The 57671-nt window shown below is 30.1% G+C and carries 52 protein-coding genes, 2 tRNA genes, 2 rRNA genes and 19 pseudogenes (2 of these 75 only partly in view); 48 read left to right on the forward strand and 27 right to left on the reverse strand.

The window, feature by feature from the left end; genetic code table 11:
* From ACZ1HD_RS10925 to ligA, 6 genes and pseudogenes are all read right to left on the reverse strand, one after another.
* Nucleotides 1-643: ribosomal RNA gene (locus ACZ1HD_RS10925) — 23S ribosomal RNA — on the reverse strand; it reaches 2229 nt to the left of the window's first position.
* Nucleotides 644-807: 164 nt separating this feature from the next.
* A tRNA-Ala gene (locus ACZ1HD_RS10930) sits at nt 808-881 on the reverse strand.
* An 84-nt stretch (nt 882-965) separates the two neighbouring features.
* Nucleotides 966-1039, reverse strand: a tRNA-Ile gene (locus ACZ1HD_RS10935).
* A gap of 82 nt (nt 1040-1121) precedes the next feature.
* Nucleotides 1122-2639, reverse strand: a 16S ribosomal RNA gene (locus ACZ1HD_RS10940).
* The 16S and 23S rRNA genes sit together here with 2 tRNA genes alongside, the layout of an rRNA operon.
* A gap of 915 nt (nt 2640-3554) precedes the next feature.
* Nucleotides 3555-4067: a DUF4294 domain-containing protein gene (locus ACZ1HD_RS10945; RefSeq protein WP_472687438.1), complete on the reverse strand. Its 513-nt coding sequence runs from the start codon at nt 4065-4067 to the stop codon at nt 3555-3557.
* A gap of 271 nt (nt 4068-4338) precedes the next feature.
* Nucleotides 4339-6335, reverse strand: a pseudogene (gene ligA / locus ACZ1HD_RS10950) (NAD-dependent DNA ligase LigA).
* A 384-nt stretch (nt 6336-6719) separates the two neighbouring features.
* On the opposite strand from ligA, the gene ACZ1HD_RS10955 reads away from it, so the two are divergent.
* On the forward strand, nt 6720-6881 hold the full coding sequence (locus tag ACZ1HD_RS10955; protein WP_472687439.1) for a TusE/DsrC/DsvC family sulfur relay protein: 162 nt from the start codon (nt 6720-6722) through the stop codon (nt 6879-6881).
* 289 nt (nt 6882-7170) lie between these two features.
* Here the strand turns inward: ACZ1HD_RS10955 and ACZ1HD_RS10960 are convergent, their stop codons facing one another.
* Nucleotides 7171-8613: a glyceraldehyde-3-phosphate dehydrogenase gene (locus tag ACZ1HD_RS10960; protein ID WP_077809684.1), complete on the reverse strand. Its 1443-nt coding sequence runs from the start codon at nt 8611-8613 to the stop codon at nt 7171-7173.
* Nucleotides 8614-8748: 135 nt separating this feature from the next.
* A complete protein-coding gene (locus tag ACZ1HD_RS10965) occupies nt 8749-10137 on the reverse strand; it encodes a trypsin-like peptidase domain-containing protein (protein ID WP_472687440.1) in 1389 nt (462 codons plus the stop codon).
* Between the two features lie 139 nt (nt 10138-10276).
* Between ACZ1HD_RS10965 and dapF the strand changes: the two genes are divergently transcribed.
* The 7 genes and pseudogenes from dapF (at nt 10277) to ACZ1HD_RS11000 (ending at nt 14213) form a co-directional block, all read left to right on the forward strand.
* Nucleotides 10277-11047 (forward strand): diaminopimelate epimerase, encoded by a 771-nt coding sequence (gene dapF, locus ACZ1HD_RS10970; RefSeq protein ID WP_472687441.1) that lies wholly within the window; start codon nt 10277-10279, stop codon nt 11045-11047.
* Nucleotides 11047-11569, forward strand: a pseudogene (locus ACZ1HD_RS10975) (GNAT family N-acetyltransferase). The gene dapF and the pseudogene ACZ1HD_RS10975 overlap by 1 nt, the downstream one beginning before the upstream one ends.
* A 24-nt stretch (nt 11570-11593) precedes the next feature.
* Complete coding sequence (locus ACZ1HD_RS10980; RefSeq protein WP_472687442.1) at nt 11594-11836, forward strand: hypothetical protein; 243 nt, start codon at nt 11594-11596, stop codon at nt 11834-11836.
* Nucleotides 11833-12614 (forward strand): annotated as a pseudogene (gene mltG / locus ACZ1HD_RS10985) (endolytic transglycosylase MltG); the annotation flags it as partial. The gene ACZ1HD_RS10980 and the pseudogene mltG, both read left to right, overlap by 4 nt.
* Before the next feature lie 20 nt (nt 12615-12634).
* The gene (locus ACZ1HD_RS10990; RefSeq protein ID WP_472687443.1) at nt 12635-12958 is read left to right on the forward strand and encodes a hypothetical protein; all 324 of its coding nucleotides are present in this window, start codon (nt 12635-12637) and stop codon (nt 12956-12958) included.
* Nucleotides 12949-13536, forward strand: a complete 588-nt coding sequence (locus ACZ1HD_RS10995) for a DUF2279 domain-containing protein (RefSeq protein ID WP_472687444.1) — start codon at nt 12949-12951, stop codon at nt 13534-13536. Before ACZ1HD_RS10990 ends, ACZ1HD_RS10995 begins: the two co-directional genes overlap by 10 nt.
* Nucleotides 13537-13585: 49 nt before the next feature.
* Nucleotides 13586-14213, forward strand: a pseudogene (locus ACZ1HD_RS11000) (peptidoglycan-binding protein LysM).
* 6 nt (nt 14214-14219) lie between these two features.
* Here ACZ1HD_RS11000 and ACZ1HD_RS11005 read toward each other — a convergent pair.
* The 4 genes and pseudogenes from ACZ1HD_RS11005 to ACZ1HD_RS11020 all read right to left on the reverse strand — a co-directional run.
* Nucleotides 14220-14925, reverse strand: a pseudogene (locus ACZ1HD_RS11005) (SAM-dependent methyltransferase).
* Between the two features lie 41 nt (nt 14926-14966).
* Nucleotides 14967-15416: a low molecular weight protein-tyrosine-phosphatase gene (locus ACZ1HD_RS11010; RefSeq protein WP_472687445.1), complete on the reverse strand. Its 450-nt coding sequence runs from the start codon at nt 15414-15416 to the stop codon at nt 14967-14969.
* Nucleotides 15417-15443: 27 nt separating this feature from the next.
* Nucleotides 15444-16626: pseudogene (dnaA, locus tag ACZ1HD_RS11015) on the reverse strand (chromosomal replication initiator protein DnaA).
* Nucleotides 16627-16731: 105 nt separating this feature from the next.
* A pseudogene (locus tag ACZ1HD_RS11020) lies at nt 16732-16872 on the reverse strand (DnaA N-terminal domain-containing protein); the annotation flags it as partial.
* 172 nt (nt 16873-17044) lie between these two features.
* On the opposite strand from ACZ1HD_RS11020, the gene ACZ1HD_RS11025 reads away from it, so the two are divergent.
* Nucleotides 17045-17443 (forward strand): acyl-CoA thioesterase, encoded by a 399-nt coding sequence (locus tag ACZ1HD_RS11025; protein WP_472687446.1) that lies wholly within the window; start codon nt 17045-17047, stop codon nt 17441-17443.
* 3 nt (nt 17444-17446) lie between these two features.
* Here ACZ1HD_RS11025 and ACZ1HD_RS11030 read toward each other — a convergent pair whose 3' ends face one another.
* The 6 genes and pseudogenes from ACZ1HD_RS11030 to ACZ1HD_RS11055 all read right to left on the reverse strand — a co-directional run bounded on the left by ACZ1HD_RS11030 (nt 17447) and on the right by ACZ1HD_RS11055 (nt 21022).
* Complete coding sequence (locus ACZ1HD_RS11030) at nt 17447-18055, reverse strand: IMPACT family protein (RefSeq protein ID WP_472687447.1); 609 nt, start codon at nt 18053-18055, stop codon at nt 17447-17449.
* Entirely contained in the window at nt 18056-18916 is an 861-nt protein-coding gene (locus ACZ1HD_RS11035) for a GRP family sugar transporter (protein WP_472687448.1), read from the reverse strand.
* A gap of 1 nt (nt 18917) precedes the next feature.
* Complete coding sequence (locus ACZ1HD_RS11040; protein ID WP_472687449.1) at nt 18918-19055, reverse strand: hypothetical protein; 138 nt, start codon at nt 19053-19055, stop codon at nt 18918-18920.
* Between the two features lie 32 nt (nt 19056-19087).
* Nucleotides 19088-19525 carry an HAD family hydrolase gene (locus tag ACZ1HD_RS11045; protein WP_472687450.1) on the reverse strand — a complete coding sequence of 146 codons (438 nt, stop codon included), beginning with the start codon at nt 19523-19525 and terminating at the stop codon, nt 19088-19090.
* Nucleotides 19518-20555, reverse strand: a pseudogene (gene ribD, locus ACZ1HD_RS11050) (bifunctional diaminohydroxyphosphoribosylaminopyrimidine deaminase/5-amino-6-(5-phosphoribosylamino)uracil reductase RibD). The gene ACZ1HD_RS11045 and the pseudogene ribD overlap by 8 nt, the downstream one beginning before the upstream one ends.
* 35 nt (nt 20556-20590) lie before the next feature.
* The gene (locus tag ACZ1HD_RS11055) at nt 20591-21022 is read right to left on the reverse strand and encodes a hypothetical protein (RefSeq protein WP_472687451.1); all 432 of its coding nucleotides are present in this window, start codon (nt 21020-21022) and stop codon (nt 20591-20593) included.
* Between the two features lie 52 nt (nt 21023-21074).
* Between ACZ1HD_RS11055 and ACZ1HD_RS11060 the strand changes: the two genes are divergently transcribed.
* The 8 genes and pseudogenes from ACZ1HD_RS11060 (at nt 21075) to ACZ1HD_RS11095 (ending at nt 27822) form a co-directional block, all read left to right on the forward strand.
* Nucleotides 21075-21569 (forward strand): GNAT family N-acetyltransferase, encoded by a 495-nt coding sequence (locus ACZ1HD_RS11060; RefSeq protein ID WP_472687452.1) that lies wholly within the window; start codon nt 21075-21077, stop codon nt 21567-21569.
* A gap of 63 nt (nt 21570-21632) precedes the next feature.
* A complete protein-coding gene (locus tag ACZ1HD_RS11065; RefSeq protein WP_472689336.1) occupies nt 21633-21872 on the forward strand; it encodes a PLDc N-terminal domain-containing protein in 240 nt (79 codons plus the stop codon).
* Complete coding sequence (gene cls, locus ACZ1HD_RS11070; protein WP_472689337.1) at nt 21860-22996, forward strand: cardiolipin synthase; 1137 nt, start codon at nt 21860-21862, stop codon at nt 22994-22996. Before ACZ1HD_RS11065 ends, cls begins: the two co-directional genes overlap by 13 nt.
* A 7-nt stretch (nt 22997-23003) precedes the next feature.
* Nucleotides 23004-23865: pseudogene (prmC, locus tag ACZ1HD_RS11075) on the forward strand (peptide chain release factor N(5)-glutamine methyltransferase).
* Between the two features lie 91 nt (nt 23866-23956).
* Nucleotides 23957-25513 carry an NAD(P)/FAD-dependent oxidoreductase gene (locus ACZ1HD_RS11080; RefSeq protein ID WP_472687453.1) on the forward strand — a complete coding sequence of 519 codons (1557 nt, stop codon included), beginning with the start codon at nt 23957-23959 and terminating at the stop codon, nt 25511-25513.
* A gap of 59 nt (nt 25514-25572) precedes the next feature.
* Nucleotides 25573-26011: pseudogene (locus tag ACZ1HD_RS11085) on the forward strand (ATP-dependent zinc protease family protein).
* Nucleotides 26008-26883 carry a 30S ribosomal protein S6--L-glutamate ligase gene (rimK, locus tag ACZ1HD_RS11090; RefSeq protein WP_079736937.1) on the forward strand — a complete coding sequence of 292 codons (876 nt, stop codon included), beginning with the start codon at nt 26008-26010 and terminating at the stop codon, nt 26881-26883. Before ACZ1HD_RS11085 ends, rimK begins: the two are co-directional and overlap by 4 nt.
* Nucleotides 26873-27822, forward strand: a pseudogene (locus tag ACZ1HD_RS11095) (succinylglutamate desuccinylase/aspartoacylase family protein). Before rimK ends, ACZ1HD_RS11095 begins: the two are co-directional and overlap by 11 nt.
* A 43-nt stretch (nt 27823-27865) precedes the next feature.
* Here ACZ1HD_RS11095 and ACZ1HD_RS11100 read toward each other — a convergent pair.
* The 3 genes from ACZ1HD_RS11100 to ACZ1HD_RS11110 all read right to left on the reverse strand — a co-directional run bounded on the left by ACZ1HD_RS11100 (nt 27866) and on the right by ACZ1HD_RS11110 (nt 29895).
* Nucleotides 27866-28474, reverse strand: coding sequence for a thioredoxin family protein (locus ACZ1HD_RS11100; RefSeq protein ID WP_375241393.1), 609 nt, complete (start codon nt 28472-28474; stop codon nt 27866-27868).
* A 212-nt stretch (nt 28475-28686) separates the two neighbouring features.
* Nucleotides 28687-29004, reverse strand: coding sequence for a TlpA disulfide reductase family protein (locus ACZ1HD_RS11105; RefSeq protein ID WP_472687454.1), 318 nt, complete (start codon nt 29002-29004; stop codon nt 28687-28689).
* A 108-nt stretch (nt 29005-29112) separates the two neighbouring features.
* Nucleotides 29113-29895 carry a S1/P1 nuclease gene (locus tag ACZ1HD_RS11110; protein WP_472687455.1) on the reverse strand — a complete coding sequence of 261 codons (783 nt, stop codon included), beginning with the start codon at nt 29893-29895 and terminating at the stop codon, nt 29113-29115.
* A 121-nt stretch (nt 29896-30016) separates the two neighbouring features.
* Here ACZ1HD_RS11110 and ACZ1HD_RS11115 point away from each other — a divergent pair.
* The 11 genes and pseudogenes from ACZ1HD_RS11115 (at nt 30017) to ACZ1HD_RS11165 (ending at nt 39079) form a co-directional block, all read left to right on the forward strand.
* Nucleotides 30017-30875, forward strand: a pseudogene (locus tag ACZ1HD_RS11115) (SPFH domain-containing protein).
* A 3-nt stretch (nt 30876-30878) separates the two neighbouring features.
* Complete coding sequence (locus ACZ1HD_RS11120) at nt 30879-31031, forward strand: glycine zipper domain-containing protein (protein ID WP_472687456.1); 153 nt, start codon at nt 30879-30881, stop codon at nt 31029-31031.
* Nucleotides 31028-31186, forward strand: a complete 159-nt coding sequence (locus ACZ1HD_RS11125; protein WP_472687457.1) for a DUF4177 domain-containing protein — start codon at nt 31028-31030, stop codon at nt 31184-31186. The genes ACZ1HD_RS11120 and ACZ1HD_RS11125 overlap by 4 nt, the downstream gene beginning before the upstream one ends.
* Nucleotide 31187: 1 nt before the next feature.
* Nucleotides 31188-31595: a hypothetical protein gene (locus tag ACZ1HD_RS11130; protein WP_472687458.1), complete on the forward strand. Its 408-nt coding sequence runs from the start codon at nt 31188-31190 to the stop codon at nt 31593-31595.
* Between the two features lie 88 nt (nt 31596-31683).
* A complete protein-coding gene (locus ACZ1HD_RS11135; protein WP_472687459.1) occupies nt 31684-32607 on the forward strand; it encodes an alpha/beta hydrolase in 924 nt (307 codons plus the stop codon).
* A 1-nt stretch (nt 32608) separates the two neighbouring features.
* Nucleotides 32609-32773 carry a type II toxin-antitoxin system antitoxin gene (locus tag ACZ1HD_RS11140; RefSeq protein WP_077809713.1) on the forward strand — a complete coding sequence of 55 codons (165 nt, stop codon included), beginning with the start codon at nt 32609-32611 and terminating at the stop codon, nt 32771-32773.
* A gap of 117 nt (nt 32774-32890) precedes the next feature.
* A pseudogene (locus ACZ1HD_RS11145) lies at nt 32891-36053 on the forward strand (VPS10 domain-containing protein).
* A gap of 94 nt (nt 36054-36147) precedes the next feature.
* Nucleotides 36148-36642: pseudogene (locus ACZ1HD_RS11150) on the forward strand (DUF2490 domain-containing protein); the annotation flags it as partial.
* 96 nt (nt 36643-36738) lie between these two features.
* Nucleotides 36739-38040 (forward strand): annotated as a pseudogene (locus ACZ1HD_RS11155) (DUF819 family protein).
* Nucleotides 38041-38079: 39 nt separating this feature from the next.
* Nucleotides 38080-38778: a DUF4369 domain-containing protein gene (locus ACZ1HD_RS11160; RefSeq protein WP_077809717.1), complete on the forward strand. Its 699-nt coding sequence runs from the start codon at nt 38080-38082 to the stop codon at nt 38776-38778.
* Between the two features lie 145 nt (nt 38779-38923).
* Nucleotides 38924-39079, forward strand: a complete 156-nt coding sequence (locus tag ACZ1HD_RS11165) for a hypothetical protein (protein ID WP_472687460.1) — start codon at nt 38924-38926, stop codon at nt 39077-39079.
* Nucleotide 39080: 1 nt separating this feature from the next.
* On the opposite strand, the gene ACZ1HD_RS11170 is transcribed toward ACZ1HD_RS11165, so the two are convergent.
* On the reverse strand, nt 39081-39536 hold the full coding sequence (locus tag ACZ1HD_RS11170; RefSeq protein WP_472689338.1) for a DUF4442 domain-containing protein: 456 nt from the start codon (nt 39534-39536) through the stop codon (nt 39081-39083).
* Between the two features lie 150 nt (nt 39537-39686).
* Between ACZ1HD_RS11170 and ACZ1HD_RS11175 the strand changes: the two genes are divergently transcribed.
* The 7 genes from ACZ1HD_RS11175 to ACZ1HD_RS11205 all read left to right on the forward strand — a co-directional run bounded on the left by ACZ1HD_RS11175 (nt 39687) and on the right by ACZ1HD_RS11205 (nt 43284).
* Complete coding sequence (locus tag ACZ1HD_RS11175; RefSeq protein ID WP_077809718.1) at nt 39687-40118, forward strand: DUF4870 domain-containing protein; 432 nt, start codon at nt 39687-39689, stop codon at nt 40116-40118.
* A gap of 10 nt (nt 40119-40128) precedes the next feature.
* The gene (locus tag ACZ1HD_RS11180) at nt 40129-40473 is read left to right on the forward strand and encodes a PadR family transcriptional regulator (RefSeq protein WP_077809719.1); all 345 of its coding nucleotides are present in this window, start codon (nt 40129-40131) and stop codon (nt 40471-40473) included.
* Nucleotides 40466-40822, forward strand: coding sequence for a hypothetical protein (locus tag ACZ1HD_RS11185; RefSeq protein ID WP_472687461.1), 357 nt, complete (start codon nt 40466-40468; stop codon nt 40820-40822). Before ACZ1HD_RS11180 ends, ACZ1HD_RS11185 begins: the two co-directional genes overlap by 8 nt.
* Nucleotides 40823-40839: 17 nt before the next feature.
* Nucleotides 40840-41160, forward strand: a complete 321-nt coding sequence (locus ACZ1HD_RS11190) for a PspC domain-containing protein (RefSeq protein ID WP_472689339.1) — start codon at nt 40840-40842, stop codon at nt 41158-41160.
* Nucleotides 41161-41185: 25 nt separating this feature from the next.
* Nucleotides 41186-42154 carry a hypothetical protein gene (locus ACZ1HD_RS11195; protein WP_472689340.1) on the forward strand — a complete coding sequence of 323 codons (969 nt, stop codon included), beginning with the start codon at nt 41186-41188 and terminating at the stop codon, nt 42152-42154.
* 97 nt (nt 42155-42251) lie between these two features.
* Complete coding sequence (locus ACZ1HD_RS11200; protein WP_472687462.1) at nt 42252-42977, forward strand: head GIN domain-containing protein; 726 nt, start codon at nt 42252-42254, stop codon at nt 42975-42977.
* 70 nt (nt 42978-43047) lie between these two features.
* A complete protein-coding gene (locus ACZ1HD_RS11205) occupies nt 43048-43284 on the forward strand; it encodes a hypothetical protein (RefSeq protein WP_472687463.1) in 237 nt (78 codons plus the stop codon).
* 103 nt (nt 43285-43387) lie between these two features.
* Here ACZ1HD_RS11205 and ACZ1HD_RS11210 read toward each other — a convergent pair whose 3' ends face one another.
* Nucleotides 43388-43540: a hypothetical protein gene (locus ACZ1HD_RS11210; protein WP_472687464.1), complete on the reverse strand. Its 153-nt coding sequence runs from the start codon at nt 43538-43540 to the stop codon at nt 43388-43390.
* Between the two features lie 125 nt (nt 43541-43665).
* A complete protein-coding gene (locus tag ACZ1HD_RS11215; protein WP_472687465.1) occupies nt 43666-44580 on the reverse strand; it encodes a tetratricopeptide repeat protein in 915 nt (304 codons plus the stop codon).
* Between the two features lie 366 nt (nt 44581-44946).
* Between ACZ1HD_RS11215 and pyrR the strand changes: the two genes are divergently transcribed.
* The 5 genes and pseudogenes from pyrR to ACZ1HD_RS11240 all read left to right on the forward strand — a co-directional run bounded on the left by pyrR (nt 44947) and on the right by ACZ1HD_RS11240 (nt 48051).
* Complete coding sequence (gene pyrR / locus ACZ1HD_RS11220; protein ID WP_472687466.1) at nt 44947-45486, forward strand: bifunctional pyr operon transcriptional regulator/uracil phosphoribosyltransferase PyrR; 540 nt, start codon at nt 44947-44949, stop codon at nt 45484-45486.
* 59 nt (nt 45487-45545) lie between these two features.
* Nucleotides 45546-46475, forward strand: coding sequence for an aspartate carbamoyltransferase catalytic subunit (locus ACZ1HD_RS11225; protein ID WP_077809725.1), 930 nt, complete (start codon nt 45546-45548; stop codon nt 46473-46475).
* Nucleotide 46476: 1 nt separating this feature from the next.
* Nucleotides 46477-46809 carry a hypothetical protein gene (locus tag ACZ1HD_RS11230; RefSeq protein ID WP_472687467.1) on the forward strand — a complete coding sequence of 111 codons (333 nt, stop codon included), beginning with the start codon at nt 46477-46479 and terminating at the stop codon, nt 46807-46809.
* Between the two features lie 140 nt (nt 46810-46949).
* The gene (locus ACZ1HD_RS11235) at nt 46950-47138 is read left to right on the forward strand and encodes a T9SS type A sorting domain-containing protein (protein WP_472687468.1); all 189 of its coding nucleotides are present in this window, start codon (nt 46950-46952) and stop codon (nt 47136-47138) included.
* A pseudogene (locus ACZ1HD_RS11240) lies at nt 47135-48051 on the forward strand (ribonuclease Z). The gene ACZ1HD_RS11235 and the pseudogene ACZ1HD_RS11240 overlap by 4 nt, the downstream one beginning before the upstream one ends.
* Here the strand turns inward: ACZ1HD_RS11240 and ACZ1HD_RS11245 are convergent.
* The 3 genes and pseudogenes from ACZ1HD_RS11245 to ACZ1HD_RS11255 form a co-directional block, all read right to left on the reverse strand.
* The gene (locus ACZ1HD_RS11245) at nt 48052-48414 is read right to left on the reverse strand and encodes a CoA-binding protein (protein WP_472687469.1); all 363 of its coding nucleotides are present in this window, start codon (nt 48412-48414) and stop codon (nt 48052-48054) included.
* 359 nt (nt 48415-48773) lie between these two features.
* Entirely contained in the window at nt 48774-49586 is an 813-nt protein-coding gene (locus ACZ1HD_RS11250; RefSeq protein ID WP_375240933.1) for a GLPGLI family protein, read from the reverse strand.
* Between the two features lie 141 nt (nt 49587-49727).
* Nucleotides 49728-50736, reverse strand: a pseudogene (locus ACZ1HD_RS11255) (3-oxoacyl-ACP synthase III family protein).
* A gap of 196 nt (nt 50737-50932) precedes the next feature.
* Between ACZ1HD_RS11255 and htpG the strand changes: the two are divergent.
* From htpG to ACZ1HD_RS11295, 8 genes and pseudogenes are all read left to right on the forward strand, one after another.
* A pseudogene (gene htpG, locus ACZ1HD_RS11260) lies at nt 50933-52838 on the forward strand (molecular chaperone HtpG).
* A 198-nt stretch (nt 52839-53036) separates the two neighbouring features.
* On the forward strand, nt 53037-53675 hold the full coding sequence (locus tag ACZ1HD_RS11265) for a carboxypeptidase-like regulatory domain-containing protein (protein ID WP_472687470.1): 639 nt from the start codon (nt 53037-53039) through the stop codon (nt 53673-53675).
* Nucleotides 53676-53681: 6 nt separating this feature from the next.
* Nucleotides 53682-54689 carry a transglutaminase domain-containing protein gene (locus ACZ1HD_RS11270; protein ID WP_472687471.1) on the forward strand — a complete coding sequence of 336 codons (1008 nt, stop codon included), beginning with the start codon at nt 53682-53684 and terminating at the stop codon, nt 54687-54689.
* Between the two features lie 76 nt (nt 54690-54765).
* Nucleotides 54766-55653, forward strand: coding sequence for a KPN_02809 family neutral zinc metallopeptidase (gene ypfJ / locus ACZ1HD_RS11275; RefSeq protein ID WP_472687472.1), 888 nt, complete (start codon nt 54766-54768; stop codon nt 55651-55653).
* A gap of 7 nt (nt 55654-55660) precedes the next feature.
* Nucleotides 55661-56176: a GNAT family N-acetyltransferase gene (locus ACZ1HD_RS11280; protein ID WP_472687473.1), complete on the forward strand. Its 516-nt coding sequence runs from the start codon at nt 55661-55663 to the stop codon at nt 56174-56176.
* Between the two features lie 77 nt (nt 56177-56253).
* The gene (locus tag ACZ1HD_RS11285; RefSeq protein ID WP_472687474.1) at nt 56254-56922 is read left to right on the forward strand and encodes an SDR family NAD(P)-dependent oxidoreductase; all 669 of its coding nucleotides are present in this window, start codon (nt 56254-56256) and stop codon (nt 56920-56922) included.
* 226 nt (nt 56923-57148) lie between these two features.
* Nucleotides 57149-57475 (forward strand): ArsR/SmtB family transcription factor, encoded by a 327-nt coding sequence (locus ACZ1HD_RS11290; protein WP_079736963.1) that lies wholly within the window; start codon nt 57149-57151, stop codon nt 57473-57475.
* A 22-nt stretch (nt 57476-57497) separates the two neighbouring features.
* Nucleotides 57498-57671 (forward strand): annotated as a pseudogene (locus ACZ1HD_RS11295) (arsenate-mycothiol transferase ArsC) (it continues 437 nt past the right edge of the window).

The following is a 57671-nucleotide window of genomic DNA, read 5'->3' on the forward strand; positions in this document are numbered from 1 at the left end:
CATATCTTAAATATTTAACCTTGCTAGAAACAGTAACTCGTAGGCTCATTATGCAAAAGGCACGCCGTCACAACACGAAGTTGCTCCGACCGCTTGTAGGCGTACGGTTTCAGGTTCTATTTCACTCCCTTACTTAGGGTTCTTTTCACCTTTCCCTCACGGTACTAGTTCACTATCGGTCTCTCAGGAGTATTTAGCCTTACCGGATGGTCCCGGTGGATTCATACAGGATTACTCGTGTCCCGCACTACTCAGGATACCACTATCAATAACTTCGCTTACTTTTACAGGACTATCACCTTCTTTGGTCTGTCTTTCCAAACAGTTCTAATTCACTTAGCATTGAATATCGTGGTCCTACAACCCCAGCAATGCCGTAACATTACTGGTTTGGGCTAATCCGCGTTCGCTCGCCACTACTAACGGAATCACTATTGTTTTCTCTTCCTCCGGTTACTTAGATGTTTCAGTTCACCGGGTTTGCCCCTTTCGGTACTATGTCTTCAACATAGTGGGTTGCCCCATTCGGATATCTACGGATTATAAGGTATGTGCCCCTCCCCGTAGCTTTTCGCAGCTTATCACGTCCTTCATCGCCTCTGAGAGCCTAGGCATCCGCCATACGCCCTTACTTAACTTATTGTACTTTTTGCTATGATGTATAAATACATCATAACGAGCTCTTTTATATTTTTATAAATATAATAGATATAAATATCTATTTGTTCTCTATCTTTTTGATTCTTACGATATCATTTTACCAATATGTCAATGAACTTGTGGCCTATCTATTATAATTGACCGTTGTGGAGAATATCGGAGTCGAACCGATGACCTCTTGCGTGCAAGGCAAGCGCTCTAGCCAACTGAGCTAATCCCCCATTTGAAATTTTGAATTTTGAATTCAGAATTACGAATTTAGAATTCTCTAGTTTCGAGAATTTCCTTAAAGTATCTCTATTTTGTAGTCCCGGGCAGACTCGAACTGCCGACCTCTACATTATCAGTGTAGCGCTCTAACCAGCTGAGCTACGAGACTATAATAGCTTAATACTTTCTTTATTTTAAAATTAACAGCAAAGAGTAAAATGTACCTTTTGTAACTCACCATCTTTCTCTAGAAAGGAGGTGTTCCAGCCGCACCTTCCGGTACGGCTACCTTGTTACGACTTAGCCCTAGTTACCAGTTTTACCCTAGGCGGCTCCTTGCGGTGACCGACTTCAGGCACTCCCAGCTTCCATGGCTTGACGGGCGGTGTGTACAAGGCCCGGGAACGTATTCACCGGATCATGGCTGATATCCGATTACTAGCGATTCCAGCTTCACGGAGTCGAGTTGCAGACTCCGATCCGAACTGTGATATGGTTTATAGATTCGCTCTCTGTTGCCGGATGGCTGCTCATTGTCCATACCATTGTAGCACGTGTGTGGCCCAGGACGTAAGGGCCGTGATGATTTGACGTCATCCCCACCTTCCTCACGGTTTGCACCGGCAGTCTCGTTAGAGTCCCCATCTTTACATGCTGGCAACTAACGACAAGGGTTGCGCTCGTTATAGGACTTAACCTGACACCTCACGGCACGAGCTGACGACAACCATGCAGCACCTTGTAATATGTCCGAAGAAAAGTCTATCTCTAAACCTGTCATACTACATTTAAGCCCTGGTAAGGTTCCTCGCGTATCATCGAATTAAACCACATGCTCCACCGCTTGTGCGGGCCCCCGTCAATTCCTTTGAGTTTCAATCTTGCGATCGTACTCCCCAGGTGGGACACTTATCACTTTCGCTTAGTCACTGAGATAAATCCCAACAACTAGTGTCCATCGTTTACGGCGTGGACTACCAGGGTATCTAATCCTGTTCGCTCCCCACGCTTTCGTCCATGAGCGTCAGTACATACGTAGTAGACTGCCTTCGCAATCGGTATTCTGTGTAATATCTATGCATTTCACCGCTACACTACACATTCTATCTACTTCCATATGACTCAAGTCAACCAGTATCAAAGGCAGTTCCATAGTTAAGCTATGGGATTTCACCTCTGACTTAATCGACCGCCTGCGGACCCTTTAAACCCAATGATTCCGGATAACGCTCGGACCCTCCGTATTACCGCGGCTGCTGGCACGGAGTTAGCCGGTCCTTATTCTTACAGTACCGTCAAGCTAGTACACGTACTAGTGTTTCTTCCTGTATAAAAGCAGTTTACAACCCATAGGGCAGTCTTCCTGCACGCGGCATGGCTGGATCAGAGTCTCCTCCATTGTCCAATATTCCTCACTGCTGCCTCCCGTAGGAGTCCGGTCCGTGTCTCAGTACCAGTGTGGGGGATCTCCCTCTCAGGACCCCTACCTATCGATGTCTTGGTAAGCCGTTACCTTACCAACTAACTAATAGGACGCATAGCCATCTTTTACCAATAAATCTTTAATTACAATCTGATGCCAAATCGCAATACTATGAGGTATTAATCTTCATTTCTAAAGGCTATCCCTCTGTAAAAGGTAGGTTCTATACGCGTTACGCACCCGTGCGCCGGTCGTCATCTGTGCAAGCACAATGTTACCCCTCGACTTGCATGTGTTAAGCCTGCCGCTAGCGTTCATCCTGAGCCAGGATCAAACTCTTCATTGTATATTTTAAATATTTTAATGAATAAGTTTCAAAAGAATTTACATTATTAATAATGCGGTTATTCTACTCTTTTTTTACGCTGTCAATTTCAATATTTTCAATGAACTTTTAAGGTATCAAATCTTGCTCTTTAAAAACAAAACCTAAATCTTAATTTTGTAGAAATGATAGAATCGAACTATCTAACTTAAATTACCGTTATTCCAAAATCTCTCTAAACGTTTTTGCTGTCTCGTTTAGCGGGTGCAAATATAAAACTTATTTCTAATCTAACAAGAAAAATAAATCTTTTTTTTAATTTAATTTCTTAACCCGAAAACTTGAACTTTTTTCCGAAAAATTCGGACTGCAAAGATACAATCTTTTTTATTTATAATCCTAATTAAAAATTACTTTTATTTTAAAGGGTTTTAAATAAAGTTAAAACGTTAATGAACTTGACTAAAAAGATATTTCTTTGTTAGCGGGTGCAAACATACAACCTCTTTTTAATTACACAACTATAATTTGTTGTTATTTTAAACTATTTTTAACATAAAAGTAAAACCAATTAAAAATCAACAACTTACAAACAAAAAGTTCTTTTAATTTTTTAATAATAATTAATCTCTACTTTATAAAAACTGATAATTAAATATAATTTCAGGGGTTTATCGTTTTTAAATAAAACTGTAAAATGGTAAAAAACAGAAAACACATACAAGTATATACTTAAATAAAGGTGAAAATGTTGGCAAACTTGCTGTGTTAGGGATTGAAATGACATCCTTTTTATGGGATACTTCTATAGCCAAGTAAAAATTAAGTGAGTTTTTAATTAAGATGAAGATTAATTTAAAGAATAAAGACTAATAAAAAGATATAATGTAAAGCCCGACCACGATTTTTTTCGTGGTAACACCCAAAAAATATCGATTATTTCTTCTTATTTTTCTTTTTTAGCATCTTAGAAAACATCTTTTTATATTCTTCTACATTAATTTCACCTTTTCTTGATGCTATTACTTTTACGTAATCGAAGTTTAGTTTTGTTTTTTGAGCTTCTAATTTGTCTTCTTGAAAAGCTCTTTGCAACACGTCTTCTATTAAATAATCTTCGTTATTTGATTCTGGATGGTATTCTGTTTTTAAAGATAACTTAAAAACATTTGCAGTTGTATTGTACCAAAACGCTTTCCAGCCACTTCTTAAACCTTTGATATTATTAAAAGCTGTTTTACCAGTTTGACGATGAATTAACTTTATAAGTATTCTACCTTCTGTAGTGGTCATCTTTTTAATCTGATCTGTAAATTCGCCTTCTATATATTTTTGAACTAACCTTGTATACTTTTTACGTTTACTTTTTGATTTTATTTTTTCTAATCGGTTATTTAAACTATCTAATCTTTGAGATGCTAGTTTTGCAAACGGATACGCTTTGTACACTTTTTTTGAACCATAAATAATAGCGAATATCTTCTCTTGAAGTAAATTTATGTTTTGGTAACAATGCAATTTCATTTAACTGTATTACTACAGAATCGCCAGGTTTAACAAAAATGTAATCTTCTAAGTTTTTAGGTAAAGAGTCTACCTCTCTTTTCTGAGCAAAAGAGCAAATAGAGATAGACATTATATATATGTAAAGTATTCGTTTCAAAAAATGAGATTTGTTATTCTTATTGTCTTGTGCAAATTAAATACCAAAGTGCATTTATTAACTTATTTTATCTATAAATTCTTGTTCTGAAATAATAGAAATTCCTAAATCTTGTGCTTTTGTTAATTTACTTGGCCCCATATTATCACCAGCAACAACAAAAGTTGTTTTTTTTGATATTGATGAACTTACCTTACCTCCGTTATCTTCAATTGCTTTTTTAAGTTCGTTTCTAGACATTTGATGAAATACGCCGTAAACCACAAAAACTTGATCTTTTAAAATTTCTGTTTGATTTTCTAAACTCTCTGCCGATACTTCTAATTGTAATCCGTAAGATTTTAATCTATCTATTAATTGAATATTACCTAAATCTGATGAAAAATCTAAAATACTTTGTGCAATCCTATCTCCTATTTCATCTACATTTACTAATTCTTCTAAAGATGCGGCCATTAAGTTATCTATAGATTTAAAATGTTTTGCTAACTTTTTTGCTACAGTTTCTCCTACAAATCGAATACCTAAGGCAAATAAAACTTTTTCGAACGGAATTTGTTTTGATTTCTCAATACCGTCAATCATATTTTTAGCAGATTTTTCTGCCATTCTTTCTAATGGAATTACTTGGTCTACTCTTAAGTCATACAAGTCTGCATAATTTTGAATTAAACCTTCTTTTCGAAGTAAATCTACAGTTTCGCCACCTAAACCATCAATATCCATGGCTTTTCTAGAAATAAAATGCTGAATTCTACCCGTTATTTGTGGTGCACAACCAAATTGATTTGGACAATAATGTTTAGCGTCTCCTTCTGTTCTTACTAATTTGGTATTGCATTCGGGCAATGTGTTGCATATTGAGTTGGCTGTGAATTTCCTAGACGTTTGGTAAAATCTACCGCAATTATTTTTGGAATGATCTCTCCGCCTTTTTCAACAAAAACAGTATCATGAACTCGAATATCTAATTTTTCTATTTGGTCTGCATTGTGTAAAGATGCTCTTTTTACTGTTGTGCCCGCAAGTTGCACTGGTTGTAAATTAGCTACTGGTGTAATTGCACCTGTTCTACCAACTTGATATGTGATTTCTTCTAAGATTGTAGATACTTGTTCTGCTTTAAATTTATATGCAATTGCCCATCGTGGTGCTTTTTCAGTATAACCTAACTCTTCTTGTTGTTGAAGATTGTTCACTTTTATTACAATTCCGTCTGTTTCATAAGGTAATTCATGACGTTTGGCATCCCAAAAATTTACAAACTCGAAAACTTCATCAATAGATTTTGCTAACTTTATTGTATTTGGAACTTTAAAACCAACCTTTCTTGCATTTTCTAAACTCTCGTAATGGGTTTTATATTTTCTTTCTGATGTAACAACTTGATATAGCAAACAATCTAGCGGCCTTTTTGCTACTTCTGTACTGTCTTGTAATTTTAAACTTCCGCTTGCTGTGTTTCTAGGATTTCTGTATTCTTCTTCGCCATTTTCTAATCGTTCTGCATTCATTTTGTTGAATCCGTCTAATGGAAGAATAATTTCACCACGCATTTCGAAATCAGAAATAAAATCTTTTTTTATTGATAAAGGTAAAGATCTAATTGTTTTTACATTATTAGTTACTTCATCTCCTTGAAAACCATCACCACGCGTTACAGCTTTTATAAATTTACCATTTTCGTAAGTTAAATTTATCGATGCTCCGTCAAATTTAAGTTCGCAAGTAAATTCTAAATCAGAACTTCCTAAAACTTTTTCTACACGCTTTTCCCAATCTAATAAATCTTCTTTAGAATACGAATTGTCTAAAGAATACATTCTGTTTTTATGAACAACTGTCTTAAAATTTTTAGTAACCGTACCACCTACTCTTTGTGTTGGCGAGTTTGCATCAAAAAAAATAGGATTTTCTTTCTCTAACTTTTCTAACTCTTTTAATTTAATATCGAAATCGAAGTCTGAAATTGTAGCATTATCTAATACATAATAATTATAATTATGATTATTTAATTCTTCTCTAAGGTTTTCTATTTTTTGCTGAACAGTCATTTTGATTTTAAAATTTACTTTCGAATTGAAGTGTGCAAGAATAACATCAAAAATAATACAATAAAAACAACTACAAACAAGCTACCTATTCAAATTAAGCAATTTGCCTATATTCATAACATAACTACCTAATTAACTTTGTATTAAACAAATATTTAAATCTAAAAATTATTATTGTAAAAATTATTAAACTTTTTATTTAGGGAAATTCATACAAAAGAATTGTTCGATTTATAACTATTGTAAAATAAATTGACTGGTTTTTAAAGATGAATTTAAAAAGACTTTAAGTGAATTCCCCCAAAATCATTTAAACGAAAAATTATGAATGAACATGTACAAAAACTAAAAAAATTAGAAATCGACCGATCAGCTAATGGATTCTTGACAAATTTTAACCAATGGACTATTGAAATTGGTGAAATAATAGCGCAAGAACACAATATTCAACTAACGAATACACATTGGGATATTATTTCTTGGATACAAGAACTATATAAGAGAAAAAAGAGGTTACTATTGAAGCAATTACAAAAACTGAAATAGTAAATATAAATGAACTCTTCGATTTATTTACCGATGATGCGATTTTAGTTTCTACAAAAATAGCGGGATTACCTTGCTTAAATAAACTTAAAAAAACAGCTTGAGATTAAACTTTTGTTTGCAAACTAGTTTAGCCCTGATGGAGCTATTTGTTTGAGCTCTTTTGAGGAACGAAAAAAGCGAGTAGCGAGAGCAGGAAATAGCTTCTTGTAAAAAAACTAAGCCCAATACACAAAGTATTGGGCTTTTACATTTAACTTTTGTTAAATGAATTTGCACTAAGAGTATTTTAATAATATGTAAATCTTCTAACTTTTGCAATGTGTTTTGCTAAGCGAATTACTTGATGTGAATAACCGTATTCATTATCGTACCAAACGTAAATTACAATTGTATCTTCGTCTGTAAGTGTTGCTTTACTATCAAAAATTGATGGTGCAGTTGTACCGATAATATCAGATGAAACTAATTCGTTGTCTATAGAATATTTAATTTGTTCTACTAAATCACCTTCTAAAGCATACTTTTTAATTAATGAGTTAACACCTTCTTTAGTCACTTTAGTATTTAACTGTAAATTTAAGATAGCTAAAGATCCGTTTGGTACCGGAACTCTAATTGCATTTGAAGTTAATTTACCTGCTAAAGCTGGTATTGCTTTAGAAACTGCAGCACCTGCACCAGTTTCTGTAATTACCATGTTTAAGGCAGCTGCTCTTCCTCTTCTATATTTACTATGCATGTTGTCTACTAAATTTTGATCGTTAGTATATGCATGTATTGTTTCTAAATGTCCTTTTTTAATACCATAATTGTCTTCTAAAACTCTTAAAACCGGCGTAATTGCATTGGTTGTACAAGAGGCTGCAGAAAAAATATCTACTTTATCTGGACTATTTTGTTTGTGATTAACACCATGAACAATATTAGGAACTCCTTTTGCTGGCGCAGTAATTAAAACTTTGCTTGCTCCTTTTGCTTTTAAATGTCTACTTAAAGCTGCTTCGTCTCTAAAAGCACCTGTATTATCTATAATTAAAGCATCGTTAATATTAAATTCTGTATAATCTATATCTTCTGGTTGTTTTGCAGAAATCATATAAACTGTAGTACCGTTAATTATAAGTGCATTATTTTCTGCATCTACAGTTACGGTTCCTAAGAAATCACCATGTACAGAATCTACACTTAATAATGATGCTCTTTTTTCTAAAACTGTTTGGTTAATTTCACCACGAGTAACAATTGCTCTTAATCTTAATTGAGAACCTTTTCCCATTTTAGTCATTAACTCTCTAGCTAATAAACGACCAATTCTACCAAAACCGTATAAAACAACATCTTTTGGTTGAATGTCTTTTGCAACTGTTGCATCTTTTAATTTATTCTGAACAAAGGCTACTTTGTCCTCTCCTTTTTTAGCACCTAAATAACATTCGTATGCCAATTTACCAATATCTAATTTTGATGATGGCAATTCTATTTGTTGAATTGCTTTTGCAATATCTAACGCATCTAAAATTGAAATTGGTTTGCTAACAAATTCTTTAGCGTATTCAATTAAGTTTAAAACTTCACTGGCTCTTTTATCTACTAACGGGTTTCTAAAAAGAACTAATTCTATAGATTTATCATACCATAAATCGTTTACGATATTAATAAATTCTACAGTAGCTCTTCTAGTTTGGGCTTGTGATAAAACTTCTTCGTTGTAATTTACTTTTGTTGACATAGTTGTGTTACTATAATTTAATTTTCGGCAAAAGTATTTCTTTTTTTGACAATACGAAATCGATTTCGTTAAAATTTTTAAAATAAAAAAATCCCGATTAAAAACCGGGATTCTTTACATATTTAGTTTACTATATTAATACCTAAAAACATATCTTTCTTTTTCTCCTTCTAAATTTATAACCTCTATATATAAAGGTCGTCCTTTACCTAAAGAAGAATCTAACAATTGTGAAACTTGATCTGCATTGGTTACTGGTTTTTTATTAATTTTCGTAATGATGAAACCTTCTTTTACTCCGTAATAAATTAAATTTTTATTACCGTTTCTAACAATTTTAACACCATTTTCTATATTAAACTTACGTTTTTCAGCTTTTGTGATATCTTTAAGAATTATGTTAATACTGCTAGAAATAAAAGTATCTTTCTTAGTTAGTTTAACATTTTTATTGATTAATTCTCCATCTCTTTCAACAGTTAAAACAACTTCGTCTCCTGGTCTTTTTGCTGTTAACTGCCCTCTAAGCTCAGAAAATTTAGAAATTTTTACGTTATTTACTTTCTTTATAATATCACCTTCTTTTAAACCTGCTTTTTTAGCGCCACTTCCATCAGAAACAGCATCAATTCTAACACCTTCTTCTTTAAATTCAGCATCAACATTAATACCTAAAATTGCTTGTTGTACTTGACCGAATTCTAAAATATCATCAATTATTTTTTTAGCAATATTAGATGGTACCGCAAAAGAATATCCAATAAAAGAACCTGTTTTAGATGAAATTGCTGTATTAATTCCAATTAATTCTCCTCTTGTATTTACCAAAGCTCCACCACTATTACCAGGGTTAACGGCTGCATCTGTTTGAATAAAAGATTCTATATTTCTATTTCCTTCTAAATCTCTACCTTTTGCGGACACAATTCCTGCAGTTACTGTAGATGTAAGGTTGTAAGGGTTACCAACTGCCAATACCCATTCTCCAATTTTAATGGTGTCTGAATCTGCAAAAGGAACATAAGGTAAATCTATATCTGCCTCTATCTTTAACAATGCAATATCATTAGCTGCATCTGTACCAATTAATTTTGCCGGATATTTTTTCTGATTATTTAAAGTAATTTCTAAATTACTAGCACCGTCTATTACATGATTGTTTGTTACAATATAACCGTCTGGCGAAATTATAACACCACTACCCGTACCTACTTGTTCAAATTTTCTAGTACCACTTCCGCTACCATAAAATCTCTCAATCCACGGATTTACTTGTGTTCTAACCGCAGTATTTTTTACGTGAACAACTGCGTGTACGGTACTTTCTGCTGCAATTGTAAAATCTGTTGTACTTTCTACAGCGCCAGTACTTTTATAAGTTGGTGTATAATTTGTACGAACAGTTTCAATTGGGTTTAATGTTCTTTCTACAATTTGTTCTTTATCGAATAGCATTTTATAACCACCTAAAGTAAGTGCTCCTCCTAAAATTGCCATACCTAGAAAACTGAATGCTTTTTTCATTTTTATCGATTTATATTAATTTTTAGTATTCAAATATATAATTTTAACATATTCAAAAAATCTGTTTAACTTGTTTTTAACTGACTTTAACCACTTTTTAACATCCCTATTTTAGTGCCTAAATACCTATATTTGCAAAATGAATTTAACTTTTTTTAAATACCAAGGTACCGGAAATGATTTTGTGATGATAGATAACAGAACAAAAACCTTTCCAAAACAAAATACTGACATAATTTCACATTTATGTGATAGAAATTTTGGTATAGGTGCAGATGGCGTTATTCTTATTGAAGAAGATGAAAATTCTGATTTTAGAATGATTTATTACAATGCCGATGGTAGTGAAACGTTTTGCGGAAACGGCGGTAGATGTGCTGTTGCCTTTGCTAAACAATTACTTATTATTGATAATAAAACAAATTTTGTTGCTGTTGATGGACCTCATTTTGCTGAAATAAAAAATGACATTATTTCAATAAAAATGATTGATGTAGATACTATTGAAGTTAAAAAAGACTCAGTATTTACGTATACAGGTACACAACATCATGTTGAGCTAGTTGACAGTTTAGATAATTACCCTGTTTTTGAAAATGGCAAAAAAATTAGATATTCATACAACGATCCTGGAAGTAATGTCAATTTTGCAGAAATGATTGATGATGCTACTTTTAGAGTTAGAACTTATGAAAAAGGAGTCGAAAATGAAACTTTAGCTTGTGGTACAGGTGTAACTGCTGTTGCTATTGCAATGCATAAAATAAGGAAAACAAATAAAACCCAAATAAATTTACCAGTAGAAGGTGGTAATTTAAAAGTGTCATTTAAAGAAAACAATGGAGTTTATACGGATGTTTACTTAAAAGGTCCAGCAACTTTTGTTTTTAAAGGAGAAATTGAAGTTTAATGAAGACTTTAAAAGGAAATACTATTTATTTAAGAGCTTTAGAACCAGAAGATTTAAACTTTTTATATGCTATAGAAAACAATGAATCTTTTTGGGAAGTTAGCCACACTCAAACTCCGTTCTCAAAATTCATTCTAAAACAATACTTAGAAAACGCGCATTTAGATATTTACGAGGCAAAACAATTACGTTTAATGATCGTTGAATCTAATAGTGATGTACCAATTGGTATGATTGATTTATTTGATTATAATCCACAACATAAAAGAGCGGGAATAGGAATTTTAATACACCTGATTTTCAAAAAAAGGATATGCTGCCGAAAGTTTATCAATTTTGATTAACTATGCTTTTATCCACCTTAATCTGCATCAACTGTATGCGAATATAACTTCTAAAAACACCAATAGTCTTAATTTATTTACCAAATTGAATTTTAAGAAAATTGGTACTAAAAAAGACTGGGTTTATTCTAACGGGAAATTTATTGACGAAATTTTATTTCAATTGATAAAACAGTAAATTTGCCAGCTAAAACATATTTAATTGAAAAAAATACTATACATTTTACTAGCGCTATTTATAGTTGGTTCTTTATTTAGCTATAATTATTACCAAAAAATTTTTGGAACTGCAATTACAAAAGATTACACTTTATTTATTCATTCTGATGACAGTTTATTAGATATAAAAAAAGAATTAGAAAGTGTTTCTAAAAGTCCGAAACATTTTTATGGGTTGCTGCTAAAAAAAGTTTTGCAACACCAAAACCAGGAAGATATGTTCTAAAAGAAGGTATGTCTAATAACGATCTTGTAAATATGTTACGAAGCGGCAGGCAAACACCATTCAAGCTTTCTTTCAATAATCAAGATACTTTAGAAAAATTTGCTGGCAGAATTGCAGAACAAGTAGAAACAGATTCTATTGCTTTATTAACTTCTTTTAAAGATAAAACATTTTTAAAAGAAAATAATCTAAACGAAAAATCTGTACTTCAAATTTTTATACCAAATACGTATGAATTTTACTGGACAGTAAGTCCAGAAAAGTTTAGAAATAAAATGTTAATAGCTTATAAACGTTTTTGGACTAAAAGTAGAGAAGCTAAAGCAGCCAAACTAAACCTTACCAAAAGCGAAGTAATTACTTTAGCATCTATTGTTCAAAAAGAAACAGCTAAAAAAGCGAAAGACCAATTGTTGCCGGTTTATACTTAAATCGTTTAAGAAAAGGAATGCCTTTACAAGCAGACCCAACAATAATATACTGTGTAAAAGAAGTAAAAGGACAAGATTACGTTGTTAAAAGAGTTTTAACTGTAGACTTAAAAATTAACTCGCCATATAACACCTATTTAAATAAAGGTTTACCGCCAACTTTAATTGCTATGCCAGATATTTCTGCAATTGATGGCGTTTTAAATGCACAAAAGCATAACTACTATTATATGTGTGTTAATGTAGACAAGTTAGGTTATCATGCTTTTGCTAGAACATTATCTCAGCACAATCGTAATGCTGCTAAATATCATCAATGGTTAAATAAGCAAAAAATTAATAGATAATTTTTCTTGTAATAGTTGATATGATTTTAAAAACAAAAGCATTCATAGTATTCTTTATTTTATCAGCAACCACTTTTAACGCACAAAATAATAGCTTTTTAAAAAAATCTGACACTTTAAATACGAAGAGGAGAAATGCTGTTATAATTAGTGAAAGTGTTTTGACTGTGGGCACATTGTTTGCTTTAAATGAACTTTGGTACAAAGATTATCCAAGAACAAGTTTTCAATTTAAAAATGATAATAACGACTGGAAACAAATGGATAAAGCAGGCCATTTAATGACCTCTTATTACATTGGTAAAGTTGGTATGGAAGTTTTAGATTGGTGCTGGTGTTTCTAAAAAACCAGCTAATTTACGGAGCTACATTAGGTTTTTCTTTTTTAACCGCAGTAGAAATTATAGATGGATTTTCTAAACAATGGGGCGCATCAATTGGAGATGTTTTGGCTAATGCTGCCGGAACAGGAATATTAGTTGGACAAGAGCTATTGTGGCAAGAACAAAGAATTACGATCAAATATTCTTTTCATCAAACAAAATTTGCCAAACAAAGACCTAACACACTTGGTGAAAATTATATACAACAATCTCTTAAAGACTATAACGGTCAAACCTATTGGCTTTCTGCAAATATTTGGTCTTTTAATAAAGATGGTAATTTTCCTAAATGGTTAAATGTGGCATTGGGTTATGGTGCAGAAGGAATGCTGTACGGAGAAACAAAAACAACGAATAAAATTCCGCAAGATCCTTACAGACAATTTTACTTAAGTTTAGATGTAGATTTAACTAAAATTGAAACAAAATCGAAATTTTTAAAATCTGTATTTTCTGTTGTGAATTTCATAAAAATACCAGCACCTTCATTAGAAATTAATACCAAAGGAAAGATTAAATTCCATTATCTGTATTTTTAACAACTTTTAACACACTGTGTATCAATCAGTTTAATATTATATCGTACATTTGCACCCGCAAAACAGAAAGATATATATTTTATCAAAAATAAAATACTTTTAATCAGCGTAATAGCTCTTTTTATCAATGCAACGGCTATTGATAAGAAAAAAACTAAATTAAAGGAAATTACCTACAATAACAAGGTAACTTTTCCTAAGCATTTTAATAGCGACATCTTTTACCTTAAAAAAGATTTTGTTGCTTTTAAAGAAGCAGTTGCATTTAAAGAATCTCAAGGAAAATATGCAACAGTAAACACACTAGGTTATTTAGGTAAATATCAATTTGGTAGAACTACTTTACAAAGATTTAGAATTTACAACACTCAAGAATTTTTGAACAATCCGAATTACAAGAAAAAGCATTTGTTGCTTTGTGTAAAGTTAATAAATGGATTCTTAGAAAGGATATTAAAAGATCTGCAGGAAAAACAATTAACGGAATTAAAATTACCGAATCGGGAATTTTGGCTGCAGCACATTTAAGTGGAGCTGGAAATGTAAAAAAGTTTTTAAGAAGTAATGGTTCTATAAGATTTTCTGATGCTTATGGTGCTTCAATTCAATCTTATTTAAAAAAGTTTTCTGGCTATAATGTTTCTATTATTAAAGCAGATAAAAACGCTAAAGTTTAAAGTTTCTTATTTGTGAATTATAAAGATAGCAGGTTTTTTGTGTAAGTCTCGGTGTTTGAAACTTCCAATCTTTAATTGACAATGTTTTAATGTATTCTGATGGTAATGTAATATCTGCAGCAATACATAAATTAGTTGTTGGTGCTAATATAGCCTTTAAATCTGCAAACATTTTTTCATTTCTATACGGAGTTTCTATAAAAATTTGAGATTGATTTTTATCTTTAGACAACTTTTCTAAATCTTTTAAAGCTCTTTTTCTGTCTCCTTTGTCTATTGGCAAATACCCATTAAATGCAAAATTTTGACCGTTCATACCGTAACTCATCATTGCCATTAAAATAGAACTTGGACCAACTAATGGCACTACTTTTATATTTTTTTCGTGAGCCATTTTTACAATAGTTGCTCCTGGATCTGCTACAGCCGGTACACCTGCTTCTGAAAGTAAACCAACATTTATTCCTTCACTACAAACATCTAAATACTTTCTCGTTTCCATTTCGTCTGCATACTTGTCTAAAGACATCAATTGCAAAGAAGGTTGGGATTTTTTAGGTGAAATTTTCTTAATAAATCTTCGAGCTGTTTTTTCGTTTTCTACAATATAATAATCAATTTCTTCTACTACTTTTTTTACCGATAAAGGCATTACCTCTAAAGGTTCTGTATCTCCAAGAGTTGTCGGAATTAAATAGAGTTTACCAATCATAACTATATATTTTTAGAAACTTGTAAATTTTAAGTTGAATATTATAAAGACTTAGCAATAACAGTACATGCTTTATCTAGCATATTAAAAACGTCTTCGAAACCGGATTTTCCACCATAATATGGATCAGGAACTGAAAGATTCTTTGAAGGTTCAGATTCATTTAAAATTAACCTTACTTTTTGTGTATCAGCAGCATCTCTACTTAATGCAAGTATATTATTTAAGTTACTGCTATCCATTGCATAAATAATATCAAAAGAATCAAAATCTGAAACTGTAAATTTTCTTGCAGATTGATTAGTAATATCGATGTTGTACTTTTTAGCCACAGCAATAGAACGATCATCTGGCAAATTACCTACATGATAAGCTGCTGTACCCACAGAATCTACAAAAACTTGTTTAGAATCTACTTTCGATTTTAAAATACCTTCGGCTAAAGGAGATCTACAAATATTTCCTAAGCAAACCATTAGTACTTTTTTCATCAAATTAAATTGTCTTTTATTAAAAAACTAGAAAGTTAACTTTTTAGTTAAATCTTCTACATATTTTTTAAACTGCTTATCAGTTTCAGTTAAATTATCTACGGTTTTACATGCGTGTAAAACTGTTGCGTGATCTCGCTGCCCTATTTGATTACCAATACTTGCCAATGACGTTTTTGTTAATCTTTTAGCAAAATACATTGCCAATTGACGTGCTTGTACAATATGGCGCTTTCTAGTTTTAGATTGCAATGTAGCTACATCCATATCAAAATACTTAGAAACTTCTTTCTGTATGTAATCTATAGAAACTTCTTTCTTGGTATTTTTAACAAATTTGTCTACAATTTGTTTTGCTAATTCTAAAGAGAATTCTTTTCTATTAAAAGAAGCTTGCGCAATCATAGAAATAATTACACCTTCTAATTCTCTAACATTAGATTTGATATTTTTTGCAATATATTCTACAATTTCTTCTGGCATTTCTACACCATCTCTAAACAATTTATTGTCTAAAATAGAAATTCTAGTTTCGTAATCTGGCGCTTGTAATTCTGCAGATAATCCCCATTTAAATCGAGATAACAAACGCTGCTCTATGTCTTGCATATCTACAGGCGCTTTGTCTGACGTTAAAATAACTTGCTTGCCATTTTGATGTAAATGATTAAATATATGGAAAAATACATCTTGTGTACCTGCTTTACCGGACAAGAATTGTACATCATCAATAATTAAAACATCGATCATTTGATAGAAATGAATAAAATCATTTCTTGTATTCGATTTTACAGAGTCTATAAATTGTTGTGTAAATTTTTCCGAAGAAATATATAACACTGTTTTGTCTCGGATATTTATCTTTAATATCAACACCAATTGCGTGTGCTAAATGTGTTTTACCCAAACCTACTCCACCGTAAATTAATAACGGATTAAAAGAAGTACCACCAGGTTTGTTTGCAACTGCCATACCAGCAGATCTTGCCAACCTGTTAGAATCTCCTTCTACAAAATTTAAAAAATTATAATTAGGATTTAATTGTGACTCTACTTTAACTTTTTGTAAACCAGGTATCACAAACGGGTTTCTTAATTCTCTTTTGTTCGATTCTAAAGGCACAGCAACTTTTTGTGGCTTTAAAGGATCTCTATTAGAACTAGGAATTTTAACAATTTGCGGTCTATTACTACTGTAATTGTTTTCCATTTTTACATCGTAAATCAATTTGGCATCACTACCTAATTGTCTTACTAATGCAACTCTTAAAAGTTTTATGTAGTGTTCTTCTAACCATTCATAGAAAAACTTACTTGGTACTTGTATAGTTAAAGCTTCTCCTGAAAGTTTTACGGGTTTAATAGGTTCAAACCATGTTTTGTATGCTTGTGGTTTGATATTGTCCTTTATAAAAGACAAGCATTCATTCCAAACTGAGTCAGCAGTTAAAGTCATTTATTAATTTTGATACTATTTAGATTATTATTTTTTGGGCGAAAAAAGAGAACTTGCCTGCTTTCTTAGGTTGTACAAAAGTGTGAATAAAATTCAGTATAAAAAAATCAATTTGCTATTGATTATTAACTTTTTTTACGTAAAATGCTAAAATAAATTCTATCTATAACAATTGAAAAAATCATCAACGAAAACAAGAATTAGATATTCTGAAACAGACCAAATGGGTGTAGTATATCACGGTAATTATGCGCAATTTTTTGAACTTGGTAGAACAGAATGGCTACGCTCTTTAGGCGTTACTTACAAAGATATGGAAACTAACGGAATTATACTACCTGTTATTTCTTTAAGCTGTAATTTTATTAAATCTGCTCTTTATGATGATGTTTTAACAATACACACTTTGTTAAAAAAAGAACCTTTGGTTAAAATAGAATTTGATTATGAAATTAAAAATCAAAATGATGAATTAATTTGTACAGGAAACACTGTCTTAGCATTTATAAACGCTGCTAACATGAAGCCAACACGATGCCCAAAATACTTATTAGAAAGCTTAGGATTTTAGATATTACTCTAATTCTTTAATTTCAACTTTGTACAAGTTATGAAAAATAGTAAAAATCATTTCTGAATCATTTTTACGAACAGAAATGGTGTATTCGCAATTCATTTCTAATTTTTGATGTACAATTTCTATATTTTTTTCTTTAACCACTCTTTGAACAGCATTCATTAAATCGTAATTAAAAGTAAGTTTATAGAAAATATTAATGGTTTTTTCTAAAATATCAGAAGCCTCAAGCGCCATTTGTGCTGATGTTTTATAAGCAGAAATTAAACCACCTACGCCTAATTTTGTGCCGCCAAAATAACGAACAGAAACTACCAAAATGTTGGTAACTTCAAAAGACTGAATTTGACCATAAATTGGCATTCCAGCCGAATTATTTGGTTCACCATCATCATTTGCTCTAAATTTAATTTTCTCAATTCCTAATTGGTAAGCATAACAAAAATGACGCGCCGTGTGATGTTTTTTTCGAAGCTCTTCTAATCTTTCCTTTACATCATCTTCTGAAGTAACAGGAAATGTGTATCCAAAAAATTTACTCCCTTTTTCTTTAAAAAGAGTTTCTACTGATGGTTTTTCTATTGTTTTATATACGTCTTCTTTCATTTATGCAATGGTTACTAAAACAATACCTAGAATTGCTAAGACCACACCAATCTTATTCTTTAAACTAAATTTCTCTTTAAAAAGTAATAAGCCAACTAGTGTAGATACAATTACAATAGCTACATTATTTACTGTAAACAACGTAGAACTTTCAAAGTTTTTATTTTGCAAAGCTTTTATTAAAAATACAATAGAAAAATAATTTGGAACTCCTAAAACAACACCTGCAATAATATTTTTAAGTCCAAAAGAACTTCTTTTTCTAACTGCTTTAATTGTTAAAATTAGACCACCAAATATCGCTGCAATACCAAATAAACTTCCGTAAAATATAGAAACGTCTTGATCTGCAACATGATTTACTTGTACGTATTTTATTAAAGTATCGATAGCACCGTAACCAATAAATAATAAAATTGGGAATAGTAAAGTACCCGAATTCTGCGTTTTTTCTTCTTTAACAGACGATAAATAGACCGCAATTAATGCTATCACGATTCCTAGAACTTTTAATATAGTTACAGATTCGTTGTATAAAAATATACCAAATAAAACCGGAACAACCACAGACATTTTACCTGCGATAGAAGTTACCGAAACTCCGTTTTTCTGAGCTGTCATGGCCATCACAAAAAAGATAGAAATAAACAAAGCCCCCAAAACCAAAGCACCAGGAAACCAAGGTTGCAAATAAATTTCTGAAATAGGTATTTGCCTTTCTGCAAGTAAAAAACCCATTGAAAATGCAACAATATAATTTACAAATATGGCTTTTAAAACATCTACTTTATAAATACCAAAATATTTAAAAATCACAAACAATCCTGTAGAAAACAGGATACTTAACAATAAAAAAATCAAATTAAATATGTTTTTTAGTGAACAATTCTACTACATCTTCTTCTCCCGGAATTAAATTCCAAACATTAATACCTAAAGTTTTAGCGGCATCTGTATTTACTTTTAAATCATCTACAAATAGCGTTTCTTTAGCAACCAAATTGTTTTCTGTAAGCACAAATTGATAAATATCTAAATCGGTTTTCTAAAATTAATTTCATGAGATAAATAAAATTTAGAAAAGCAATTTTTAAATTCTGAGTACAAATCCATTCCCCAGTTTTCTTGAATCCAAGAAATATGCAAATCATTGGTATTACTTAATAAGAAAAGGTTGTATTTCTTAGAATTACTCAATTCTTTTAAAAACTTTAGTCTTCTTTCAGGAAAATCTAATAAAACTGCATTCCACGCATCCACCAAATCTTTGCTATCAATAGTAGGAAACTTCTGCTTGTAAAAGTCTATAAATTCATCCGAAGAAATGAAACCTTTTTCATACTGATGATAAATTTCTACCATTTCGTTAGAAATTTCTGTGACACCAAGTTTTGCCATCGCTTTATAAGTTCCTTCTTTATCAAGGTTGATAAAAATGTCACCAAAGTCGAAAATTATATTTTTAATCATTTTTATAAATTTTTAAAACATCATCTTTAATAAAATGTTCTTTGTAATTTTTAGCAATCTTTGGTGCAACAACACCCTTTTTAAAAGAAGAATTACCAACAAAGACTAACGCTTCATCCCATAAATTTTGGGCAATAAATGTTTGTAAGGTTTGCGTACCACCTTCTACAATTAAAGATTGTATTTTATGCTTAGACAATACATTAATAATAGTAGCTGCTAAATTATCGTCGAAATTAATTTTTTCGAATATTAAATTTTCTGAATTAAGCTTTTCTGATTTTTTTCTGTTAAAACAATTGTTTTTATCGTTTTATCAAAAAGATTAGCACTTTGCTTTATTTTAAGTGTTCTGTCTAAAACTACTCTTACAGGGTTTAAACCGCGACCAAGTTCTTAAATTTAACTTCGGATTATCTACCAAAGCTGTATTTGTACCAACTAAAATTGCGTGTTCTTTGCTTCTTAATTTATGTACTAATTGTTGTGAATACGAGTTAGAAATAAAAACAGGCTTTTTTTCTTTTTTAGTTTCTCGCGCAATAAAACCATCTTTGGTTTCTGCCCATTTTAAAATAATATACGGTCTTAAATTTTCTTGAACACTTAAAAATCGTTTATGTTGCGCTCTACACTCATTTTCTAAAACACCAACAACCACATTAATATTTGCATCTTTTAAACGCTTAACACCTTTACCTGCAACCAACGTATTAGAATCTAAACAACCAATTACAACTTGTTTAAATTGATGTTTTACTATTAAATCTGCGCACGGTGGTGTTTTACCAAAATGACTACAAGGTTCTAATGTTACATAGATTGTAGCATCTTTTAAAACCGACTTATCTTTTACCGCATTAATTGCATTTACTTCTGCATGATTACCGCCAAACGGAGAAGTAAATCCTTCTGCAATAATTTTATTATTGTAAACAATTACTGCACCTACAGAAGGATTTGGTCTTGTTGTTCCTACTCCGTTTTCTGCAATTTGTAAGCAACGCTTTATGTAAACTTCTTTGTTAATAACCTAAAATTTAATTTTAATTTCTTCTGTTTTGTCTACCAAAAATCTCTTTTGAAACCGAAAACTACATATTCTAAATTTCCTTTAATTCTTACACTTATTTTTTTTGATATAAACGAATTAATCAAACCCTCTAACATTCCGTTTTTATTAGAATTTAAAAAGTTTTTGGTAGGAATATGTGCAATTAAGGGTATCGAAAAGTTATCTCTTGCAGGTACTTTAAAATCTTCAGAAAATATCTGAGCAACTTCTGTATCGTTTACAAAAACAGCCAAATCATCAGTAGAAATTTTTCCGCCAACATCATTTGGGTTTTCAAAAAAAGCAATTGCTTTTAACTTTATGGTATCTGCAGCAAAACTGACTACTTTTACATTATCAACCTTAACAAAAACTGGTTCTTTTTGAACAGAACAGCCAAATATCAACAAAAACAGTAGCGAAAAATATAGTATGTTTTTCATCAAATAAGATTATTTTTTTAGGTAACTTGCTCTTGCAAAAATACAGTATTAAATGACAAGTGCAGATTTTATAATAAGAGAAATTCAACCTAAAGACAATAAACAACTTTCTGAAGTAATTAGAAGTGTAATTCTAGAAATGGGCGCGCCAAAAATTGGAACTGCCTACGAAGATAAAGCTACTGATGGCATGTTCGAAAATTATCAAAAAGAAAAAGTTGCATACTTTGTGGTAGAACATAACAATATTGTAGTTGGTGGCGCTGGAATTGCTAAACTAGATAATTGCGAAGATAACATTTGCGAACTGCAAAAAATGTATTTCTTACCAATTGTTAGAGGTAAAGGAATTGGAACCAAATTAATTACCAAATGCTTAGAAAAAGCAAAAGAATTTGGTTTTGATAATTGTTATTTAGAAACAATGCCATACATGGAAGCTGCCGTAAAACTGTACGCAAAAAATGGTTTTGTAAATTTAGACAAACCAATGGGTAACACCGGCCATTATTCTTGTAATGTTTGGATGCTTAAAAAAATTAACTAATTTTGATTTACTACATACTTTCTCGGCATACATATTCTACTTTTTAGTTGGGCTTTTTACAATATCTTATATTTTGGCGTAAAACCTTCAAAGTCTTTAAGCTGGATTCTTATTTGTTTTTTCTTTCCTTTTTTAGGCGTTTTTGCGTTTCTATTATTTGGTATTAATAGAAGAAAAATCAAATTTTTTGAACTAAAAGAAACTAAAAAAGAAAAAACTACATTAAAAGTACTTTTGACAATAAAGAGAATAAAAACACAGAAGAACTTAAGGGTAATAAATCAAAAAAAATATCTAATTTAATTTACAACAATACTGGGATTCCTTTAGATGTTAATAACAATTTAACCATTTTAAAAAACGGTAAAGAAACGTTCGAATCTATTTTCGAAGCGATTAAAAACGCCAAAGAATTTATTCACCTGCAATACTATATTATTGAAGAAGGTAAAATTTTATCAGAATTAATAGAACTTTTAAAAGAAAAGAGAAAAGAAAACGTTGAAGTGAAAATTTTATACGACGCTATTGGAAGTTTCGATTTAAAAAGTAAAATTAAAAAAGAGCTGAAAGATATTGGCGTAGAAATTCACCCGGAAATGCCTTTAAGATATGGTAATTTTATTTTCACTTTAAATTTTAGAAATCATAGAAAAATCTGTGTAATTGATAATAAAATAGGATTTACCGGTGGTGTTAATATTACTGATGAGTATATTAATGATGACGATTTTTTAGGTATTTGGCAAGATGCACACATAAAATTAGAAGGTGATGCAGTAAATAATTTACACAAAACTTTTTTAAGAGATTACTATTATGCAACAGAAAAAGATTTAAGTAAAAACGAAAAATATACCAAGAAACACAAAACTAATGCAAACTCTAAAATTCATATTGTTTCTAGCGGGCCAGATTATGATCAATCTGTTGTAATGCAACAATACCTTAGTTTTATAAACTTAGCAGAAGAAAGTATTTGTGTAATGAATCCTTATTTTATACCTACTTTTTCTATTTTAGAAGCTTTTAAAATTGCGGCTTTAAGCGGCATTAAAGTAATGCTTGTTTTGCCAAAAAAAGGAGATTCTAGAGTAGCAACTTACAGTATGTATTCATATTTTGAAGACTTATTAAAAGCGGGTGTAGAAATTTATGTTAGAGACGATTTTGCTCATTCTAAAGTAATTTTTATTGATGATGAAATTGCATCGATTGGTTCTACAAATTTTGATTGTAGAAGTTTTGAACACAACTACGAATTAAATGCCATTATTTTTGATAAAAAAGCCACTTCTACAATTAGAGAAGAGTTTGACAAAAGAAAAAGTAAAGCTACCAAAATTAACTTAGAAGAATTTTTAAATAGATCTAACAAACAGAAAACTTTAGAGCGTTTGTGTAGGTTTTTTAGTCCTTTATTATAATTATCTTATGACATTAAAAGAATTTAAAACTCTATTTACAGAAGCTCTTTCTAATACATATCCACAAACAGAAATTGACTCGTTTTTTTCATTTTAATAGAAGAAAAACTAAATTTAAAAAGGATTGATATTGTACTCAACCCAAATTATTTAATTGAAGATACTATTGAAATCGAATTAAAAAACATTATCACAAGACTTCAAAAACAAGAACCTATTCAATACATTATTGGAAATACAGAGTTTTATGGATATCCTTTTTTAGTTGATAAAAACACATTAATTCCGAGACCAGAAACCGAAGAATTAGTTAGTTGGATTTTAGAAGAAATAAACAAAACAGAAGAAATATCAAACGAAAAAGCATCAATATTAGACATTGGTACTGGTTCTGGTTGTATTCCTATATCTTTAGCTAAAGAGCAAAAAAACTCAAATATTTTTGCCATTGATGTTTCTAATAAAGCCTTAGAAGTGGCTAAAAAAAATGCACTTCTAAACAATGTAGAAATCAGTTTTATAGAACAGAATATTTTAGAAACTATTAGCTTGCCACAAAGATTTGATATTATTGTTTCAAATCCGCCATATGTTAGAGAGCTAGAAAAAGCAGAAATAAAACAAAATGTTTTAAACAACGAACCACATTTAGCCCTTTTTGTAGAAGATGATAATCCGTTATTATTTTATAAGAAAATCGCAGATTTAGCTAAAAATCATTTGTTAAAAAACGGAGTTTTGTTTTTTGAAATCAATCAATATTTAGGCCAAGAAACTGTTTTAATGCTAAAAGAAAAAGGCTTTACAAACATCATTCTAAAAAAGATTACTTTGGTAACGATAGAATGATTAAATGCACCTTTAACTAATTAGTTATTTAATTAAAACTTCTAATATCAGTTTTAAAAACTGTGTTATTTTCATCAGTATAATCACACCTAATTTAATTACTTTTGCAAAATGGTTAAAGAAATTCAGCTTCGTGTAAATTTAATAGAAGAACGCAAAGAAAATATACTTTTATACAAAGCTTCTAAAAAGTTAGAAGTTGATAAAAAGGAAATTAATGCGGTAAAAGTTTTGCGTAAATCGATAGACGCACGTAAAAAAGATATAATTTTTAATTATAAAGTTGCTGTATATTTAAATGAACCGATTCCAGAAAAATCTGATTATATATTTAATTACAAGGATGTTTCTAACGCAAAAGATGTGCATATTGTAGGTTTTGGACCTGCGGGTATGTATGCTGCTTTACGATGCATCGAGTTAGGTTACAAACCAATAGTTTTAGAAAGAGGTAAAGATGTACAAAAAAGAAGACGCGATTTAAAAGCAATTAACCAAGATCATTTTGTAAACGAAGATTCTAATTATTGTTTTGGTGAAGGTGGCGCTGGTACATATTCTGATGGAAAATTATACACAAGAAGTTTAAAACGTGGCGATGTTAGAAGGATTTTCGAAAACTTAGTATTTCATGGCGCTACAGAACAAATTTTAATTGATGCACATCCGCATATTGGAACCAATAAATTACCTAAAATAATTCAAAATATTCGCGAGAACATTTTAAAATTTGGTGGCGAAGTTCACTTTGAAACTAGAGTAACAGATTTTATTGTAAAGAACAATAAATTACAAGCAATTCAATTACAAAACGGACAAGAAATGTCTGTAAATTCTGTAATATTAGCAACTGGTCATTCTGCTAGAGATGTTTACGAATTATTACATAAAAAAGAAATTGCTTTAAAAGCAAAGTCTTTTGCAATGGGAGTTCGTGTAGAACATCCGCAAGAAATTATAGATCAGATTCAATACCACTGTTTTGGTGAAAGAGACGAGCTTTTACCCGCAGCTGCCTACAGTTTAGTGCACCAAGTTAATAATCGCGGAGTGTATTCTTTTTGCATGTGCCCTGGCGGATTTATAGTTCCTGCAGCAACTGCAAACGGAGAAGTTGTAGTCAACGGAATGTCGCCAAGTAAAAGAAATAACAAATTTGCTAATTCCGGTATTGTTGTAGAATTAGATATTGATAGAGATTTTAAAAAATATGAGAAATTTGGTGCTTTAAAAGGTTTAGAATTTCAGAAAGATTTAGAAAAAATTGCTTTTTACGCTGGCGGAAGAAGTCAAACTGCACCTGCACAAAGATTAGGAGATTTTATAGATGGAAAATTTTCTACAGATTTAAATGATTGTAGTTATCAACCAGGTTTAAAATCTGCACCTTTACACTCGTTATTACCTAAAATTATTGGAAGTAGATTACGAAAAGGTTTTGCTGCTTTCGGACAAAAAATGCATGGTTATCATACCAATGAAGCAAATATTATTGGTGTAGAATCTAGAACTTCATCTCCTGTAAATATACCTAGAAAAGAAAATCTAGAACATACTGAAATAGAAGGATTATTTCCTTGTGGTGAAGGTGGTGGTTATGCCGGTGGAATAATTTCTGCTGCCATGGACGGTGAAAGATGTGCAGAAGCTGCAATTGCAAAATTGTAATAATTTTCTTATTTAAAATGAATTAGTATTGTTAATTTTACAGTACTTAAAACAATCGGATGAAAATTACAATTGGAAGAGTTGACAAAGCTGATTTTCCGAATTATCTTTAACAGATATAGATGTTAAAATAGATTCTGGTGCTTATACCTCTTCTATACACTGTTCTAATATTAAAGAAATAACTGTTGATGATTCAACTTATATTCGGTTTAAATTATTAGATCCGAACACGATCTTTACAATAATAAAGAGTTTACTTTTAAAAACTATGCTTCTAAAATTGTTAAAAGTTCTAATGGAATTTCTGAAACTCGATTTATGATACATACAGAAATAATTATGTTTCAGAAGAAATTTCCTATTTATTTGACTTTAAGTGAAAGAAAAGACATGAAATTTCCTATATTACTTGGAAGAAAATTTTTAAATAAAAAGTTTGTGATAGACACCATAAAAAAAGACTTATCACACAAATTAAAAAATATAAATAAATGAAAATTGTAATTTTATCTAGAAATCCGAAATTATACTCTACTAGAAGATTGGTTGAATCCGCAGAAAAAAGAGGTCATGAAGTTCAGGTGGTAGATCATTTAAAATGCAATATCGAGATAGAAAAGAAATCTCCTAAAATTCATTATAAAGGAGAATACATAACTAACATTGATGCCATTATTCCTAGAATTGGTGCATCGGTTACATTTTATGGTACAGCAGTAATTCGTCAATTTGAAATGATGAAAGTATTTACATCTGTTTCTTCTCAAGCACTTACTAGATCTAGAGATAAATTAAGCAGTTTACAAATTTTAGCTAGAGCTGGTGTTGGTTTACCAAAAACTGTTTTTACAAATTACACAAAAGATGTAGAACACGTGGTAGAATCTGTTGGTGGTGCGCCATTGGTTTTAAAATTATTAGAAGGTACACAAGGTTTAGGTGTTGTTTTAGCGGAAACAAAAAATGCTGCTACATCTGTATTAGAAGCTTTTAATGGTTTGGGCGCAAGAGTTATTGCACAACAATTTATTAAAGAAGCTGGCGGCGCAGATATTAGAGCTTTTGTTGTAGATGGTAAAGTTATTGGCGCTATGAAACGTCAAGGAAAAGAAGGTGAGTTTAGATCTAATTTACACAGAGGTGGTAACGCAACTGTTATAGAATTGACAGACGAAGAAGAAAAAACTGCACTAAAAGCAACCAAAGCTTTAGGTTTAGGAGTTGCTGGTGTAGATATGTTACAATCTTCTAAAGGACCTTTAGTTTTAGAAGTAAACTCTTCTCCGGGATTAGAAGGTATAGAAATTGCTACTGGTAAAAATATTGCCAAAGAAATTATACGTTATTTAGAAATACATGTCGAATAAACCTTTTGTACTATTAGGAAAAGAAATTCCTAAAGGAAAACGCACAGTTCTAGATTTAGAAGTTGCAAAATTACATACACGTACTACAGTAAAGGTTCCTGTTATTATTGAAAGATCTCATAACCCGGGACCGGTAGTTTTACTTTTAGCCGGAATACATGGTGATGAAACAAACGGCGTAGGAATTATTAGAGAAATTATTAGTTTAGGAATTAATAAACCTAAAAACGGAACCATAATCTGTATTCCTGTTTTTAATATTTTTGGTTACTTAATACAAACCAGAGAGTTTCCTGATGGTAGAGATTTAAACAGAATGTTTCCAGGAACAGCAAATGGTTCTTTAGCAAGTCAATTTGCATATCAGTTTACAAAAGAAATTGCTCCGTTTATAGATTATGTAATCGATTTTCATACGGGCGGCGGAGAAAGAGATAATATTGCACAAATAAGATGTAATAAAGATGATGATAAAGGTTTAGAACTTGCTAAAGTTTTTAATCCGCCAATTATAGTTTACTCTAACAACATAATTAAATCGCTTAGAGAAACTCTTCATAAAATGGGAAAAACTGTTTTGTTGTTTGAAGGTGGAAAATCAAAAGAATTAAACCCTACAATTATTAACGAAGGTGTAAATGGAACAAAGAATGTTTTAATTCATTTAGGCTTAATTGAAGGAGAAATAACAGTTAGAGAAACTCCGATTTATGTTAAAAAAGCAAAATGGCTTAGAGCTTCGCATTCGGAATGTTTAAAGTAAGAGTTGCTAACGGCAGCTATGTAAAGAAAAAAGATGTTTTAGGAGTTATACAAGATCCTTTTGGCGAATTTAAAAAGAAAGTTTATGCACCATTTAACGGTCACGTTTTTTGCACTAACAAAACACCAATTGTAAATAAAGGAGATGCTTTGTTTCATGTTAGCATCGAAGAATAATAAAAAAATCCCAAACTAAATTGTTTGGGATTTTTTATTTTATTTATTGAACTTTGATTGTACAACCAATCGCTCTTGTTTCTTTCTTTTGAATCTCAGCACCTTTTAATAAAGCATCTAGCGCATTTTCTACATATTTTTCTGTAACCTTATCTGGATTTCTAGAACTATTATCTATTGCACCAATATATTTTACCTTCATATCATTTTTAGTAACAATGTATACATGTGGTGTTTTTGTTGCTCCGAATTTTGGATATACTTTCTGACCGACATCCAATAAATAAGGAAAAGTAAATCCTTTTTCGTTAGCTCTATCTTTCATTTTAGCAAAACTATCATCTGGCACAGCAACAGGGTCATTAGGATTTATTGCAATTACCGGAAATCCTTTTTCTTTATACTTTTTATCCAAAGCAATAATTCGATCTTCATTTGCTACCGAATACGGACAAGTATTACAGGTAAAAATGATTACAAAACCCTTTGCGTTTTTATAATCTGATAACGATATCATTTTATTATCTATATTTTTTAAAGTGAAGTCTTCAATCTTATCTCCTATTTTATAACTTTCTTTATCTACTTTTAAAGTAAAAGCTGATAAAAAAGCAACCATAACTAATACTAAAGTTGTTTTTAAAATTTTCATAATTATCTAGTTTATAAATTTATTTAATTCGCTTTCTAAAGACTCGTAGGTAAAAGATTGCTCGTAAAACTTTCTTTTGTCTTTATTATAAATGATGGTAATTGGTATCGCACCAGACCATGTAGAATCTATATCTTTAATCCATACATCTTCGTTTACATCATCTAATAAAACTACTTTAGATTGTAAATTTCTTTTCTTAATAAAAGGAATTAACTTTTTTCTACTTGCCTCGGAAAATCTAAACTCACCAATAAAACCTCTACATTTTTAGAAGCATATTCCTTATTAATTTTTTCGAAATAAGGTAATTCTTTTACACACGGTGCACACCAAGTTGCCCAAAAATTTACAACATAAATTTTATCGTCTTTCTTTTCTAGTAAAGGTTTTAACTCATCATAAGAATAAGACTTTACAGAAATATTAGAAATTTCTTCTGTTTTTTTTACTTCGGAATTCGCTGTCTCATTTTTACATGAAACAATAAATGCCAAAAGTAAACAACCAATTAATAATTTTGTTTTCATTTTATAAAAATACGCTTTTTTAGAATTATTTTTTATCATTTATTAAATTCTTAACATAAAAAAAGCCTCATTAATTTTAATGAGGCTTAGTATTTGTTAGCAATAAAATTAACTAAAAATATCATTTAAAATTTTAGCTAATCGTATTCCTCCTATTTGTAATTGATCTCTTACAATACTAAAATGATCGTAAGAATATCTGTAACGTAAGTTCTCTCCTTTTTTTACAGAACCGTAAACTTTTTTAGTTAATTGATGTACTTCATTAACCCAATCTACAATTGTACCTTCTTTTATTGCTGCAATTTGTTTTTTAGATAAATCTCTTGCATTGTCTGCCAATTCTAAATAACTCATATTCCAGTTTTCTATCATTTTAGTATCCCAAACCGAATGTAAGTTTGTTCCTTTACCAAACCACTGCACTTGTATGGTATTACCACCTTTATCTTCTCTTTGCCCAATATGCATTGGTTGGTGTAAGTCTCCTATAAAATGCACAAGCATTTTTAAATAAAAAGCTTTGTCTGCCTCTAAACTATTATCATCTTTTAAAACTGATATACATTTATTAATTCCGGTTACAATATCTCCGTTAGGATTTTTTGCAGCATCAGCATAACTTTCATTAAGGCCCATATTTACATAATGCCAAGAAGAATATTTACGAAAAGCTCTATCTGCTTTAATTTCATCTGCATAAGTAGATACAAAAGCTAGACTTTGCCCTTGTAATAATTTATCTATTTTTCTTTTTGCTCTTTTAGTAAGATGGCCTTCTGCAATTTTACCTGTTGCTCTATGACCATTTTGCCCCCAAAACAGAGTATCTTCTGCTGCTGGTTTAGACATAAAGAAGAAAGAAATCAATAAAAATAATTTAAGTTTCATTGTTAAAATTTTATATATTTTTTGCGAAGTTATAAAAAATATAATTCAAATTAATTTTGGTAACTACAAAATAATTGATATATTAGTGATATCAATTTAATATCAATCTAAAACAAACATCATGAAATCAGAAAAAATAATAAAACTTGCCAATGGCTATTTAATGCTTTTTACAGTTTTTACGCTATTTATAGGTAGTATTGTAATGGCTTTTTATCATAAAACGCCAATCTATTTAATTATTACCTTTTTAAGTTTTATTGGTTTCTTTGGTTTTATTCTAGTAAACCCAAACACATCTAAAGTAATTTTGCTTTTCGGAAAATATGTTGGAACCATAAAAGCAAATGGTTTGTATTGGGCAAATCCTTTTTTAGAAAAAAACAATCTCTTTAAGAGCTAGTAATTTCGATTCTGAAAGATTAAAAGTAAATGATAAATTAGGAAACCCAATAATGATTTCTACCATTTTAGTTTGGCGTGTTACAAATACATATAAAGCGGCTTTTGATGTTGATAACTACGAAAACTTTGTAAGAGTGCAAACAGATGCAGCTGTTAGAAAACTGGCAAGCATGTATCCTTATGATAATTTTGCTGATGAAGGCCATGATGAAGATATTACTTTACGCTCTAGCGTTAATGAAGTTTCGGAAGCACTTGAAAAAGAAATAGACGAACGTTTATCTATTGCCGGTATTGAGGTTTTAGAAGCAAGAATAGGTTATTTAGCTTATGCACAAGAAATTGCATCGGCAATGTTAAAAAGACAACAAGCAACGGCAATTGTTGCTGCTAGACACAAAATTGTGCAAGGTGCTGTAGAAATGGTTGAAATGGCATTAGAAGAGTTAAATAAAAAAGAAATTGTAGAGCTAGACGAAGAACGTAAAGCGGCAATGGTAAGTAACCTTCTAGTTATACTTTGTGGAGATAAAGAAGCTTCTCCGGTTGTGAACGCTGGTACATTAAGTCATTAAGATATGGAACATAAAAAAGGAACAGGTCTTGCAATTGGCATTGCAGTAGGAACAGCTATTGGCGTTGTTATGAATAACATTGCAATTGGTGTAAGTTTAGGAATTGCATTCGGAATTATTTATGATGCTAATAAAAATAAAAAAGTAAAAAAATGAAAGAATACAAAGTTGTAACCTTAAAACTAGGCTTAAGAAATAGAGTTCAAAATTTTGAAGATTTGTTAAATCAGTATGCAAGAGAAGGATGGGTTTTTAAAGAAGTTCCTAGCGGTTGGAATTCTGTAATATTCGAAAGAGATAAAAACCGTTAATATGAAAGTTTTTAAAGAAGAGCAGCGCTTTACGCAAACTTGGTTAATTTTATTAATGTCTGTTAGTTTAATTGTACCTATTACTCTTATACTACAAGATTATAATAAAGCCAACTCTTCTATTAGTACAAATGAACTTATTTTAAGCATTTTAGCTATAATAGGTTCTGCCTTACTAATTTTTCTTTTTAAACTTAAAACCGGAATAGATGAAAAAGGAATTTATTATCATTTTTTTCCGTTTCATTTAAAATTAAAATTGATAAAATGGACAGAAATAAATAAAGTATATGTTAGAACTTACGATCCTATAGGAGAATATGGTGGTTGGGGTTTTAAAGGTGGTTCATTTTGGAATAAAGAAAAAGGAAAATGTATAAATGTTTCGGCGATATTGGTATTCAATTAGAGCTTAAAGATGGCAAAAAGCTTCTTATAGGAACTCAACAAAAAGAAAGTGTAATTCAGGTTTTAAAAACCTATGAAATAAATTTAAAATGATCAAAATTATTACATCCATAGTTATTATTTTATTCGGAATTACAACTGCTTTTGCACAAATAGAATCCGAAGAAATTGTAATTAAAAACGGAGAAATAGAATTACCCGGAACGTTAACGTTTACAAAAGAAAAATCTCCGTTAATAATTTGGGTGCATGGTTCTGGTAATGTAGACAGAAATGGTAATCAAGCGGGTACACCAGTAAAAGCAAATTACATTAAAGAATTTAGAGATTCTGTAAATAAAAAGAATATTGCTTTTTTTAGTTATGACAAAAGAACCGCTAATAAAAAAAACTATCCATATTTAAAAGACACAAAAATTAGAGATTTTGTGATTGATGTGGAAACAGTAATTTCTCATTTAAAAAAAGAAAAACAATTTTCTAAAATTATTTTAGCAGGTCATAGTCAAGGTTCTTTAATTGCAATGTTAGCATCAAAAAATATCGATAAATATATTTCTATTGCTGGCGCAGGAGAAACAATAGATAAAATAATGACTCAGCAAATAAAAAAGAATAATCCTATGCTAGGTGTTATTGTAAAAAAACAGTTCGATACACTTAGAATTAGAGGAAAAATAGAAAAGATAAATCCGTTTTTAGTAACTATTTTTTCAAAAAGAAATCAACCTTTTTTATATTCTTGGTTGCAAATTGATCCTTTAGAAGAAATTAAGAAATTGACAATTCCTACTCTAATTATTCAAGGAGAAAAAGATACGCAAGTTACAATTGAAGATGCGAAAAAGCTTAAAGAAGCGAATGCTAATGCAAAATTAGTTCTTATCAAAAACATGAATCATGTTTTAAAAACTATAGAAAAAGAAGAAGATAATTTAAAATCTTATTATTCTAGTGATTTCCCTTTATCAAAAGAATTAATTGAAACTGTTGTTCAATTTGTAAACAAATAATATGGCAAAAAAGAAAGCTTTCGCGTTGCGAGTTAATGAAGATATGCTAAAAGCTATAGAAAAATGGGCGGCAGATGAGTTTCGTTCTACAAATGGTCAAATAGAATGGATGTTAATGCAAGCCTTAAAAGAAAACAACAGAGAACCTAAAAAGAAAGAAGACTAAATCTATTTGTAAGGTTCTTAAAATGCTAATTTATGTTAAAAAAACGCTCAATTTTTATTGAGCGTTTTCTATTTTGTATCTTGTTCGCTAATATTCAAATTCAACAAACTTAAACTAATGAAAAAACTATTTACACTTGTCTTTTTGTGCGCTACTTCCCTACTCTTCTCTCAAGAGTTTTCTATGGATTTAGTAAAAAACATGAAACCTAGAAATATTGGTCCGGGCGGTATGTCCGGTAGAGTAACTTCTATAGATGTTGTTACAGCTAACCCAGAAATTATTTATGCTGGTACTGCTTCGGCGGTATCCGGAAATCTACATCCGGTGGCGTTAAATGGGAACCTATTTTCGAGAAAGAACTTACAGCCTCTATTGGTGCTGTTGCAATACAACAATCTAACCCAAGTGTTGTTTGGGCAGGTACTGGTGAAGGTAATCCAAGAAACAGTTTAAATGGTGGTTTTGGTATTTATAAAACTTTGGATGCCGGTAAAACGTGGAAATCTATGGGTTTAGAAAAAACAAGACATATTCACAGAGTTGTTATAGATCCTACAAATCCGGATGTTGTTTACGCTGCTGCAATTGGTTCTCCTTGGGGAGAACATAAAGAACGTGGTGTTTATAAAACAACTGACGGTGGTAAAACTTGGAAACAAATTTTATTTACAAATGAAAAATGCGGTGCTGCAGATTTAATAATGGATCCAAACAATCCTAATAAAATAATCGCTGCAATGTGGGAACACAAGCGTGATCCTTGGTTTTTTAAATCCGGAGGAGAAGGCTCCGGATTATATATTACTTATGATGGAGGTGATAATTGGAAAAAAATCACAGAAAAAGAAGGTTTTCCTAAAGGCGAATTAGGTAGAATTGGTGTTGCTATTGCACCAAGTAATCCAGACATTGTGTATGCCTTGGTAGAATCTAAAAAAAATGCACTTTACAAAAGTGAAGATGGTGGTTTTAAGTGGAAAAAAATAAACGATAAACCTGGTATCGGAAATCGTCCGTTCTATTATTCAGAAATTTACGTGGATCCTCAAAATGAAAACAGATTATATACAGTTTTTACGTATGTGAACGTTTCTCAAGATGGTGGAAAAAGCTTTAAAGAATTAATGCCTGCTTATGGTGTAGATAATGGTGTGCATCCAGATCATCATGCTTGGTACATCCATCCAAATAATGGTAAATTTATGATTGATGGAAATGACGGTGGTTTAAATATTACCAAAGATGGTGGTAAATCTTGGCGTTTTATAGGTAACATACCTGTTGCACAGTTTTACCATATAAATGTTGATAACGAATTTCCTTATAATGTTTACGGTGGTATGCAAGATAATGGTTCTTGGAGAGGTCCTGCTTATGTTTGGAAATCTCAAGGAATTAGAAATTCTTATTGGCAAGAGATTAGTTTTGGTGATGGTTTTGATGTTGTACCGGACAAAGACGATTCTAGATATGGTTGGACAATGAGCCAACAAGGTTCTGTATCTAGATTTGATTACTTAACAGGTAATAATTATTCTGTAAAACCAACACACAAAGATCCTAATGTAGAATTGCGTTTTAATTGGAATTCTGCAATAAACATAGATCCATTCGATAATTCTACACTTTATTTTGGTAGTCAATTTGTACATAAATCTACTGATAAAGGATTAACATGGACGGTTATTTCTCCGGATTTATCTACAAATGATCCAGAAAAATTAAGACAATCTGAAAGCGGTGGTTTAACTATGGATGCAACCGGTGCAGAAAATCACTGTACTGTGCTTGTTATAGAACCTTCTTTATTACAAAAAGATGTAATTTGGGCAGCAACAGATGATGGTCAAGTTCATATTACAATGAACGGAGGAAACTCTTGGACAAACGTAGCTAAAAACTTAAAAGGTTTACCGAGAAAATAGCTGGATTACTCAAATTAAAGCTTCAAACAAAAATAAAGGCGAAGCTCTTTTAATCGCAAATGATTATAGACGTTTTAATTACACTCCGTATGCTTATAGAACTAAAAACTACGGTAAAACGTGGGAAAGAATTGTAGATGAAAATGATGTACAGAGTTATACATTATCTATAATTGAAGATCCAAAAAATGAAAATTTATTATTTCTAGGTACAGATGATGGTTTATACATTTCTGTAGATGCTGGTAAAAAATGGACAAAATGGACAAACGGTTTCCCAACTGTACCTGTTAAAGATTTAGTAATTCACCCAAGAGAAGACGATTTAGTTATTGGTACTTTTGGTAGAGCTGCATGGGTGTTAGATGACATTAAACCATTAAGAGCTTTAGCTGCTAAAAACGCAACTTCTAAAAAACTACATTTATTTGAACCTCCTGTAGCTTATCAAGCAGCAAGACAACAACCTACAGGTAGTAGATTTGGTGCAGACGGACTTTATCAAGGAGAAAACAGAAGAAGTGGTGCACTAATTTCTTATTATGTTAATGTGCCTAGAACTAAAACTAAATCATCAAAAGAAAATAAAGTAAAATTCGATTCTATTAAATTAGAAATTTTTGATGGTAATAGACAAATTAGAACTTTAAAATTTAAAGCTCCTAAAGAAAACGGTGTACATAAAACTACATGGTATTTAAGAGAAAAAGGTGTTGCAAGAGCTTCTAGAAGAATTAGAAAATCTAGTAGAGAACCTGGTGGTGTTACAGTAAAACCAGGTACTTATCGTTTAAAAATGACATTTGGAGATGTCATAGAAGAACAAAACATCAAAGTAGAATTTGATCCTAGATTAAAAATTTCTGACAAAGCAATTAATCAAAAATACAATGCAAGTAAAGAGCTAGAGAGGTATCAAGAGAAAATTGCAAATGTTGTAAAACAACTAGTTGAAAGCAAAAATACTGCAACTACAATTAAATCTCAGTTAACAAAAGAAGACAAGAAAAAATATAAAGATCAAATTAAGTCTTCTAAAGATGTTATTAAAAAGATAGATGGTTTACTTGCTAAATATTTAGGTTCTATAGACAAAAGACAAGGTATTACTAGAAATCCGAGAAATTACAGTTAACCAACGTTTTGGACAAGCAAGTAGGTACATCCGTTCTCGTTTTGGAGAACAAACATCAACAGAGACTGTTTTAATGAATCAATTTAAAGAAGAATTTAAAAAAGCTCTTACAGAAACAAACGCATTCTTTAATAAAGATTGGTTAGACTACAAAAAAGAAACAGAGTCTATTAAAATTTCTTTATTTAAAGACACTAAAATTTACTCTATAAATTAATATGCGTAAACTATTATTATTTATTTGCCTTTGCTTTATAATTAATAAAGCAAAGGCTCAATCTACCGCAGAAGATAAATTAGGTACTTGGTTTATGTATAACGGTTCACATAAATTATCTGATAAATTTGGTTTAAAAACGATGGCTCATTTTAGATATTATGAGCTTACAGAAAACTTTCAACAAGAAATATACAGGTTAGGTTTAAATTATACATTTAATCCAAAGGTAAATGTTACACTTGGTCTAAGTTACGCTACAGCAGATAGAACTTACGAATCACCATCAAATTACTTATACGAATATCGTTACTACCAAGATTTAAATTTAAAGTCTTTTTGGGGAGAATTTACTGCAAAACATCGTTTTAGATTAGAGCAACGCTTTATTCATCAAGATTTTAATGTTGATGCATTTCAAAATTGGTTACGATACGATTTGAATGTAAGTTATCCTCTTTCGAAAACTTGGAGTGTTTACGCTTTTAATGAACTTTTCTTAAACCTTGATAGAGGTAAGAGATTTGCTCAAAACTGGACAGGTGCAGGTTTTACGCACAAATTAAACAATACAATAAAATTAAAAGCCGGATATTTTCAAATTAAAACGCCAAATGAAGTACTTAAAAGATTACAATTAGGTATCATTGTAAATACAGATTTTTCTAAGAAAAACAATTTAATTATGCAACCAATTTTTACAAATGATGCCATTGTTTTTGGTATCCTAATGATTTCTTTAGGCTTTGTTTTTTATACTGAAGGATTAAAAACTGGCTTCAGCCAAAATTCTATAAAATAGTGCCAGGTTTATTTATGGCATATTTTATTCCTGCAATTTTTACGACTGTTGGTATTATTTCTCCGAATGGCAAACTACAGATGCTACAGGCGCTGTTAGTAAAAACTCTTCTCAACTTTATTACGTTGCTAGTAGATTTTTATTACCTGCTGCTTTGGTTTTAATGACACTAAGTATCGATTTAAAAGCTATCTTTAATTTAGGTTCTAAAGCTTTAATAATGTTTTTTACTGGTACTGTTGGTGTAATAATTGGCGGACCTTTAGCAATATTATTAATTTCTACATTTTCACCCGAAACAGTTGGTGGTGCAGATTTTGATGCTGTTTGGAGAGGTTTATCTACATTAGCTGGTAGCTGGATTGGTGGTGGTGCAAACCAAACTGCAATGCTAGAAATTTACAAATACAATCCTGCAAAATATGGCGGAATGGTAATTGTTGATATTGTAATTGCAAATGTTTGGATGGCAGTTTTACTAATTGGTATTGGTAAGAAAGAAAAAATAGACAAATGGCTAAAAGCAGATACTTCTGCTATCGAAGACTTAAAAGAAAAGGTAATTTTATTTACTAAAAAAGTAAAGAAAAATCCAACATTAACAGACTTTATGATTATGCTTGCTATAGCATTTGGTACTGTTGGTTTTGGTCATTTTTCAGCAAAATACTTAAGTCAATTTTTTTCTGAGTTTGTTGCTTCTATAGAATCTCAAACTTGGCGAAATGTGTTTTCTTTCTTAGGATCTGGTTTTTCTGGTTAATTAGTATTTCTACAATTGTAGCCATTTTATTATCTTATACTAAAGCTAAAAACTATGAAGGCGCTGGTGCAAGTAAACTTGGTAGTATTTTTATATACATTTTAGTAGCAACAATTGGTATGAAAATGGATTTAAATCAGGCATTTGAAAATCCAGGATTAATTGCAATTGGTTTTGTTTGGATGACAATACATGCTGTTTTATTAATAATTGTTGCTAAAGTAATTAAAGCACCTTATTTCTTTTTAGCAGTTGGTAGTCAAGCTAATGTTGGTGGTGCCGCTTCTGCACCCATTGTAGCTCAAGCTTTTCATCCTTCTTTAGCAACTGTTGGTGTATTATTAGCTGTTTTTGGATACGCTATTGGTACAGTTGGTGCAATTTTGTGTACAATTTTAATGGAATTAGCTTCAACTATTTAAAAAAATAAAGCATATTTGCAGACTAAATTTTTATAAACAATGAAGAAAATAGTAACAGTTTTACTAGCATCGATGTTAATTTTTGCATGTTCGTCTAAAAAAGATGGAAACATGATTGTTCAAGGAAACATAAAAGGACTTAAAAAAGGAACCTTATATCTTCAGAAAATGAATGATACACTATTGGTTTCTGTAGATTCTGTAAATGTTTTTGGAGACGGAAATTTTAAATTAACAGACAATGTAGAATCGCCTGTGATGTATTATTTAGCGTTTGATAGTAAAACCACAGATAAAAGAATTTTATTTTTTGGTGATAAAGGAACTATTACAATTAATGATAATATTGATATTTTCGGATTCAACCCAGAGATTACAGGTTCTAAAAATCAAGAAGTTCTAAATAATTTTATAAAGGTTAATAACAAGTTTAAAAACCAACGATTAGAATTTATTAAAAAAGAATTTGAAGCTACAAAAGCACAGGATCAAGATTTAATGACTAAAGTTAAAACTGACTTTGATAGAATGATCCGTAGAAAATATCTTTACACCACAAATTTTGCGTTAAACAATAAAGACTTAGAAGTAGCACCATATATTGCATTAACACAATTGTACGATGCAAACATTAAATTATTAGACACAATTAATAATTCATTATCAATAGATGTTAAAAAATCTGCATACGGTAAACGTTTAGATAAATATATAAGCGAAATAAAAGCAAAAGAATAAATTAAAAAAACCGAGTTTATACTCGGTTTTTTTATGCTTAAAATTTATTTCGATAAAGTATCAATAATCTAAAATTATCTTTTATTTAACATATTTGCTTCAAAAAAATCTAGTTTTGCATCATAATTTTAAATTATACTCAATTATGAAATATTTATCTCCGGAAATTGAAGCCTTATCTAAAAAACACGAAGAGACAAAATCTTTAGCTAGAACTAGTGTTTCTTGTGGTATTTTTCAAGATTGTGACTACAACGAAGAAAGACCAAAATTATATCTTAGAAAAAAACTAGCGAATTAGTTTAAGCCTTTACTTTTAGACTCCATTCAAAATTAAATTTTGAAACTACTATACCGTCTTCATTTACGCCTTCGGAAGACAAAACCACAACTTGCCCTTCATTTGTCTCAATAGACTTCTGAATAGCTTTGGTAACTTCTACCCCACCATTGCAAGTAAACATAATTTTACCCGTTGCCTTTTTATAGAACGCTGCATCTTGCTTGGTTACTAACATAGAAACTTTTCTATTAGAATCTTCGATAGCCTTCATCACCAAAACGCCAGTACTCATTTCTGCAGCCATACCTTGTGCTGCCCAAAACATACTTTTAAAAGGATTTTGATTCATCCATTTATGTTTAATTTTTACAACTGCCTCATCTTTAGATATAGATAAAACTCTCATTCCGCTTAAATAACCCAATGGTAATTTAAGTAACATAAACAGGTTTACTTTTTTAGGTGTAATCTTCATATTGCTTATTAAGACAGGCAAAGTACCACTTTTATTAATCATATTTAGCATTTTAAAAATGTTAAAAAAATGTTAATTATAGTACTATGTATTGCATAATACCTTTTTTAAGATATATATTTGCATAAGAAAGTATTATATACTATAATCATGAAAAATAATAAACAAAATACAAACGCCTTTTTAATTCACTTATCTGCTTTTGCTGGTTTTATATTTCCTTTTGGCCATATAATTACACCGTTAATAGCGTGGCAAACATTAAAAGAACGAAGTGAATTTTTAGATGAACAAGGTAAAGAGGCAGTAAATTTTAATATTAGCTACACTTTATACTCTTTCTTGTTGACCTTAACATTTATTCCATTTGCCTTTGGTTCTTTTATCAGAGAATTCAATCATTTCGACAATTTTAGCATCAATTTAGATTTAAATTCTCATAACTTTTTAGGAATAATTGGTTTTGGTACGGTAGCAAGTATTATTTATTTAATTGGCATTGCATTAGTTATAATAGCTTCTTTAAAAGCAAAAGAAGGAGAAAATTACAAGTACCCTTTTACTATAAAATTTATTAAATAAACCACATTATATGAAGATAGAAAACACAAAAGCACAAATGAGAAAAGGTGTTTTAGAGTATTGTATTTTATCCATTCTAAAAAATGGAGATGCATATACATCAGAAATACTTTCTACGCTTAAAGGTGCAGAAATGATTGTGGTTGAAGGAACCATTTACCCGTTACTAACCCGCTTAAAAAATGCTGGTTTATTATCGTACAGATGGGAAGAATCAACCTCTGGACCACCAAGAAAATACTACGTTTTAACAGAAAACGGAGGCATGTTTTTAAAAGAATTAGACAAAACATGGAGTAATTTAGTAAACGCAGTTAACCAAGTAATTAGCACAAAACCAACTTCAGATGAATAAGACAATAAATATAAATTTAGGCGGATTTTTCTTCCATATAGACGAGATTGCCTATCAAAAACTAAGAAGATATCTAGAGTCTATCTCTAAATCTTTAAGTGAAGATCCGCAAGGAAAAAATGAAATAATAGCAGATATAGAAGCACGTATAAGTGAACTTTTATCAGAAAAAATTACTGATGCTAGACAAGTTGTTAACGAAGGTGATATCGAAGATATTATTGTAATAATGGGTCAACCAGAAGATTACGCAGAGGCAGAAGAAGCATATTCTGATGCAAGTTATTCTTATAAGAGAAATAATACTTCGGGAAAAAATTATTTAGAGATGGCGATGATAAATTTTTAGGTGGTGTTGCATCCGGTATTGCGCATTATTTTGATATTGACGCAATTTGGATTCGTTTAGGTTTGTTGGCACTTTTCTTTGGAGCAGGATTCGGAATTTTAATTTACATTATTTTATGGATTCTATTGCCGGAGGCAAAAACTACAGCAGAAAAATTACAGATGGAAGGTGAACCTGTAAATATTGATAACATTGAAAAGAAAATTAGAGAAGAATTTTCTAACGTATCAGAAAATGTTAGAAATGTTGCGAATCAAGCATCAGAAAAATTTAAAGATGGTGCTAATGAGTTCTCAGAAAAAATGAGTCAAACTTTTTCAGCAAAGACAAAAAAATAATGGTTTACAAGATTTTTTAGATACAATTGGTAAAATTATACTTGGCTTTTTTAAAATTATAGGAAAGTTTTTAGGTGTACTATTTGTATTCTTAGGTGCCGCCATTATTTTATCTCTAATTATTGGAGGGTTTTCTGTAGGAAGTTTAGAATTCTTAAATATAGATGGAAATTATATTAGTTACCCGGAATTCTTTTATGACGCAACGCTACCAAGATGGTTGCTAACAGTTTCTTTATTTGTTTTAGTTGGTATTCCTTTTTTAGCCTTATTAATTTTAGGTTTAAGAATGTTATCTAGTAATGTAAAACAAGTTAGTAGAGTAACCTCTTTATCTCTTTTAGGTATATGGATAATTGCTTTGTTAATGATCATTTTTACGGCAATAGAGTTTGGAACTACACATGCTAATTATGGTAAAAATGTGGTAAAAAAGAATCTTACAATTTCGAAACAAGACACGTTAACTGTAAAGATGATTAACAATGACGAAATCTATTATAAACACAACTTAAGAAGATCTTCTAGAAGACACGAAGTTGAAGTTGATAATAAGCGTATGGTTTATACAAATGACATAAGAATTGATGTTAATAAAAGCAATACAAACGAAGCTTATGTAATTATTCAAAAAGAATCTTATGGCAGAAGTAGTATTAGAGCGAGTAAAAATGCTGAAAAAATAGCATATAACTTCACTTTTTCTAATAATGAGCTTTTATTAGATGCTTACTTTCTATCGAACATAAAAAATATTTTTAAAGATGAAGAAATTGTAATTACGCTGTTTTTACCAACTACTTCTACTATCTATTTTGATAATTCGGTTAAATCATTTTTATACAATGTTACAAATGAAAGTAATTTAGACGAAGACGAAATGACTAATCATTATTTTAAAATGACAAACAGCGCTTTAGAATGTACAGATTGTACAATTGAAAAAGAAGATGATGAAGATGATGAAGATAAAAAAGTTGAAGACACATTTTAATTACAATTCAGTACAAATAAAATACAACTGGGCAACTTTATATTGGCAATAAGCGTCTTAACTGTGATATTTACCATATAAATTTAAAAACAACATCATGAAAAAATCAATCAACCAACTTTTAACAATTTTATTTTTATCGACTATTTTAACATCTTGTGGTGTCGATTATTTAAATAAAGTAAATGGTAATAGAAATGTTACAACAGAGACAAGAAACGTTAGTGATACTTTTAACGGTATACATGTAAGCAACGGTATCGATTTATACATTAGCCAAAGTAGCAATACTGAAGTTGTTGTAGAAGCTGATGAAAACCTGCAAGAAATTATAAAAACCGAAGTTAATGATGGTGTTTTAAGAATTTATACAGATAAAAATATTTGGCAATCGAAATCAAGAAAAGTTCATGTAACACTAAAAGAACTATCTAATTTAAAAGCTACAAGTGGTGCAGATGTGTATACCGAAGATGTTATAAATACTAAAGAAATATCTATTTCTGCAACAAGTGGCGCAGACATAAACATTAAAGTTGATGCAGAAAGTGTAGCTACAAAATCTACAAGTGGATCAGATATTAACATAGCTGGTAACACAACCAATCATGCATCTAGCGCTACAAGCGGAAGTTCTATTGACGCTTACGACTTAGAAAGTAAAAACGTTATTGCCAAAGTAACAAGTGGTGCAGATATTGATATTTATGCTTCAGAAAAAATTGAAGCGAAAGCTACTAGTGGCGGAGATATAGATTATAAAGGTAATCCGAAAATTGTAAATAAAAAGTCTTCTTCTGGAGGTAGTATTTCTAGAAAATAAAATAAATCAATCAACCAAAAAATGATTTCTTCAGGTTGTAATAAACCTGAAGAATTCTAAAAAAATAGCTATGAAAACATTATTAGATTCCTTCAAAGATTCTATGATTGTAAAAGTATTAATTGCAATAATCATGTTCTTTTTTACTTGGATTTCGAATACTCAAATAGAAAAAAATTCTGAATTTTATAAGTCAATAAAAGGCGATAAGAATGTTTTTACAGAAAATTCTTCTAAATTAGAACAACCAAAAAATATAAGTGAAATTTTGTCAAAAAACAGTAAACAGTTTTATGCAAAAAAATAAAAAAATTAGAAAGCTAACTTCTAATATGGTTACTAATACTTGGTTTTATTAGTTTACTTGGTAAGTCGCTGTTTTTAAAAAAACAGCGCTTACTTTTTTATAACTATTCCGTTGCTTTTTTGTAGTTACTTAAAAGCTTTTTAACTTCTAAATTATCATAAACCGTAGGATAAAGCTCTTTTAAAATGATGTGATAATCATAATCAATCTGCATTCCTTTGATCAAATGAGAAAAAGCATATTTATTTTTATTCATAATAAAAAATAAGCCTGCAAATCGGTATTCTATTTCTGCAAAGCCTTTATGTATTTTCTGAGCTTCAAAAATTACTTTTAAAGCGTAATTATATTCGCCTAAAAATGATAAAACATCAATTAAACCTAAATAAATTTCAGGGAATTATCGCCCAAACGCAAACAATTATTATAACCAGAAACGGCTTCTTCCAAAAAGCTAAGTTTTAGTTTTATTTCTGCATACCTACTCCAATACACCGCATTGTCTTGGTCTATTTTTAATGCTTTAGATAAATAATAAGATGCTTTTTGGTAATTTTCTAGATCAAAATAAATGTTAGCTAATAAACCCCAACCTTTATCTAGTAATGGATCTTCGTGTACAGCATTTTTATAGTAAGAAATTGCAGCTTCTAAATTTTCTAATTTTTGGTAGCACTCACCTACTCTAATGTATGCGTATGCAGTAGGATCATCTAACTCTAAAGTAATTAAATAATTGTCTATAGCATCTTGATAATTTCCTAATTGTTCTAATGTTTTTGCCTTTTCTAGATATCCGCCTAAAAAAGATTCGTCAATTAAAACAGCATATTCAAAAGCTTTTAAAGCTTCTTCAAAATTGTTTAAAACAAAATATTGCCTCCCCAATTGATGCCATGCAACTTCGCAATAAGGGTTTATTTCTATGTAAGATTTTAAGTATGTTGCAGCCTCTTCATGCTCTTCTTGCATATCGAAACAATACACAATATTATAAAGTGCAGAATAGTCTTCGTAATCTACTTCGATACAGTTTGCAAAGTTTTTTCTAGCATTTGTAAAATCATCTAAATATAAATATTCCATACCCAATAAAGACCAAACATCTACTTTATCTTCGGTTAAATCTAAAGCTTGTTCTAAATCTTTAATGGCAACTTTATGCAAACCTCTTTTAGAGTTTATTGTAGCTTTTTGTATAAAAACTTCTTCATTATCTGGTGCAATTATTGCTACTTTTTTTAAAAGTTTTTCTGCTTTATCTACCTCATGCTCTGTTAAGTGCATTTCTACCATCAACAATTTTAAATCAATAGATTCAGGTGTTGTTCTAACCCCAATTTTATTGCTTTTTTTGCTAATGATACTTTACCGAATCTAAATAATGTATGATGATTTCTTCAAACTCTACCAAATCAAAAAAATAAATATTGTTGGTTTTGAGCATCGATTCAAATTTTAATAGAGACATAACTAAGAGATTTGAATTATGATAATAAAGGTAGTATAACTCTAGGAAAACAATTGGCTGCGAAGTTTTTCTTTTCAACAATTTAATTAACAAAAAGCCAACTTTATTTAAGCCTTAATAATTTTGTGCATACATAAATTTACATTAATTTTGATTTTCAATAACTATCAACTTAAATTGATAGCCTTCTTATGAGCAAAAAAACCTTACTTAACTCAAAAGATATTGAAATTATTCTTCATCGATTAGCTTGTCAGTTAATTGAAAACCATAATGATTTTTCTAATACAGTACTTATTGGTTTACAACCAAGAGGTTCTTATTTGGCAAATAGATTAGCCAATTTGTTAAAAACTGATTATAATATTAAAAACTTAGAGTTAGGACTTTTAGACATTACTTTTTACAGAGACGATTTTAGACGAAAAGAAAAACCGTTGGCTGCAGAAACTACAGAAATGGATTTTTTAATAGAAGGTAAAAAAGTTGTAATTATTGATGATGTTTTATTTTTCGGAAGAAGTATTAGAGCTGCTTTAACAGCAATTCAGTCTTACGGAAGACCCGAAAATATAGAACTTTTGGTTTTAATTGACAGAAGATTTAGCAGGCATTTACCAATTCAGCCAAATTATAGAGGCCGACAAGTAGATGCTATAAATGAAGAGCGTGTTTTGGTTACCTGGAAAGAAACCCATAGCAAAGACGCTGTTTTTATAGAATTAAAGTAACCAAGTTTACAAGCTACCATGAAGAATAAAAAACAAATATCTAACTTAAATATGTTGATGTGTCAGAATTAAGCGTAGAACATTTATTGGGAATAAAATATTTAAAGCCCAATGATATTGATGTTATTTTTAAAACTGCAGATCATTTTAAAGAGGTAATTAATAGACCTATTAAAAAAGTACCATCTTTAAGAGATATTACCATTGCAAATTTATTTTTTGAAAACAGCACAAGAACAAAACTAAGTTTCGAACTTGCAGAAAAAAGACTTTCTGCAGATGTAATTAACTTTTCTGCAGGACAATCTTCTGTAAAAAAAGGAGAAACTTTAATAGATACGGTTAACAATATTTTAGCCATGAAGGTAGATATTGTTGTAATGAGACATGGTAATGTTGGGGCGGGCGTATTTTTATCTAAACATGTAAATGCAAAAATTATAAATGCCGGAGATGGTACTCACGAGCACCCAACACAAGCACTTTTAGATTCTTATTCTATTAGAGAAAAATTAGGAAGCGTAAAAGGTAAAAAAATAGTTATTGTTGGTGATATTTTACATTCTAGAGTTGCTTTGTCTAACATTTTTGCATTACAACTTCAAGGTGCAAAAGTAAAAGTATGTGGGCCAACAACACTTATACCTAAACATATTACAAGTTTAGGTGTAGAGGTAGAAACAAACTTAAAAAAAGCCTTAGAGTGGTGTGACGTTGCCAATGTTTTACGTGTACAGCATGAAAGAATGGATATTAAATATTTTCCGTCTACAAGAGAATACACACAATTATTTGGTATCAATCAACAAATATTAGACAACCTTGGCAAGAAAATTGTAATTATGCATCCAGGACCAATAAATAGAGGTGTAGAAATAACAAGTGATGTCGCAGATTCTAATGATTCTATTATACTTAATCAAGTAGAAAATGGTGTTGCAGTTAGAATGGCAGTAATTTATTTATTGGCGCAACAAATAAAAAGATAAGATGCTAATTACAAAAAAAGAGAATTATATTCTTGTAACTTCTGAAGAAGAAAACTTTACAGAATTTTATAAAAAATTTAAAGATAACTTCGGATACATTAAAGACGGACATTTAATTATTCATATTTCTAAAAAAATAAGCTTAGAAAATAAAGATTTTTTACTATTTTTGGATATAGCCGAAGAAAAACAGCAAAATGGCACGTCATTTGTGATAGTTAATTCGGTTATTGATATTGATAACTTTCCAGAAAACTTAAATATTGTACCTACTTTGCAAGAAGCAGAAGATATTTTAGAAATGGAAGCAATAGAAAGAGAATTAGGATTTTAAAAGATAATTTATGGTAAAAAAATACTTTTCATTTTATTTTTATCGGTTTCATTTACAGCTTTTTCGCAAAAAAAACTGTAGATAACTTATCTACTGCTCCTAATCCTTTTACAAGTGTTACAAATATAACTTTCAATTCTGTGTCCAATTCTTCGGTTATTTTAACTGTAAGAAATGTTTTGGGTAAAACTGTTTTTAAGAAAACGTATAATACTACATCGGGTAAAAATAAAATACCATTTTATAAAAACGATTTAGCTACAGGTATGTACATTTACAGTATACAGAACAATAAGAAAGTAATTTCTAAACGTTTTGTAATTAAATGATAAACCTTACTATTCTAGGTTGTCATTCTGCAACACCTCGTGCAAACGCATTTCCTACTGCACAATACTTAGAAATTAACAACAATCATTTTCTTATAGATTGTGGCGAAGGCACGCAACGCCAAATGCGTAAATACAAAGTTGGTTTTTCTAAAATAAATCACATATTTATTTCTCATTTACACGGCGACCACTATTATGGTTTGGTTGGTTTACTATCTACTTATGGTATGTTAAGTAGAGAAAAAGAAATGCATATTTACGGGCCAAAAGGTATTCAAAAAGCAACCATGCAGATGCTAAAAATATCTGAATCTCATGCCAAATTTAATATGGTATTTCATGAACTAACTTCAAAAGAAAGTGAATTAATTTATGAAGATGATAAAGTTACCGTTACTACAATTCCTTTAAACCACAGAGTGTATACAAATGGTTATCTTTTTAAAGAGAAAGAAAAACCAAGAAAATTAAACATGCTAAATATTAGCGGTTATCCAGAAATTGACAAAGCAGATTATTTAAACATTAAAGCTGGTAGAGACATTAATTTAACCTCCGGAGAAGTTGTACCAAATAAAAGTTTAACATTAGACCCACCAAAACCATTAAGCTATGCTTTTTGTAGCGATACTAGTTATAAACCAGATATTGTACCAATTATAAAAGATGTAGATTTATTATATCATGAGTCTACTTTTTTAGCAGACAGACAAGATTTGGCTAAAAAAACAAAGCACTCTACTTCTATAGAAGCTGCTAAAATTGCCAAAGATGCAAGTGCTAAAGAATTAATTCTAGGTCATTTTTCACGGTAGATATCCGAGACACAACTGTGTTTCAAAAAGAAGCAAAAACTGTTTTTGATAATGTTTCTTTAGCTAAACCTGGTGCAAAATTTACTTTAAAATAATTAGTATTGGTTTGTTCCTAACAAAACTAAGGTACAAGCTATTTCACTTTCTATATTATTCTTCTTTAACATCTTAAGAAATTCAAAATTCTCTGTACCCGGATTAAAAATAACTCTATTGGGTTTTAAATCTATAATATAGTTGTAATACTCTTCTTGTCTTTTCGGATTTAAATATAAAGTAACCGTATCTATATTCTGATACTCTTTTTTAGCTACATCTATATTAACATCTGCAACTATACCTTTTCTTAAGCCTATAGCAACAGTATCAATTTGGTGAGCTCTTAATTTTTGTATTGCACGGTTAGAGTACCTTTCTTTTTTTAAAGAAGCTCCTATTACTAACGTTTTCTTACTCATATTTTTTAAATAAAAATTGAAACAAATAGATTTTACATTCGTCTATAAGATAATTACTTTGTCTTCACTAAAGTAATTTATTTGATTTAATAACAAAAATCCGAAGTATATAAATACTACGGATTTTTTATTTGTTATTTTCTGTGGCCTCTATCGAGCCTTTAACAGCTATTATAATATTTACAATACAAAAGATAAAAATAAGTATCGAATTGGTCTTTGTACCCTCGAAAATTATAAATTTAACAAATGCATTTAAAACAAAAATAAATAGAAAGATGTTTGATAATAATAAAAGTATTTTTAAATTTTTTCTCATAAATAATTTCTAAAAGTATAGATCAAAACTATAAAAAAAATTAACCTCTTCTACCTCTACCCATTCTATTATTTCTCATTTCTAACATTTTATTTTTAACAGTTTTCGCATATTCCTTTTTAGTTATTTGTTTCCCTTTTTCTGGCGGAGAAACCTCTAAATTATTTTGCTTATCTATTACTATTTCTGTGCATAAAAGCGTTGTATTTTGGGCACTTACTTCTAAAATTAATCCTGGTAAACCCCAATATTCTGCAGGTCCTTGGGCAATTGGTATTGTGGGTGTATACCACGCTTCTACTACAATCATTTTTTCTTCTTGCCCTTCTTTATTAGATGCGTTTAAATCACTCCAAGAAAATTCGAACCATTTTAACTCTTGATAAGGAACAAATGCTTTTGCTTTAAAGCAAGTATAGTTACCAATTTGCTTAGTTTCCGAACCTAAAGTCCAATTAATTTTATATAAATCGTCTTTTACTAAGAACCTTTTACCATAAAACTCTTGAGACTGAATTAACTTGTTATCTGAAATACTTTTGTATTGATCTCCTCTAGAAAAATAAGCTCCCCAAGAATCTGTTGCACCGGATATAGCATCTATTTTTTCATCTTCTTTAAAAAAAGATTCTTGTTTGTTAAATTTTAAAACATATGTTTTTTCTAACCTGTTTTTAAGTCTGCTGGCAATTTGTTTTTTCTGAGCTTCACTCATTTTTGCTCCCCATTTTCCTAATTCCATTTTAGATTTTGAAACATAAGTTACTTTACCACTAAAACTTTGAGAAAAAGAGATCGAAGAAATAGAGAACAAAAAAACAAAAACAACATTCTTGATATAACTGACTTTCATAATAAAACCTATTTATTGTTTAACAAATATACTAAAATATTAAACAACAAGAATTTTAAATGATATTTGTCTTTTTTAACAAGATGTAAAAAAAGACTTGTAATAACAAGTCTTTTTTTAATTATAAGTAAAATGTAATATTTACCAACGTATAATTACAGAACCCCATGTAAATCCACTACCAAAAGCAGCTAAAACCACAAGATCATTATCTTTTATTTTTCCTTTTTCCCAAGCTTCTGTTAACGCAATTATTACAGACGCTGCAGTTGTATTACCATATTTCATGATATTGTTGTACACTTTATCATCAGAAAGTTGAAATTTCTTTTGAATAAATTGAGCAATACGCAAATTTGCTTGATGAGGAATAAGCATATCAATATCTTCTTTTTGCAATTTATTTGCTTCTAAACCTTCTACAATTGCTTCAGAAAAACGTCCTATTGCATGTTTAAAAACAAATTGTCCGTTCATGTAAGGATAATAAGAAACATCATCAGGATCATTAGCTTCGATAATTTCTGGAACCCATCTTTTAGTTGATGGACCAATTAACGCTAATTCTTTCGCATGTTTTCCTTCTGAGTGTAAATGAGATGATAAAATACCTTTACCAGCTTCTTCGCTTCTAGAAAGTACAGCTGCTCCTGCCCCATCACCAAAAATTACAGATACATTTCTACCTCTTGTAGATTTTTCTAAACCACCAGAATGATTTTCTGCACCAATAACTAAAATGTTTTTATACATACCAGTTTTAATAAACTGATCTGCTACAGACATTGCATAAATAAAACCGAACATTGATTACGTACATCTAAAGCACCAATTGTTGGCATCTCTAGCATTTCTTGAATTTGAACTCCGCCACCAGGAAAATACATATCTCGGACTTAAAGTTGCAAATACTATAAAATCAATATCATCTTTAGTTAAACCCGCTCTTTCAATGGCAATTCTAGAAGCTTTTGCTCCCATAACCGCTGTTGTATCTCCGAGATTTTGGGTCTATCCATCTTCTTTCTTTTATACCCGTTCTTTCCTGAATCCACTCATCAGAAGTTTCCATAAACTCCTTTAAATCATCATTTTTTACGACATTATCAGGAACATAATATCCAAGACCTGTTATTTTTGAATTATACATAATTTAATGGTCAATATTTTTAATTATTCGTTTGTTTGTAATTAGCAAAAATAGTGATTTTTGTTTTTATATCAGAAATAGTTTTTATTGACATTAAAAAACTTCTTTCTGTCATCTTGTCAGAATCTTCTTTTTGGTATTTTTTTGACTATTGATATATCAAAATAATAAAGTCAAATTTTAAACTATATACAAAATGGCAAAAGGAAATATTAATGTATCGGTAGAGAATATCTTTCCGTTAATTAAAAAGTTCTTATACTCAGATCACGAAATTTTTTTACGTGAATTAATTTCTAACGGAACAGATGCTACTTCTAAATTAAAGCATTTAATTGCTATTGGTGAAGCAGATACTGAATTAGGAGACGCAAAAATTGAGGTTAGCATTAACAAAGATGCTAAAACAATTACTATTAAAGATCAAGGTCTTGGTATGACTGCCGATGAGGTTGAGAAATACATCAATCAAATTGCTTTTTCTGGTGCAGAAGAGTTTTTAGACAAATATAAAGACAACGAAGCTGGTATTATTGGGCATTTTGGTTTAGGTTTTTACTCTGCTTTTATGGTTGCAGACAAAGTAGAAATTATTACAAAATCGTTTAAAGATGCACCTGCAGCGCATTGGACTTGTGATGGATCGCCGGAGTATACATTGGTAGAACATGATAAGTCTGACAGAGGAACAGAAATTGTTTTACATGTTGCAGAAGATTCTTTAGAGTTTTTAGAAGAAAGTAAAATTGAAGGTTTATTAACGAAATATAATCGTTTTAATCAAGTGCCAATTAAATTTGGAACAAAAGAAATTAACGATCCAGAGTTTACACCTAAAACTACAAAAGATAAAGACGGTAAAGAAACTACAGAACCGCACAAACAAATAACTGTAGACAAAATTATCAATAATACAGAACCTGCTTGGACTAAGAAACCTGCAGATTTAGAGAAAGAAGATTATGATAATTTTTACAGAGAATTGTATCCAATGCAGTTCGAAGAGTCTTTATTTCACATTCACTTAAATGTAGATTATCCTTTTAATTTAACAGGTATTTTATTCTTTCCTAAGTTATCTCAAAACATGGATATGCAAAAGGATAAAATCCAATTGTATCAAAACCAAGTTTTTGTAACAGATAATGTAGAAGGAATTGTACCAGACTTTTTACAGATGTTAAAAGGTGTTATCGACTCACCAGATATTCCATTAAACGTTTCTCGTTCTTATTTACAAGCAGACGGTGCTGTTAAAAAAATCTCTGGCTACATTACTAAAAAAGTTGCTGATAAATTATCTTCTTTATTCAAAAAAGATAGAGCAGATTTTGAAACAAAATGGAACGATATTAAAGTAATTATCGAATACGGAATGTTGTCTGAAGATAAATTCTTTGACAAAGCTAAAAAGTTTGCTTTATACCCAACGGTTGCAGATACTTTTTTCACTTTTGATGAATTGATCGAAAAAACAAAAGATACTCAAACAGATAAAGATGGTAACCATGTAATTTTATATGCAGCTAACAAAGATGCACAACACAGTTACATACAAGAAGCTACAGCTAAAGGTTACGAAGTTTTAATCTTAGACTCGCCAATTATATCTCACTTAATGCAAAAATTAGAAGGTGGAGATGGTAAAATTAAATTTACAAGAGTAGATGCAGATCATGTAGATAACTTAATTAAGAAAGACGATAACGTTATTTCTAAATTAACAGAAGAAGAAAAAGAAAAATTAAAGCCAATTATAGAAAGTGCTGTAAACTCTAAATCTTATACTGTTCAATTAGAGGCAATGGATTCTAATTCTTCTCCGTTTATAATTACTGTTCCAGAATTTATGCGAAGAATGAAAGAAATGCAAGCAACTGGTGGTGGCGGAATGATGGGAATGGGTAATTTTCCGAGACATGTACAATTTAGTAGTCAACACAAACAGCCCATTAGTTTCAGAGATTTTAAATAATAAAGATGAAGAAGCTCAAAAAGGATTGATTTCTCAGGCTTTTGATTTGGCAAAATTATCTCAAAACCTATTACATGGTGAAGAATTAACAAATTTTATCAAACGTTCTTACGAGTTAATCAAGTAAAACAACGATGTTTTTCGTATTAGCGAAAACTACAAATAAAAACCTCTCTGTTTTTCAGAGAGGTTTTTTTATGCAAAAATTTTAAGTTTACTAAACCATAACTATACTTTACCTTTCAAAATAGCCCTTTGCCTAAAACTGTATTTTAAAACCTAAAGTTAATAGGTAGTTTTGATACATAACTTTAAAATACATACCATGAAAACACAATTACAGTTAGAAATTATAAGTCCTTGCAAAGAAAATTTTAATTTATTTAAACAAACCGAAAAAGGTGGTTTTTGTAATTCTTGTCAAAAAGAAGTTATTGATTTTTCTAAAATGACATCTACAGAGATAATAAACTATTTTAAAATGAAATCTACTAAAAATACTTGTGGAAAATTCTCTCAAAAACAAATTCACCTTTTTAAACCTAGAAGAAGAATAAACATTTTAACAGGAATTGCGTTTTCAATGATTTCTTTTCTATCAATAGGAAATATTCATGCCCAAAAGAATAATCAGCAGAAACAAATAAAAAAACTAAATAATATAACTTTAAAAGGTAAAGTGTCTGATAACAACGATTTTTTACCTGGAGTTAGTGTTATGTTAGAAGGAAGTAACATTGGTACAGAAACTAATTTTGATGGAGAATTTACATTTCCTAAAAAATTACAAAAAGGAGATGTAATTGTATTTTCTTATTTGGGGTATGTTACAAAAAAAGTAAAAGTAACCTCTAACAATAATAGTTCTAAAGTTTTTATGAATATTAAATTTGAAGAAGATAATTATGTATTAATGGGAGCTGTAGACGTGAGAAATGTTTATAAATCTCAAAAGAAATCTTAGTTTCTTATGAAGTATTTTATACTTTTTGTATTCTTTTTAATTTCTATCGAGATTCATGCGCAGCTTAATGATTTTAAAAACATAAATTTTACAAAAGCAGATAGTATTGCTAAATTATACAATGGTAAAAACTTAAAAAACTTACCACTGTTAACTTATAATTTAACAATAAACTTAGAAACAGATGTAGAAAAATTTAGAGCTATATACTCATGGATTTGTATGAATATAAAAGCTGATTATTATATGTATAAGCGAATTAATAACGCTAGAAAAAGACATAAAAAAGATAATATTGCTTATGCAATTTGGAACAAAAATTATTCTAAAAAAGTTTTTAAGAGGTTATTGAACAACAAAAAAACAATGTGTACTGGTTATGCGTACTTATTAAAAGTGATGACAAACTTAATAAATCTAAAGTGCGAGATCGTTAACGGTTATGTTAGAAACTCAAGTAGCAACGTACTAACGTTAGAAAACCCAAACCATTCTTGGAATGCTGTAAAAATTAATAATAAATGGTATTTAGCAGATGCTACATTGTCAAGTGGCTATTTAGATTTAAATAACAATGCATTTGTTTTCGATTATAATGATGGATACTTTTTACAAAATCCGTTAATATATTCTAAAACACATTATCCGTTTAAAAAGAAATGGTTTTTAATAGATAACAACAGTAAATCAAAAAATAATTTTACAGAAAATCCAATTGTTTATGGTGGCGCTTTTAAATACGGAATTTACCCAACCAAATCTTTAAAACTAAATAACGATGTATCTAAAAATGATTCTCGCTTTATAAACTTTCACACTTCGAAAACCATAAATTCAAAGAAATTAAAATTAAAAGTTAATGAAGGTAACGAGGTTCTCAACTTAAAGTTAGATTTACAAAACTCAAATCAAATTACAATTAAACATCAATTTAAAAAAACAGGGAAATTTGACATCCATCTATATTATAATAATGAAATAATTACAAGTTCAACTTTTAACGTTTTAGAATAAATTTACATTTTGAACATCAATCTATTTTAACACTTTAAAAATAAACAGTAATTTTATATTTTTAAACATAATAGATATGAAGTGGAGAAGTAATAGAAGAAGTACAAATGTAGACGATAGAAGAGGTGCTTCTTCCGGTAGAAGTTCCGGTGGCGGATTAAACCCAATGCTAATAGGTTTGCTATTAAAATTAGTTACTTCTAAAAAAGGGTTAATTATTGTGGCAATAGTTGCAGGTGTAATGTATTTTACAGGCAATAATCCTCTAAACTTTTTAACCGGAAATACCAATAATCAAATACAAAATACTACTTATAAAGGTTCTGCTAAAGAAAATGAATTAGCTGCATTTAGTAATCGTGTTTTAAGAAGTACAGAAGACGTTTGGAATAAAATTATTCCGAATTACAAAGAGCCTACACTAGTGCTTTTTACAGGTTCGGTAACTTCTGCTTGTGGTGGTGCATCTAGTGCAACTGGTCCTTTTTATTGCCCTGGTGATGATAAATTATACATCGATTTAAGTTTTTTTGAAGAAATGGCAAGAAAACTAAATGCGCCTGGAGATTTTGCACAAGCTTATGTAATTGCGCATGAAGTTGGGCATCATATTCAGAACTTAACTGGTATGAATAGAAAAGTACAATCGATGCGAGGTAAAATTAGCCAAACAGAATACAATAAACTTTCTGTAATGCTAGAATTACAAGCAGACTTTTATGCTGGCGTTTGGGCACATCATGCTAAAAACATGGATTTGATTTTAGACGCCGGAGATTTAAAAGAAGCCTTAAACGCTGCACATGCAATTGGAGACGATCGTTTACAAAAACAATCTACAGGTAGAGTTGTACCAGATTCTTTTACACATGGTACTTCTGCACAAAGAATGCGTTGGTTTAAAAAAGGTTTTGAAACTGGCGATGTAAACCAAGGTGATACTTTTAACGCTCGTTCTTTATAATTACAATATGTTTACTATTAGAAAAGCGACCAGCAAAGACGTTAAAAAATTAACCGAAGTTGGTAAAAAAGCCTTTTATTTACCGCATAAAGATGCAATACCTAAGCATATAATGGATGTGTATCTTAAAGAGAATTTTAATGAAGAAAACATTCTTAAAGAAATAAACAATAAAAATTTCGAATATCGTTTGCTATGTGTTGATGATACTTTAGCCGGATTTTCGAAAATTATTTTGAATCAGAAAAATGAGCATATCAATCTAGAAAACGTCACCAAAATGGAACGTTTGTATTTAGTAGAAGATTTTTTTGGTAAAGGTTTAGGAAAAGAACTCTTTAAATACAATCTAGATTTTATTCAAAAAGAAAATCAGAAAGGAATTTGGCTTTACGTTTGGATTAAAAACTTTAGAGCCATCGATTTTTATAAAAAAGTAGGATTTAAAAAAATTGCTTCTTATGATTTTCCGATATCAGCCACAGAAACTAGACCTAACTATTTATTATTTCTAGAATTTTAAAAACGTTAATCTTACAGTTATTTGCGTTCAATTATACTTTTAATTTACAATATCTTTGATATATAAATCTAAACGTTATGAACAAAACAGCATTAATTACAGGAGCAAGTAGCGGAATCGGAAAAGAATTTGCAAAAATTCATGCAAAAACTGGTGGCAATTTAGTTATTGTTGCTAGAAGTAAAGATAAACTATTAGCTTTAAAAGAAGCGTTAGAAAAAGAATATAAAATACACGTATCTGTTATAGAGAAAGATTTAACAGAAAAGGATGCTGCAAAAGAGGTTTTCAATTTTGTAAAGTATAGCAAAATAGAAATCGACTATTTAATTAACAATGCGGGTTTTGGTGGAATTGGTAAATTTCATGAAAGAAAGTTAGAAGAAGACCTAAACATGATTCAATTAAACGTTGTTGCACTTACGGCATTAACAAGATTGTTTTTACCAACTTTTGTAGAAAAAAATAGCGGTAAAATATTAAATGTATCTTCTACTGCTAGTTTAATGGCAGGTCCTTTGCAAGCTGTGTATTTTGCAACAAAGGCTTATGTAACTTCTTTTAGCAATGCTATTGCAGAAGAATTATCAGAAACAAACGTAACCGTTACCACATTAATGCCAGGTGCTACAGAAACCGATTTTGGTAAAACTTCGGTATGGATAAAACTTCTCTATTTAAAAATACTGCAGATGCAAATTCTGTTGCTAAAGATGGTTATAATGCAATGCTTAATGGAGATTTAGATGTAATATCCGGCGTAAGTTTATCTCAAAAATTAATGCTAAAAGCAATACCTATAACACCCAAAAAAGTGCTGTTAAAACAAGTAAAAAAATGCAAAATCCTAATTCATAAAAAACAATTAGAGACTAATATATCAAAAAGCAACTACACTATTTTTTGTAAAAAAATGAAGTAGTTGTTTTTTATTTAAAACATTAATCGTAATATTGCAATAAACAAATACGAATGGGATTAACGAAGTCAGAAATATTTACAGAACAACAAAATGAAATTGCTGCCATTGCCAAAGTATTAGGGCATCCGGCAAGAATTGCCATTCTAGAACATATTATAAAACTAAATACTTGTGTTTGCGGAGACTTGGTAAAAGAAATAGGACTCGCACAACCTACAATTTCACAACATTTAAAAGAATTGAAAAAAGTAGGTATTATAAAAGGTACTATAGAAGGTACAAGTGTTTGCTATTGCATAAATGAAGATAATTGGAATAGAATTACATCTATATTAAATCAATTTTTAAATAAAACGCCAACCAACAACTGTTGTTAATCTTAAGTCTAATGGAAAAAAAGTGTACGATAAAATAGAAAATACTATTTTAAACTTAAATGTAGAAACCATTTCTACGGATAGAAAAAATGTTTTACAACCGCTTATAGATTTTGTACAAAGTAAAGTTACTGCTAATAAAGATGCGAATATTAACTTTATATGTACACACAATTCTAGAAGAAGCCATTTAACG

Source organism: Polaribacter sp. HA6-7, from assembly GCF_055693625.1.

Excerpts from the sequence above, each read along its gene's own strand:
- ACZ1HD_RS10960 (WP_077809684.1), bottom strand. The coding sequence starts at position 8,613 with ATGTCAACAAAAGTAAATTACAACGAAGAAGTTTTATCACAAGCCCAA.
- ACZ1HD_RS10965 (WP_472687440.1), bottom strand. The coding sequence starts at position 10,137 with ATGAAAAAAGCATTCAGTTTTCTAGGTATGGCAATTTTAGGAGGAGCA.
- dapF (WP_472687441.1), top strand. The coding sequence starts at position 10,277 with ATGAATTTAACTTTTTTTAAATACCAAGGTACCGGAAATGATTTTGTG.
- ACZ1HD_RS10990 (WP_472687443.1), top strand. The coding sequence starts at position 12,635 with ATGATTTTAAAAACAAAAGCATTCATAGTATTCTTTATTTTATCAGCA.
- ACZ1HD_RS11010 (WP_472687445.1), bottom strand. The coding sequence starts at position 15,416 with ATGAAAAAAGTACTAATGGTTTGCTTAGGAAATATTTGTAGATCTCCT.
- ACZ1HD_RS11030 (WP_472687447.1), bottom strand. The coding sequence starts at position 18,055 with ATGAAAGAAGACGTATATAAAACAATAGAAAAACCATCAGTAGAAACT.
- ACZ1HD_RS11045 (WP_472687450.1), bottom strand. The coding sequence starts at position 19,525 with ATGATTAAAAATATAATTTTCGACTTTGGTGACATTTTTATCAACCTT.
- ACZ1HD_RS11055 (WP_472687451.1), bottom strand. The coding sequence starts at position 21,022 with ATGAAAAACATACTATATTTTTCGCTACTGTTTTTGTTGATATTTGGC.
- ACZ1HD_RS11060 (WP_472687452.1), top strand. The coding sequence starts at position 21,075 with ATGACAAGTGCAGATTTTATAATAAGAGAAATTCAACCTAAAGACAAT.
- ACZ1HD_RS11080 (WP_472687453.1), top strand. The coding sequence starts at position 23,957 with ATGGTTAAAGAAATTCAGCTTCGTGTAAATTTAATAGAAGAACGCAAA.
- rimK (WP_079736937.1), top strand. The coding sequence starts at position 26,008 with ATGAAAATTGTAATTTTATCTAGAAATCCGAAATTATACTCTACTAGA.
- ACZ1HD_RS11100 (WP_375241393.1), bottom strand. The coding sequence starts at position 28,474 with ATGAAAATTTTAAAAACAACTTTAGTATTAGTTATGGTTGCTTTTTTA.
- ACZ1HD_RS11105 (WP_472687454.1), bottom strand. The coding sequence starts at position 29,004 with ATGAAAACAAAATTATTAATTGGTTGTTTACTTTTGGCATTTATTGTT.
- ACZ1HD_RS11110 (WP_472687455.1), bottom strand. The coding sequence starts at position 29,895 with ATGAAACTTAAATTATTTTTATTGATTTCTTTCTTCTTTATGTCTAAA.
- ACZ1HD_RS11120 (WP_472687456.1), top strand. The coding sequence starts at position 30,879 with ATGGAACATAAAAAAGGAACAGGTCTTGCAATTGGCATTGCAGTAGGA.
- ACZ1HD_RS11125 (WP_472687457.1), top strand. The coding sequence starts at position 31,028 with ATGAAAGAATACAAAGTTGTAACCTTAAAACTAGGCTTAAGAAATAGA.
- ACZ1HD_RS11130 (WP_472687458.1), top strand. The coding sequence starts at position 31,188 with ATGAAAGTTTTTAAAGAAGAGCAGCGCTTTACGCAAACTTGGTTAATT.
- ACZ1HD_RS11135 (WP_472687459.1), top strand. The coding sequence starts at position 31,684 with ATGATCAAAATTATTACATCCATAGTTATTATTTTATTCGGAATTACA.
- ACZ1HD_RS11140 (WP_077809713.1), top strand. The coding sequence starts at position 32,609 with ATGGCAAAAAAGAAAGCTTTCGCGTTGCGAGTTAATGAAGATATGCTA.
- ACZ1HD_RS11160 (WP_077809717.1), top strand. The coding sequence starts at position 38,080 with ATGAAGAAAATAGTAACAGTTTTACTAGCATCGATGTTAATTTTTGCA.
- ACZ1HD_RS11165 (WP_472687460.1), top strand. The coding sequence starts at position 38,924 with ATGAAATATTTATCTCCGGAAATTGAAGCCTTATCTAAAAAACACGAA.
- ACZ1HD_RS11170 (WP_472689338.1), bottom strand. The coding sequence starts at position 39,536 with ATGAAGATTACACCTAAAAAAGTAAACCTGTTTATGTTACTTAAATTA.
- ACZ1HD_RS11175 (WP_077809718.1), top strand. The coding sequence starts at position 39,687 with ATGAAAAATAATAAACAAAATACAAACGCCTTTTTAATTCACTTATCT.
- ACZ1HD_RS11180 (WP_077809719.1), top strand. The coding sequence starts at position 40,129 with ATGAAGATAGAAAACACAAAAGCACAAATGAGAAAAGGTGTTTTAGAG.
- ACZ1HD_RS11185 (WP_472687461.1), top strand. The coding sequence starts at position 40,466 with ATGAATAAGACAATAAATATAAATTTAGGCGGATTTTTCTTCCATATA.
- ACZ1HD_RS11200 (WP_472687462.1), top strand. The coding sequence starts at position 42,252 with ATGAAAAAATCAATCAACCAACTTTTAACAATTTTATTTTTATCGACT.
- ACZ1HD_RS11205 (WP_472687463.1), top strand. The coding sequence starts at position 43,048 with ATGAAAACATTATTAGATTCCTTCAAAGATTCTATGATTGTAAAAGTA.
- ACZ1HD_RS11210 (WP_472687464.1), bottom strand. The coding sequence starts at position 43,540 with ATGAATAAAAATAAATATGCTTTTTCTCATTTGATCAAAGGAATGCAG.
- ACZ1HD_RS11215 (WP_472687465.1), bottom strand. The coding sequence starts at position 44,580 with ATGGTAGAAATGCACTTAACAGAGCATGAGGTAGATAAAGCAGAAAAA.
- pyrR (WP_472687466.1), top strand. The coding sequence starts at position 44,947 with ATGAGCAAAAAAACCTTACTTAACTCAAAAGATATTGAAATTATTCTT.
- ACZ1HD_RS11230 (WP_472687467.1), top strand. The coding sequence starts at position 46,477 with ATGCTAATTACAAAAAAAGAGAATTATATTCTTGTAACTTCTGAAGAA.
- ACZ1HD_RS11245 (WP_472687469.1), bottom strand. The coding sequence starts at position 48,414 with ATGAGTAAGAAAACGTTAGTAATAGGAGCTTCTTTAAAAAAAGAAAGG.
- ACZ1HD_RS11250 (WP_375240933.1), bottom strand. The coding sequence starts at position 49,586 with ATGAAAGTCAGTTATATCAAGAATGTTGTTTTTGTTTTTTTGTTCTCT.
- ACZ1HD_RS11265 (WP_472687470.1), top strand. The coding sequence starts at position 53,037 with ATGAAAACACAATTACAGTTAGAAATTATAAGTCCTTGCAAAGAAAAT.
- ACZ1HD_RS11270 (WP_472687471.1), top strand. The coding sequence starts at position 53,682 with ATGAAGTATTTTATACTTTTTGTATTCTTTTTAATTTCTATCGAGATT.
- ypfJ (WP_472687472.1), top strand. The coding sequence starts at position 54,766 with ATGAAGTGGAGAAGTAATAGAAGAAGTACAAATGTAGACGATAGAAGA.
- ACZ1HD_RS11280 (WP_472687473.1), top strand. The coding sequence starts at position 55,661 with ATGTTTACTATTAGAAAAGCGACCAGCAAAGACGTTAAAAAATTAACC.
- ACZ1HD_RS11285 (WP_472687474.1), top strand. The coding sequence starts at position 56,254 with ATGAACAAAACAGCATTAATTACAGGAGCAAGTAGCGGAATCGGAAAA.
- ACZ1HD_RS11290 (WP_079736963.1), top strand. The coding sequence starts at position 57,149 with ATGGGATTAACGAAGTCAGAAATATTTACAGAACAACAAAATGAAATT.